A 53511-nucleotide genomic window follows, 5' to 3' on the forward strand; every position below is an offset into this window, starting at 1 on the left:
CGACAGGAGGACGAGCCGCGCCGGAACGCGGGGAGGGGGTGCTGCTTCGGACATTACCGCCCGGTCTAGCGCGAAAACGGTTCGTCGCACCACACCTTCCATCGGACGGAGATTGTCGTTGGTCGAAGGGGGCTGGCAGCTCACGCCCCCCGTTTTGTCATTGCGAGCGTAGCGAAGCAATCCAGGGCGGTTTACGCGGCCCTGGATTGCTTCGCTACGCTCGCAATGACGCAGGTGGGTGTGTGAGGGCAGTTCCGTGACCCCGACGGCGCGCGCCGGGGTCACGGGAAAGAAATCACACCAGCAGGTGTTCCTCGGCGATCTTCGTCTTCCACACCGGCGGGGCCAGCGTGTGGACGTTCTTGCCTTCGGAATCGACGGCCACGGTCACCGGCATGTCCTGCACGGTGAATTCGTAGATCGCCTCCATGCCGAGGTCCGCGAAGCCGACGACCTTGGCTTCCTTGATCGCGCGGGCGACGAGGTAGGCCGCGCCGCCAACCGCCATCAGATAGGCCGACTTGTGCTTGGCGATGGACTCGGTCGCCGCCGGGCCGCGCTCGGACTTGCCGATGCTGGCGAGCAGGCCGAGGTCGAGCATGGTGTCGGAGAACTTGTCCATGCGGGTGGCGGTGGTCGGGCCGGCCGGGCCGACGACTTCCTCGCGCACCGGATCGACCGGGCCGACGTAGTAGATCACGCGGCCCTTGAAATCGACCGGCAGTTCCTCGCCCTTGGCCAGCATGTCGGCGATGCGCTTGTGCGCGGCGTCGCGCCCGGTCAGCATCTTGCCGTTGAGCAACAGGCGATCGCCCTGCTTCCAGCTCTGGACTTCCTCAGCGGTCAGCGTGTCGAGGTTGACCTTGATCGCTTCCTTGCTCGGCTTCCACTCGACCTTGGGCCACTCGTCGAGGTTCGGCGTCTCGAGGAAGCTCGGGCCGGAACCGTCCAGCGTGAAGTGCGCGTGGCGGGTGGCGGCGCAGTTCGGGATCATCGCGACGGGCTTGCCCGCGGCATGGCACGGCCAGTCGAGGATCTTGACGTCGAGGATCGTGGCAAGGCCGCCGAGGCCCTGCGCGCCGATACCCAGCGCGTTGACCTTGTCGAAGATTTCGATGCGCAGCGCCTCGATGTCGTTCTGTGGGCCGCGCTGCTTCAGCTGCGCCATGTCGATCGGCTCCATCAGGCTCTGCTTGGCGAGCTTGACGCAATGCTCGGCGGTGCCGCCGATGCCGATGCCCAGCATGCCCGGCGGGCACCAGCCAGCCCCCATCTGCGGCAGCATCTCGATCACCCAGTCGACGATGGAATCGCTGGGATTCATCATCTTGAACTTGGACTTGTTCTCAGACCCGCCGCCCTTGGCCGCGACGTCGACCGAGATTTTCGAGCCCGGGACCATCTCCACCGACAGCACGCAAGGAGTGTTGTCCTTGGTGTTGCGGCGGGTGAAGGCGGGGTCGGCCAGCACCGAGGCGCGCAGCTTGTTCTCGGGGTGGTTGTAGGCGCGGCGCACGCCGTCATCGACGACGTCTTGCAAGCTGCGCTCGGACTCGAGGCGGCAATTCTGGCCCCACTCGATGAAGACGTTGACGATGCCGGTGTCCTGGCAGATCGGGCGGTGACCCTCGGCGCACATGCGGCTGTTGGTCAGGATCTGGGCGATGGCGTCCTTGGCCGCCGGGCCCTGCTCCGCTTCGTAGGCGTCGCCCAGCGCGCGGATGTAATCCATCGGGTGGTAGTAGCTGATATACTGCAATGCGTCGGCGACGGACTCGATGAGGTCCTCTTCGCGGATGGTCACCATTTCTGTCATGGAATTCTCCGGTCTTCTTGGCCCGATCTGGCGGATAACGTCGGATTTTTGCCGCTCCATAAGCCGCATGGGCGTGATCGTCAAAGTGCTTGATCGGATCGACGGGCGTTGTTTCATGGGGCTTGGCCTGAGAGGCCGGTTCGCATAGAAGCGGCCCCATAGTGTCGTCTTCGCGATTGCAGCGATCTGCCGCAAGCCCCGCGAGCGAGTGAGGGAATACACGAATGACCTTGACCGAGGACCGGTCGGCTCCTGCCACCGACTTTTCTGCCGCCCGTCGCGCCATGATCGTCAGCCAGCTGCGCACCAGCGGCGTGAACGAGCCCTGGGTGCTGGAAGCGATGGCCGGTGTTCCACGTGAAAACTTCGTGCCCGCCGAGCTGCGCGACGCCGCCTATATCGACCGCGCCGTGCCGCTGGGCGAAGGCAAGTTCCTCGGCGCCCCGCTGGTGCAGGGCAAGATGCTGCAGGAAGCCGCTCCGGCGAAGACCGACAAGGCGCTGATCGTCGGCGACGGCGAAGGCTACCTCGCCACGCTGCTGCGTCCGCTGGTCGGCTCGCTCGACGCGGTAGCACCTGCCGCTGCCGATGAAGCCGCTTCGGGCGCATACGACCTCATCGTCATCGACGGCGCCATCGAAGTGCTCCCCGATGCCCTCTCCGCACGTCTCGCCGAGGGTGGCCGCGTGGTCACCGGCGTGACCGATCGCGGCGTGACCCGCCTTGCGGCCGGCACCAAGGCAGGCGGCGTGACCTCGCTGCTGCCGCTGGCGGAGCTGGGGATTCCCGTGCTTCCCGAATTCGCCGCTCCCAAACGCTGGAGCTTCTGAGCATGGCCCGGATCGCGTGGCGTTCCGGGCTGCTCGCGGGGGGATGTCTGATACTGACGGCCGGCGCGCCTGCGCGGGCCGACACCCTGCGCGATGCGCTCGTTTCCGCCTATCAGACCAATCCCACGCTGGAATCGGCGCGCGCCCAGCAGCGCGCCACCGACGAAGGCGTGCCGATCGCCAAGGCTGCAGGGCTACCCAGCCTCAGCACGACCGAAACTTACACCAAGAACCTGAAGCAGAGCGAAAACTCGCTCACGGCTCCGTCGAAGATATTCACGGCGGATGCCCAACTGGGCGTGCCGATCTATTCGGGCGGCGCGGTCAAGAACCGCGTCAAGGCTGCCAAGCTGCGCGTCGGCGCCGGTCAGGCCGATCTGCGCGGCACGGAGGCTTCCGTCTTCTCGCAGGTCGTCGCGGCGTACATGGACGTGATCCGCACGGAAGCGATCGCCGGACTTAACCGCAAGAACGTGGCGGTTCTCCAGACCAATCTCGATGCGACCAACGACCGGTTCCAGATCGGCAACCTCACGCGCACCGACGTCGCCCAATCGCAGTCGCGCCTAGCGACTGCGAAGAGCGACCTGCTGACGGCGGAAGCCAACCTTGCCGCCGCGCGCGAAACCTACATCCGGTTCGTCGGTCATGCACCCGAAGCGCTCGACGCGCCGCCGCCGCTGCCGAACCTGCCCGCCAACGCCAGCGAAGCGGCGACGATCGCGCTCGATGCGAACCCGGACATCATCGCCGCACGCGAACGCAGCAAGGCCGCGGACAAGGACATCGACGTCGCGGGCGCCAGCCGCCTGCCGACGCTACGGCTCTTCGGCCAGGGCACGTACAACAACTACTTCAACACGCTGGCGCGCGGCGCGGTGAACGCGAGCGTGGCGCAAAGCGATTCGTCTGCGCAGGCCGGGGCGCAGCTGTCGATCCCGATCTTCCAGGGCGGCCTTCCCGCCGCGCAGCGTCGCCAGGCACAGGCGACGGCTTCGGCCACGCTGGAGCAGGAAATCGCCACCGAACGCGACGTGATCGCGCAAGTCCGCTCGGCCTTCACCTCCTACGTCGCGTCGAACGACCTGATCCGCTCCTCGCAAGTCGCAGTGGATGCGGCGACGCTGAGCCTCGAAGGCGTGAAGGCAGAGAATTCGGTGGGTCGGCGCACGATCCTCGACATCCTCAATGCCGAGCAGGAATTGCTGAACGCGCAGGTCACGCTGGTGACGGCGCGGCGCAATGCCTACGTCGCCGGGTTCTCCCTGCTCGCGGCGATGGGCAAGGCCGAGGCGCGCGATCTGGGCCTCGACGGCGGCACCCTCTACGATCCCGACGTCAATTACGAGCGCGTGCGCGGCAAGTTCTTCGACTGGGACGACGACGATGCGCCAGTGGCCCGGTCCACGCGCACCGTTGACACGCCGGTGCAGGACGGCAACATTCCCGCTTCGCAGGAGCCCTGATCCCGTTTGCGGATAAGGACTTGGATGCGCGGGACTACAGGGATTTAGGCAGATGCGTCAGAACGGTGAACCTTCGGTCGAGGAGATCCTCCAGTCGATCAAGCAGGTCATCGCGCGCGATTCCCGCCTCGAAACCCGTACCAGCCGCACCGAACGCCTGATGCGCGAGCCGGAACCGCTCTACGCCGACGAGGATGAGGACGATGTCCTCGAACTCCAGGAAGCCTCGCAGATTACCGCAGCGGGCGAGACCGACGAAGGCCCGTTGCTGCACGATCAGGCGCGCGATTCGATGCGCGAATCGCTCGCCGCGCTCGCCATGCTGTCCGAGCCCGGCGCGCAGCCGCAGATCGTCCGTTCGGGAGAAACCTCGCTGGAGGCGCTCGCCAAGGAGCTTCTCCGCCCGGCACTGACCGAATGGCTTGACCGCAACCTGCCGGCTATGGTCGAACGCCTCGTCGCTGCCGAAATCGCGCGGATCGTCGGCAAGAAGGGCTGATGGGGCTTCGACAAGCTCAGCCTGAGCGGCGTTGAGAGGTTTACAACTACACCCGCTCACACTGAGCTTGTCGACGGGTCACGGATGAGCCTGTCGAAGCCCCATCGCCCGGACGGGCTGGACCTCAAGGCCCACACTTCCTACCTTCACCGGGTATGCCGAAACCCGATCCCGCGCTGCTCGATCCCGCGCGCTACCCGTTTTCCTGCCGCATCGAGCCGCGCTTCGGCGATCTCGACGTCAACATGCACATCAACAACGTGGCGATGGCCGGATTCCTCGAGGATGGCCGCGTGCGCTTTCACCGTGCCAGTCGCTATCGCGAGGGACTTGTCGGTCTGTCCTCGATGATCGTCAGCATCGGCATCGAATATCTCGGCGAGGCGCACTATCCCGATGCCCTGACCGTCCATACCGCCATCGAGCAGGTCGGGCGTTCCAGCCACGGCCTCGTCCAGTTGGTGACGCAGGACGACCGGATCGTCGCGTTCTCCCGCTCCACGATGGTAACGGTCGGCGAGGACGGCCCTGCGCCGATGCCAGCCACTTTCGCCAGCCAGACCGAGGAATGGAAACTGCGGCCATGAGCCACCACGCCATCGCCAAGGCCGAGGAAGCCTTCGCCAAGACCGGCAGCGACATGATCCGCCGCCACATCTTCATATGCGCCGAACCGCAAAAGGGCGAATGCTGCTCGCCCGAGAAGGGGCAGGCCGCGTGGAAGTTCCTCAAGAAGCGGCTCAAGCAGCTCGGGCTGGACGGAAAGGGCGGCGTGGCCCGCACCAAGGCGGACTGCCTGCGCATCTGCCACGCCGGGCCGGTCGCGGTCGTGTGGCCGGACGGAGTCTGGTATCACTCGTGCGACGAGGACGTGCTGGAGCGGATCATCCAGCAGCACCTCATCGGCGGCGAGCCGGTCGAGGAATTTCGCCTGCACGCGCCGGGAGGTTGAGGCCCACCCCGTCCGGCTGGTTCGCTACGCTCTCGAGCCTCCCGACCCTCCCGCAAGCGGGAGGGCTGACGCACATCTCCCCTCCCGCTTGCGGGAGGGGCAGCGAGACTTGGGAGCTTGCTCCCTAGTCGCAGCGGGGTGGGGCTGACGGCGGGCCCTTACTTGTAAGGATCATCATCCTCGAGCGGATCGACGATCGCCTCGTCATGCCCGGTCCCGCTCGACAGGAACGCGAGGCCCATCAGCGCCGAGGCCAGCAGCATGGTGAAACCGATGCCCAGCGCGGTCGCGATGTAGAAGTGGATCGAGACCATCCCGTTGGAGCGGTACAGCAGGATTATCGACCCGATCACCAGCCCGACCGTGATCGTCATCATCCAGCGCATGATGCGCAGGTAGCGCGCCCAGGCATGGGCGGCCTTGCCGGGATCGTCGAGGGGCGAAGACGGTATCATCGCGCCCTATCTGGGCCTGACGGCGTCTCATCGCAAGCATGACGTGACGAGTCCGACGCGGCTGTGATACGCTCCGCCCCGGGGGCAAGCTGCGGGAACAGAGGCTCCTTTCAGGAACAGGGAGAGCTGACGATGACCATCGGTCGAATTATCGAAGGCCGCGATGCCGTAGTCACTTGCGACGTTGCCATGACCGTGCGCGAGGCCGCCGGAATCCTCGCCGAAAAGAGAATCGGCGCAGTGCCGGTGATGGAAAACGGCGAAATCGCCGGAATCTTCTCCGAACGCGACGTAATCTACAAACTGCGCGAACTGGGCGCCGACATGCTCGACATGCCGCTCGGCCACATCATGACCGCGCTGCCCGTGACCATCGAGCCCGAAACCTCGGTCATGGCGGCGCTGTCGCTGATGACCCGCCGCCGCATTCGCCACCTGCCCGTGGTGAAGAACGGGCGCATGGTCGGGTTCGTGTCGATCGGCGATCTGGTGAAATACCGGATCGACAAGATCGAGAACGAGGCTGCCGCGATGCGGGATTACATCCAGACGGCGTAAGGGCTTCGACAGGCTCAACCTGAGCGGAGTTGGAGGTGTGGCGCCACGTCCGCTCACCCTGAGCCTGTCGAAGGGTCACCCCGAGCTTGTCGAAGGGTCAGGCCGCGCCTACATCGGACGCATGGAACAGCAGACCGTGACTCTCAGCCCCTCGGCCGCCGCGCGCGTCGCCGCGATCGCGAGCAAGCAGGGCAAGCCCGCAATCCTGCGGCTTGCCGTCGAAGGCGGAGGCTGCTCGGGCTTCCAGTACAAGTTCGGCCTCGCCGACGCCCCCGACGCGGACGACAGCGTGGCCGAGACCGACGGGGTGAAGCTCCTCGTCGACTCGGTCAGCCTCGACCTCGTCCAGGGCTGCGTCGTCGATTTCGTGGAGTCGCTGGGCGGCGCGGCATTCCGGGTGGAGAATCCGAACGCGGCGGCAGGCTGCGGCTGCGGGTCCAGCTTCTCGGTATGAAGATCTCCACCTTCAACATCAACGGCGTGAAGGCACGCCTGCCCCGACTGCTCGAATGGCTGGAGGAAACCCGCCCCGCCGTCGCCTGCCTGCAGGAGATCAAGACGCAGGACGAAGGCTTCCCCATCGCCGAGTTCGAGAAGCTGGGCTACAAGGGCATCTGGCACGGCCAGAAGGGCTTCAACGGCGTCGCCATCCTCGCCGACGGGGAAATGCCCGTCGAAGTCCAGCGCGGCCTCGATGGCGAGCCCGAGGACGAACATTCGCGCTATCTCGAAGCGCAGGTCTTCGGCGTGCGGGTCGTGTGCATCTACCTGCCCAACGGCAATCCGCTGCCCGGCCCCAAGTTCGACTACAAGCTGCGCTGGATGGAACGCCTGCGCCGCCGCATGGACGTGATCAAGGCCGAGGAAGTGCCGGCCATCATCACCGGCGACTACAACGTCATCCCGACCGACCGCGACGTTTGGACGCCCTCTGCAATGGCCTCCGACGCGCTGATGCAGCCGGAATCGCGGGACGCCTACTTCCGCCTCCTAGGAGACGGCTGGACCGACGCGCTGGCCACCCACAATCCGCGCGGCGGGGTGTGGACCTACTGGGACTATCAGGCAGGCGCCTGGCAGCGCGACCACGGCTTCCGCATCGACCACTCGCTGCTCTCGCCCGAACTGGCGGACCGGCTGGCGGCGTGCGGTGTCGACAAGGTTCATCGCGGGCGGGAAAAGGCCAGCGACCATGCGCCTGTGTGGGTCGAACTGAAGGCCGCCTGAAACTCTTCGTCATTGCGAGCGAAGCGAAGCAACCCAGGGCGGCGTAAACCGCCCTGGGTTGCTTCGCTTCGCTCGCAATGACGAACGAGAATTACCGATAGAAGATGTGGTTATCCACCTGAGCCAGCTTCGTCAGCTTGCTCCAGCGCGGCGAGACGCGCTTGGCGTGGAAGAACAGCGCACCCTTGGCCTTGCTCTTCCAGGCGCCGTCCTCGGCGATCTGGGCGATCGCGACGGCTTCCTGCCAGCTCGGAGAATTCTCGCGCACGGCGGGCATCGAACGGCCGCGGATGAACGAGAACTGCGAGGGCTGGTAGACCACGCCGCAATAGCTCGTCGGGAAGCGGCCCGACTTGGTGCGGTTGACGATCACACGGCCAACGGCGAGCTGGCCTTCCAGCGATTCACCGCGTGCTTCGAAGTAGATCGCGCCGGCAAGGCAGCGCATGTCGCGCGACATGTCGTCCGGCGTCTCCTGCTGAGACACCAGTTGCTGAAGGGAATCCGCATCGGGGGCGTCTGCTTCCTCGGTCTCGGTCTCGGCGGCGGGAAGCGCCTGTACGACCGGTTCGGAAACGAACTGCGGGGCGGGCTTCGTTTCTACCAGCGTCGGAATGAAATCCGATGCGGCGGCGCCCGAGCCCGTGGCGCCTAGAAGAGCGGTGAGAACCGTCGCGGCCAGCGCAATCGCGCTCGCCCACTCAACTTTCTTTCGCATTCAAACTTGATCAAAGGCGGTGAACCGGTCCGACACAGGCTGGAACGGAATGCCACGAAGTGACGTTCTGTTTCCGTCGAGCCTGCCGACGATTCCCCGTCTGCGTGCTAGCCGGACAAGCCGAAGTGCTGTCCGAGCCGCTTTCGCGTCAGTGAAGGGGGCCTTTAGGCTGTGGGCCGGGCAAGTCAACCCGCACCGGGTCAGGCCCCGATGAAACGTTCGGCGTCTGCGCCATCGAGTTCGATGATCCACACGTCGGGGTCCTGACGCTTGCGCCGGTCGAGGTACTCCTGAAATTCGAACGGGTTTTCAGGATCCTGAGTCTTGGAGCAGCGCCAGCGCCGGGTGCCGTCGAGTTCGGGCATCCGTTCATGAAGGCGCACATTCGATCCATTGTGCGAAAGAACGACAAGGATCGTCCCGGCGTCCTGTTCGCCTTTAGCCAGCACCGTCGCGAATCCGCCCTCGCCATTGACGCGGCGAATCAGTGCGGAAACCTCGAGGTGAGCGGGGAGGCGGGAATCCATCAGGCTTGCGGAATCGAATAGCCGGGCAGGCTGGAGAGCGCGATGCGCGATCGCATGAACGTTCCGGTGCCGCGCCCGCATTCCTCGCCGTCCTCGTCGATCAGCCAGGACTCGGCCACCAGTACGCGGCGGCGACCGCTCACCCAGCGGCCCTCGCACACGATACGGCCGCCCTTGATGGGCTTGGACAAGTGCAGGTTGAACGAGGTCGTCAGCAGGAAGCGATCGGTGACGTGAGTGTTGGCGGCGTAAAAAGCCGCATCGTCGAGCATCTTGAAATAGATGGTCCCGTGCGCCGCACCGGCCGCATGGAAACAGTCGGGCTCGACCAGGAACGTGATGCGCGCATGCCCGTCGCCGACGATTTCCAGCTTTGAGCGGAACATCTGGTTGATGGGGGCGGAGGCATAGAGCCCCTCCAGCGCGCGCCAGTGGAGCCCGGCGCCGCCCTGACTCTGGCCTTCGGCAGTGTCTTCAGGCGGCATCGCGGTCGATGACGTTGCTCAGCAGGCTGTAGAGCGCTTCGGTGCCCGGAGCGGCCAGCAGAGCTTCGTGCATGCGCTCGTCACGCATCATGCGCGAGATCGCCGCCAGAGCATGAAGATGTGTCGCGCCCGCGCCTTCGGGGGAGAGCAGGCCGAACACGAGGTCGATCGGCACGCCGTCCGCGGCTTCGAATTCGACCGGGGAAGCGAGGCGCATGAACACGGCAACGGGACGTGTCAGCCCCGCCATGCGCGCATGGGGGATGGCGATGCGTCGCCCGAACCCGGTGCTGCCGAGCTGCTCACGCTCGGTGATGCGCGCCAGCACGGCCTGATGGTCGAGACCATAGACCGAAGCGAACCGAGCCGCGAGGCGGTCCAGGATGATGTCCTTGCTGTCCGCGTCGAGGGTGATGACAGCCTCGGGCGCCAGCGAAAAAAGCCCACTCATTGCGTTTCTGATACTTGACCGGTTGCCAACATTGCATGCTCCGAAACCCCCGGCGGAAAACCGGGGGTTCGTTTCTTCCTCTCGTTGCGATCAGAAGCTGTGCGCGAAAAGCGTCAGTGCGGTTCGACCCAGCCGATCGACCCATCACCGCGGCGGTAGACCATATTATGCCGCCCGGTGCCAGCATTTTTGAAGAAGAGAGCCGTAGTATTGCGCAAGTCGAGCATCATTACCGCGTCCGAAACGGTGGCTTCGGGAACGTCCACCCGGGTTTCGGCAATGACCACCGGGGCGTCGGCTTCGAGGTCGTCCGTGTCGTTGTCTGCGACGTTCTCCTCGAAGATCGTGTAGGCGGCGTCCTCGGCCGCATTGGCATGGGCCGTCTGTTCGGAGCGGTCCTTCAGGCGGCGCTTGTAGCGGCGCAGCTGCTTGTCGATCTTCTCGGCGGCCTGATCGCAGGCGACATGCGCGTCCTGCGCCATGCCGCTGCCCTTGAGCACGAGGTTCTGCATCACGTGCATGATGATGTCGCACTTGAACGCCCCGGCCGGCGCTCGGCCGAAAGTGACGTGAGACGACAGCGCCCGATTGAAATACTTCTCGATGATCGCCGTGAGCTTGTCGTTGGCGTGGACCTGCAGGGCCTCGCCGGTTTCGACCTGGTGACCAGAGACGCGGATATCCATGGGCGTTTCTCCTTAGACTTAGAGTTCAGGCACCCCAGAGCGGGGTATCGACCGACTTGAGAAACTCTGCGTGCGCAGAGAGTTCCGCCTCGGTAGCCGCGTGGGGACGCGGCTGACGGAAAATACGGTTCTTCGTGTTGAGAACCTTGATTTCCGTCACGATCTCAGTGGTTTCTGCAGAAAGTTCGAGGCCGATCTGACGACCTCCCCGCAGTTCCACGTAAACTTGGGCAAGCAGTTCGGAGTCGAGCAGCGCCCCGTGTTTGGTGCGGTGGCTGCGGTCTATCCCGTAGCGACTGCAAAGCGCGTCGAGCGAGAGCTTGGCGCCGGGATGGCGCACCTTGGCGAGCGCCACGGTATCGACCATGCGCTCACGCGAAACCTCGGGAAGCCCGCATAGCTTCAGCTCGGCGTTGATGAAGTTGAAGTCGAAGTTGGCGTTGTGCGCCACCATCGCGCTGTCCTCGATGAAGTCGAGGAATTCCTGCGCGCAGGCCGAGAACAGGGGCTTGTCGGCGAGGAAGGCGTCGGACAGGCCGTGCACCGCCTCGGCCTCCGCAGGCATGCCGCGCTCGGGGTTGAAATAGGCGTGGTAGGTACGGCCGGTCAGCACCCGGTTGACCATCTCGATGCAGCCGATTTCCACCATGCGGTCCCCGTTTTTCGGGTCGAAGCCGGTCGTTTCGGTGTCGAAGATGATCTCTCTCATCCCTCTCCATATCTGCCTGTGCGCCCCCATGCGCAAGGGGCTGGAGCGGATTATTCGGCTCGCCTCAGCGCCTGCACGATACCGGCCACCTGTTCGCGCGTCGCATCAAGGGTCAAGCCGGTGTCGATCACGTAGTCGGCACGCGCGCGTTTCTGCGCATCGGGCACCTGAAGTGCCAGAATCTGCTCGAATTTTTCCGCAGTCATACCCGGCCGCGCGAGCACCCGGCGACGCTGTTCCCCGGCCGGGGCGGACACTACCGCGACGGCATCGAGGCCCTTTTCGCTACCCTTTTCGTAGAGCAGCGGAATGTCGAAGACGACCAGCGGCGCCTCGGCATTGTCCCGCAGGAAGTCCCCCCGCATCGCCGCGACGGCGGGGTGGACGATTCGCTCCAGAGTCGCGAGCTTGTCCTTGTCCTGGAACACGACGGCACCCAGCAGGGGTCTAACGACACCTGACGCATCCGTAGTGCCGGGAAAGGCCGCCTCGATCAGCGGCACCAGCGCGCCGTTCGGACCCTGCAGTTCGTGCACCGCCGCATCGGCATCGAACACCGGCACGTCGAGGTCGCGCAGCATCTGCGCAACGGTCGACTTGCCCATGCCGATCGATCCGGTGAGGCCCAGAATTTTCATTTGAGAATCAACTCGCGCAGAGCGGCATCGCGGTCGCGGGGAGGGCGGGCGCCGAAGAAATGCGTGAAGGCCGAGTCCGCCTGGCCGATCAACATGGCGAGGCCGTCCACCGTCTCGAACCCGGCGCCGCGTGCATCCTGCAGGAACTGCGTGTCGAGCGGACTGGTGACGATATCGTAGACCACGCTGCGCGGCGGGGCGTGGCTGAAGTCGAAGGCCAGCGGCGGCTGCCCGGTCATGCCGAGCGGGCTGGCGTTGACGACGAGGTCGAAGCACTGCTCGCGGTCGTCAAAGGCGAAGTCGGTGGCATCGGCGAAGTGGTCGAGGCCGATGGCGTGGTGCTCGCCGCCCGGCGCAAGTTCGTCGAGCATGGCGCGCGCCTTGGCCGGATCGCGGCCCGCGAGGACGATGACGAAATGCTCGTTGGCCAGCGCCGCGATGATCGCCCGCGCCGCGCCGCCGGTCCCGAGGATGCGCGCCATGCGGAACAGGTGCGTCTTCGCCAGTTCATCGCGCACCGGCTCCAGGAATCCCGGCGCGTCGGTGTTGTAGCCGGTAAGGGTGCCGTCGGACTCGCGCACGACGGTGTTGACCGCGCCGATCTGCGCAGCGAGGGGGTCGAGCCGGTCCATCAGCGGCAGGATCGACAGCTTGTGCGGCATCGTCACGTTGCAGCCGCGCCAGTCGGGATCGGCGCGGCGCTTCGCGAGATAGTCGCCGAGGTCCTCCAGCTTGACGAGGCAGTGGTCGTAGCGGCCTTCGATCCCCAGTTCGGCAAGCCAGAAATTGTGGATCGCTGGCGACTTGGACTGCGCGATCGGATCGCCGATCACTTCGGCATAGCGTGTCATCGCGTCAGGACTCCCAATCCGCGCAGCGCCGCCTGGACCTTGAGCAGCGGCATGCCCAGAATCGTGAAGTAATCGCCGTCGATCTTCTCGAACAGCTGCACGCCGCGCCCCTCGATCCGGAAGACGCCGACGCAGGCACCGACTTCGGGCCATTCCGCGTCGAGGTAACTCTCGATGAAGGCATCGGACAAATCCGCGACATGCAACTGCGCCACCGCATTCTCCGCCCAGAGCACTTCGCCATCGCGCACGAGGGCAGCCGCGCTGTGCAGCTCCATCACCTTGCCCGAGAAGAAACGCAGATGCTCGGCCGCGTTCTCCCGGCTGGCGGGCTTGTCGAACCGCCGCCCACCGCAGGACACGAGGGAATCGCTACCGAGCACGACCGCACCCGATGTTTCACGTGAAACATTCAGGGCCTTTGCTTTCGCAAGTTCCAACGCGACTTCGGGCGCGGAGGCATCGCCGAGCGCCGCCTCGATCCCGCGTTCGTCGACATGGGCGGGCTGGGCGCGGTAGGCGATGCCCGCCGCTTCGAGCATGGCGCGGCGTGAGCCGCTCTGGGATGCAAGAACGATCATGGAAAACTCTGCTAGATGGGCTTCGGGCCGACCTGGCCGGTCTGGCCCGCTGCCTTGCGTTCGTTATAGAGGTTGATCACCGCCGCAGCGGTCTCCTCGATCGAGCGGCGGGTGACGTCGATCACCGGCCAGGAATTGTCCGCGAACATGCGCCGCGCATATTTCAGCTCGCTCTCCACCGCGTCGGTCGCGACATAGTCGGTGTCGGGCGACTGGCTGAGCGAGAGCAGGCGGTTGCGGCGGATCTGGATCAGCCGGTCGGGCGCGGTCGTCAGGCCGACCACCAGCGGATGGCGCAGTCCGAACAGCATCTGCGGCGGCGGGCTTTCGACGACGATCGGGATGTTCGCCACCTTGTACCCGCGATTGGCGAGATAGATCGAGGTCGGCGTCTTGCTGGTGCGCGACACCCCGGCGAGCAGGATATCGGCTTCCTCCCACTCTTCCCACAACACGCCGTCGTCATGGGCGATGGTGAACTGGATCGCATCGACGCGCGCGAAATAGGCGTCGTCGAGCCGGTGCTGGCGGCCCGGACGTCCCTTCGCCTCCTGCCCCAGCAGCGCCTCGAGCGCGTCGGTCACCCCGTCGAGCACCGCGATCGCAGGCAGGCCGAGTTGCTGGCACCTCTCTTCGAGGCGCCCGCGCGTCTCCTCGTTCACCAGGGTGAAGAAGACGAGGCCCGGGTTCGCGGAAATCTCGCCCATGATCCGATCGAGGTGCTGCTGCGAGCGGACCATCGGCCAGAAATGCCGCAGGACTTCGCCGTCGTCGTCGAACTGCGCGAGGGCCGCCTTGGCGATCATCTCCAGCGTTTCGCCGGTGGAATCTGACAGGAGGTGCAGGTGGAAACGCGCCATGCCGGCTCAGGGCCTCCGAAGGGCAAGGGGTGTGGATATGTGGCGGCATAAACCATGGGAGGAGCCCGGTGACAACTCGGTGAAAACTCCTCAGCGGCATTTCCTGCCCGCTATGGGGATTCACCGAGTCAGTTTCTGGACAGGCGGGCCGACTCTTCCCACACCCTGTGGACAAGGCGAACAACCTTTCGTTGACTCACTCTCGTCCAAGAGTCGCATCTGACTCTTCAATCTGTTCATCCGGGGGTAAATCGGGCAAGGCGAGCCAATCCCCGATATCCACAGGGCCAACAGACTCCATCATCCTTATATAAAATTTCTATTTTTTTTGTTGGGACGTGACGCGATGCCCGGAATCCTCCTCGAAACTCTGCGCGGAAACAACGCGCGCAGGCGGCCGCTGTGGCTCATGCGCCAGGCTGGCCGCTACCTCCCCGAATACCGCGAGTTGCGCGCCGAAAAGGGCGGTTTTCTCGCGCTCGTCTACGATACGGACGCCGCCGCCGAGATCACCCTGCAACCGATCCGCCGTTTCGGCTTCGATGGCGCCATCCTGTTTTCCGACATCCTGATCGTGCCTTACGCGATGGGGCAGGACCTCCAGTTCCTCGCCGGAGAGGGGCCGAAACTGACTCCGCGGCTTGTGGACAATGCGCTGGAGGGGCTGACTCGGGTGCCTGAGCGTCTTTCGCCGATCTACGAGACCGTGCGGAAGGTTCGCGCCCAGCTTGATGACGACAAGACGATGCTCGGTTTCGCCGGTTCGCCCTGGACCGTCGCGACCTACATGGTGGCAGGCGAGGGGAGTCGCGACCAGCACGACACCCGCGCCATGGCCTATCGCGATCCGGACGCCTTCGAAGCAATCATCGATGCGGTGACTCAGGTGACCGTGGAATACCTGTGCGGCCAGATCGAGGCCGGCGCCGAAGCGGTGCAGCTGTTCGATTCATGGGCAGGCAGTCTCTCGCCCGCGCAGTTCGAGCGCTGGGTGATCGCCCCCAATGCCGCAATCACCGCTGCCGTGAAGGCGCGTCACCCCGAGACTCCGATCATCGGCTTCCCGAAGGGCTCGGGCGAGAAACTTCCCGCCTATGCCCGCGAAACCGGAGTCGACGCGGTCGGAATCGACGAGACCATCGACCCGATCTGGGCTGCGCGCGAACTTCCCCAAGGGCTGCCGGTACAGGGCAATCTCGATCCGCTGCTCCTGCTGGCGGGCGGCGAGGACCTCGACCGGCAGGCCCGCGCGGTGCTTGACGCTTTCGCGGACCGTCCCCACGTGTTCAACCTCGGCCACGGCATCGGCCAGTTCACCCCGATCGCGAATGTCGAGCAGTTGCTGGCGATCGTTCGCAGCTGGGAGCGTTGAGCGCGACGGGATTGAATTGAACCACCCTTCGTCATTGCGAGCGGAGCGAAGCAATCCAAGGCGGTTTACGCGACTCTGGATTGCTTCGCTCCGCTCGCAATGACGATTCAAGGCTTTGGTTGAGACTGGCATGACGACGCGCTAAAGGGCTTCCACCATGGCAATTCTCGCAAGTCTCTATCCCTGGCTCAAGGCCGGGCACGTCATCTTCGTGATCTTCTGGATGGCGGGGCTGTTCATGCTGCCGCGCTATTTCGTCTATCACCAGGAGAGCGATCCCGGCTCGGCGGAAGAGGCGCGCTGGGTCGATCGCGAGGCGAAGCTGCGGTCGATCATCCTGACGCCCTCGATGGTGCTCACGTGGGTTCTGGGGGTGCTTACAGCGCTTTCGATCGGTGCGTTCGATCAAGGGTGGCTTCATGCCAAGTTGCTCTTCGTGGTGGCTCTCTCAGGCTATCACGGCTGGCTGGTCGGCTATGCGAAGAAGCTGGCGCGCGGCGAGCGGCCGCTGACCGGCAAGAAGCTGCGCCTGCTGAACGAGGTTCCGGGCCTGGCGGCGGTGGTGATCGTCATTCTGGTGGTCGTGAAGCCGTTCTGAACGGAGTGAGGTTATGATAGTTTCCCTGCTTGCCGCCGCGTTGTCTCTCTCCGCGCTGCCGCAGGCGGAGCAGGACGATCTTCACTGTCTGGCCTATCTCTCGGTTGCGGCCGGGAAGGTGCAGGGGGACTTGCGGACGAAAGTGGACGGCGGCGCGCTGTACTACTTCGGCCGGATTCAGGCGCGTTCCCCGCAACTGGACATCACTGCCGCGCTGGACGCGATCCTCGAGGCGCCGGGGTACGGGGCACAGACCTATCAGGCCGACAAGGCGCGCTGTCATGCTCAGCTGGACCCGCTCGCAGGGCAGTTCGAGGCGTGGAAGGACAAGTACGAGGGCGCTCGCTAGGCCCACCCCGCTGCGACTAGCTTCGCCTTCGGCTCAGCAAGTCTCGCTCCCCTCCTGCTTGCGGGAGGGGTTGGGGGTGGGCTTTCGCGCCTCGATTTCGATTCACCCCACCGGCCTGCCGCCCTGCGGATTGACTCGTTGACCGAGCCGCCGCGAATGCGTATCTGAGCGGCGTTCCGGCAACAGGGCGCGAGCCTTTGTCTCCTGCCTGGATCTGCTTTCCCCAAGCCCATCGATCCCGCCGGCCGACACTACAAATCCATCTGGAATTCACGAAAATGCATCTCAAAGAACTCAAGAAGAAGTCATCGGCCGAGCTGGTCGAAATGGCAGAGGAACTGGGCGTCGAAAGCGCCTCCACGCTGCGCCGTCAGGATCTGATCTTCGCCATCCTCAAGGAAGTGGCTGAAGACGGCGAGGAAATCATCGGACAGGGCACCATCGAAGTGCTGACCGACGGTTTCGGCTTCCTGCGCAACGCAGAGGCGAATTACCTCGCCGGGCCCGACGATATCTACGTCTCGCCGAACCAGGTCCGTAAATGGGGCCTGCGCACCGGCGACACCGTCGAAGGCGAAATCCGTGCCCCCAAGGAAGGCGAGCGCTACTTCGCCATCACCAAGCTGATGAGCGTCAACTTCGACGATCCCGACGCGGTGCGCCACCGCGTCAACTTCGACAACCTGACGCCGCTCTATCCGAACGAACGCCTGCGCCTCGACACCCTCGATCCCACGGTCAAGGACAAGTCGGCCCGCGTGATCGACCTCGTCTCGCCGCAGGGCAAAGGCCAGCGCGCGCTGATCGTGGCGCCGCCGCGTACGGGTAAGACCGTGCTGCTGCAGAACATGGCCAAGGCCATCACCGACAACCACCCCGAGGTGTTCCTCCTCGTCCTGCTCGTCGATGAGCGCCCCGAGGAAGTCACCGACATGCAGCGCAGCGTGAAGGGCGAGGTCATCTCCTCCACCTTCGACGAACCCGCGCAGCGCCACGTCCAGGTCGCCGAAATGGTGATCGAAAAGGCCAAGCGCCTTGTCGAGCACAAGCGCGACGTGGTCATCCTGCTGGACTCGATCACCCGCCTCGGCCGCGCCTACAACACCGTGGTGCCCAGCTCGGGCAAGGTGCTGACCGGCGGTGTCGATGCCAACGCCCTGCAGCGCCCCAAGCGCTTCTTCGGCGCCGCGCGCAACATCGAGGAGGGCGGCTCGCTCTCCATCATCGCGACGGCCCTGATCGACACCGGCAGCCGCATGGACGAAGTCATCTTCGAAGAGTTCAAGGGCACCGGTAACTCGGAAATCGTCCTCGACCGCAAGGTGGCCGACAAGCGCATCTTCCCGGCGCTCGACGTCGGCAAGTCCGGCACCCGCAAGGAAGAACTGCTCGTGGCGAAGGATCAGCTCACCAAGATGTGGGTGCTGCGCCGCATCCTCATGCAGATGGGCACCATCGACGCGATGGAATTCCTGCTCGACAAGATCAAGGATTCGAAGACCAACGAAGACTTCTTCTCGACGATGAACCAGTAAAAAGGGAAGGTCCTGGGCCGTTGCCCCAGACCCCGAAATTGGCGTCGCTGCGCGTGCAGCGGCGCCTTTTTCATTTTCGAGATCGACAAAGCCAGCGATGCAAAACCTCTACGAACCATCCCTTCGTCATTGCGAGCGAAGCGAAGCAATCCAGGGCGGTTCCGAACTGCTCTGGATTGCTTCGCTTCGCTCGCAATGACGAGGTGGGTAAAGCTATTGCGCACAACCCTGCTGCACGCTCAACGCCGACATTTCCGGGGTATGGGAGTCCTGTGAGCTTGTCGAAGGGGCCCCAGATTCCCTTATCTTCCAATATCTTCAAGGAATGAGAACGGTAGACCCCGTAGTCGCCCGGCTCTCCAGTGCCCGGTGGGCCTCCGCAGCATCCGCCAGAGCGAAAGTCTGCCCGATCTTCGGCGCCAGCACGCCCGAGGCGATCCGCCCGAACAGCTTTTCCGCATTCGTCGCCAGCATTTCGGGCGTAGCGATGTAGTCCGCCAGCGTCGGCCTTGTCGCGTAGAGCGATCCGCCCCGCATCAGGTCGAGCATCCCGATGGGCGGCACCGCGCCCGAGGCGTTGCCGTAGCTCACCATCAGGCCGCGCTTGCGCAGGGACGCGATCGAGGCATCCCAGCTTGCCGCGCCGACGCCGTCGTAGACGACATGGCACAGGGCGCCGTTGGTGATGTCTTGTACCGCCGCGGGCAGGTCGGCGAATCTGCAGGACAGGGAATGTTCTGCGGGCACCTGCGCGGCCTTATCGGGCGATCCCGAGTGGGCGATGACGGTGACGCCCTTGTCGAGCAGCCAGGGCACCAGGAGCGATCCGACACCGCCAGCGGCCGAGTGCACCAGCGCGACGTCGCCGGCCTTCGCCGGGAAGGTGTCTTCGGCAAGGTAGCAAGCGGTCAGCCCCTTGAGCATGACGGCGGCCGCCACCTCCGGGGCGATGCCTTCGGGGATGCGCATGGCCTTGGCTGCGGGGATCGCGCGATGCGTGGCGTAGGCTCCGCCGTTCTGCGTCGTGCCGACGCGCTCGCCTACCGCCAGGTCGGTCACGCCGTCACCTATGGCGACGATCCGGCCCACGCTCTCGGAGCCGAGGCTAAGCGGCAGGGCATCGGGGTAGAGGCCCTTGCGATAGTAGGTATCGATGAAATTGAGCCCGACCGCTTCGGTCTCGATTACCACTTCGCCGGGAGCAGGCGACGGGATCGCGAAGTCCTCCCGCTCGATGACTTCCGGGCCACCGTGGGCGCGCACGATCATGCGATAGCTGCTGGTCATGTCCCGTCCTCTCAGCCGATGTGCGCGGCGAAGAAGGCTTCGGTGCGACCGTCGGCAAGTTCGGCGCCTACCTCGTCGCGGCGCGCACCGATCTCGGCGGCGAAGCCATGGTCGAGCCCTTCGTAGTCATGCAGCGTGACCTTCGGGTGATCGTCCAGGCCTTCGTGCATCGCCTTCTGCGCTTCGGGGCTGACGAAGTGGTCGGCGGTGGGGATATGCAGCATGAGGGGGCGGGCGATCGCGTGCTTCTCGTTCAGCATCTGGTCGATCATCACGCCGTAGTAGCCGACCGAGGCGTCGATGTCGGTCCGCGCGGCGGCCATGTAAGCGATCTTGCCGCCCATGCAGAAGCCGACGAAGCCGACTTTCTCGACCTGCTTCTCGCGGCGGATCCAGTGGATCGCGGCTTCGATATCCCGCATGCCGAGGTCGAAGTCGTGGCTCATCATATGGCCCAGCGCGGCCTGCATTTCCGCCTCTACGTAAGGGCTCAGCTCGATGCCCGGCTTCTGCCGCCAGAACGTGTCAGGGGCGACTGCGAGATACCCTTTCGCGGCCCACTGGTCGGCCTTGCGGCGGATGCCTTCGTCCACGCCGAAGATTTCCTGCTGCACGATGATCGCGCCGCGCGGCGTGCCTTCGGGAGCGGCGACGTAAGCAGGGAAGGTGCCGTCACCGTCGAGGGTGGGAATCTCGGTGTTCGTGGCCATGTCTGTTCTCCTGTTCGCTTTGCGGCGAGTAAGGCACTTGGATTGGACTTTGCCAAGCGCATGTGTCAGTCATGCTGCGATAATTCAGCGGGAGCCGAGCGATGAAGGTCAATGTCGAGGTCGAATGCTCCCCTGAAGAGGCGCGCCGTTTCCTCGGCCTGCCCGACGTCACCCGTGCGAACGAGGCTTACGTCGATGCGCTGACCAACGCGATGCAGGGCACCACCAACTTCGACCAGATGAACGAACTGGCCAAGCAGGTCGCGCCGATGGGGCAGATGGGGCTGAAGCTGTTTCAGCAGTTCCTTGAAAACGGCGTGGCCATGGCGATGAGCGGCGCCAAGCCCAAGAAGGGCGAGTAGCGTCCGCTCCGCCTCCCTGCTAGGGGAGGGTGGGCATATGGACGATACGATCTTCGCGCTTTCCAGCGGCTCTCCGCCTGCCGCCATCGCCGTAATCCGGATAAGCGGGCCGAGGGCCGGGGAGGCGCTGTCGAGCCTTGCCGGGGCCATCCCCACACCGCGGCGCGCCAGCTATAAGCGCCTGAGTGTTTCACGTGGAACAGTGCTCGACCATGCGCTTGTTCTCTGGTTTCCCGGGCCGAACACGGCAACCGGCGAGGACCTGGCCGAACTGCATCTGCATGGTGGCAAGGCCGTCGTCGCTGCGGTCGAGGGGGCGCTGGCCGATCTTCCCGGTTTGCGCCGCGCCGTCCCGGGGGAGTTCACCCGCCGTGCCTTCGCCAATGGCCGCATCGATCTTGCCGAGGCCGAGGGGCTGGCCGACCTGCTCTCGGCCGAGACCGAACTGCAGCGGCGCAGCGCCATCGCCATGGCGGGCGGGGCCTTGTCCCGGCAGGTGGATGACTGGCGCATGCGGGTGCTCACCGCATCGGCATCGGTGGAGGCGGTTCTCGATTTCGGGGACGAAGACGATGTCGCGGACCTCCCTGCCGACTTCATCGCTCGCATCGACGCCCTGGCGACCGAAGTGTCCGACTGGCTCTCGCGTCCCCGCGCGGAGACTCTGCGCGAGGGCTTTCGCGTGGTGCTGGCCGGTCCGCCAAACGCAGGCAAGAGCACCCTGTTCAATGCGCTGGTAGAGGACGAGGCGGCGATCACCGCGCCACTCGCCGGAACCACCCGTGACGTCCTGACACGCGCCGTCGCCATCGGCGGCGTGCCGTTCGTCTTCGCCGACACCGCCGGTCTGCGCGACGAGACGGACGATGTGATCGAGGCGATCGGTATCGATCGCGCCCGTGCGGCGCTGGACCGGGCTGACCTCGTGCTCTGGCTTGGAGCGGCGGGGGAGGGGCCTGACGCGGCGTGGGAAGTGACCCCGCAGATCGACACACCCTCGGCTCGCCCGAACCCGGCGGCGCGCCATGCGATTTCAGCGGTGACCGGCGAGGGCCTCGATGCCCTGCGCGATGACCTTATCGAGACTGCGCGGCACGCGATGCCGCGACCCGGTGATGCGGCCCTCAATGCGCGGCAGCATGCGTTCCTGACCGATGCCGAACTGGCCTTGCGCGCGACACGTCATGAGACCGACCCGTTGCTGGTCGCGGAGTGCCTGCGCCGCGCGCGTGTGGCGTTCGACGGGCTCGTCGGCCGGGCGACGACCGAGGACATGCTCGACGCTCTGTTCGGCGGTTTCTGCATTGGAAAATGAGCGATGTTCCACGTGGAACATGCCGAGGTGCTTTGACGTGAAATCCGCGACGCGGTAAGGCGACGTCATGCACTCCTTCGATGTGATCGTGATCGGCGGCGGCCATGCCGGCTGTGAGGCGGCGGCAGTGGCCGCCCGCATGGGCGCGCGCGTGGCGCTCGTCAGCTTCGACCTCGACGCGGTCGGGGCGATGAGCTGCAACCCGGCGATCGGCGGATTGGGCAAGGGCCATCTCGTTCGCGAGGTCGATGCCTTCGATGGACTGATCGCGCGAGCGGCCGATGCGGCGGCGATTCACTATCGCATGCTCAACCGGTCGAAGGGAAGTGCGGTTCAGGGCCCGCGCGTGCAGGCGGATCGCGTACTGTTCAAGGCGGCGATCCAGCGGCTGCTCAAGGAGCAGGGCGATCTCACGCTCGTCGCTGGTGAAGCGTCTGCGCTGGTGCTCGAAGGCGGCAGCGCGGTCGGTGTCGATCTTGCTGACGGCACCCGGCTGAGCGCGCCCGCGACGATCCTGTGCACCGGCACGTTCCTCGGCGGCACGCTGTTCCGGGGTGAGGAGCGTCTGGTCGGGGGTCGCATCGGCGAGGCATCGGCGCAGCGACTCGCCGCGCAGATGCGCGATGCGGCGCTGCCGATGGCGCGGCTCAAGACTGGCACGCCGCCCCGGCTCGACGGGCGCACCATCGACTGGTCACGTCTGGGCGAGCAGCCTTCGGACGGCGAGGCCTGGACCATGTCGCCGATGGAGCAGCGGCGCGCGGTGCCGCAGGTGTTCTGCGCGATCACCCGGACCAACCCGCGCAGCCATGACGTGATCCGCGCGAACCTCCATCGGTCCCCTCTGTTCTCCGGCGCGATCGGGGCGCAGGGGCCGCGCTACTGTCCCTCGATCGAGGACAAGATCCACCGCTTCGCCGACCGCGACGGGCATCAGATATTCCTGGAGCCCGAGGGGCTGACGACGCACCTCGTCTATCCCAATGGCATCAGCACCTCTCTTCCTGCCGACGTTCAGCTGGAAATGCTGCGCACAATGGACGGGCTGGAGACGGTGGAGATGGTCGTGCCCGGCTATGCCGTCGAGTACGACCACATCGATCCGCGCGCCTTGCGGACCAGTCTGGAACTGCGCGAGATTCCCGGCCTCTATTGCGCGGGCCAGATCAACGGCACGACCGGATACGAGGAAGCGGCCGCGCAGGGTCTGGTCGCCGGGCTTCATGCTGCGGCTTCTGTGCTCGGCCGCGATGCGCCTGCGCTCGACCGGGCGAACAGCTACATGGCGGTGATGGTCGACGACCTTACGCTGCATGGCGTCAGCGAGCCTTACCGCATGTTGACCGCGCGCGCGGAGTATCGCCTGCGTCTGCGCGCCAACAATACGACGACCCGCCTGACGCCTCTGGCAATCGAAGCCGGGGCCGTGACCGCTGCGCGCCGGGACTGGTTCGCTCGCCGCGAGGAGGCGAGGGCGGCTCTGGGCCAGGCGTTAGATGCGCCCTTGGCCTCGACTGAACTTGCGGCGGCGGGACTGCCGGTTCGCTCCGATGCCGGGCGTCTGCCGCTGCGCGATTGGTTGCGCTTTGGCGGCGTCGATATTGCGGGACTGTCGCCGTGGATCGATCCCGCCCTTCGCGCCGACGCGGATCTCGTCGAGGAGATGGCCGAGGACGCGGCTTATGCGCCTTACCTCGAACGGCAGGAGCGCGAACTTCGGGACTTGCGCGCCAGCGAAGCGCTGAGCCTTGGCGACGATTTTCCTTATGACCGGATCGCCGGCCTCTCCCGCGAGATGGTTGAGCGGCTGACTAGGGCGCGTCCCGCGACCCTGGCGGCAGCAGGGCGGATTCCGGGAATCACTCCGGCGGCGCTGGCGGCGCTGCTTGTCCATGCCCGCAGGGAGGCCGCGTGATCACGACCGAAGATGGGGCGCGCGAATGGCTGCGTGCGCTGCCCGAATGCGATGCGATGGCAATGGAGCGACTGGAACTGCTCGTCGCCATGCTGGCGGAAGAGAACCAGCGCCAGAACCTCGTATCGGCCGCCAGTCTCGATCAGGTCTGGCTGAGGCATATTGTCGATAGCGCGCAGTTGCTGCCGCATGTTCCACGTGAAACATCGACGCCTTGGATGGACCTCGGCACCGGCGCAGGATTCCCCGGACTGGTGATCGCGGCGCTTCGACCCGAATGCGAAGTCGTGATGGTCGAATCGCGCGCGCGGCGAATCGAATGGCTCGACCGCGCGCGAATCGCGATGGGACTGACTCGCGCCTCGATTGCCGGACAACGCCTCGAACTGGTCGAAAGTCGTCAGGCAGCCGTCATCTCCGCCCGTGCTTTTGCGCCTCTCGACAAATTGCTGACGTTATCCGCGCGATTTTCCACAAGTGACACCGTGTTCCTGTTGCCCAAAGGGCGGTCTGCCGGTCAAGAATTGCAGGACCTTCGCAAGTGGCGGCATGTGTTCCACGTGGAACAGTCCCTGACGGACCCGCAGGCGGGCATCATTGTCGGCACCCTTGCCGACGGGAAGGGTAAGATCGGGTGATTCGCATTGCCATCGCCAACCAGAAAGGCGGCGTCGGAAAGACGACGACGGCAATCAATGTCGCGACCGCGCTTGCCGCTACCGGGTGGAAGACACTCCTGATCGACATCGACCCGCAGGGCAACGCATCCACGGGAATCGGGGTCGGGGCATCGGAACGCGGAGCGTCGTCCTACGACGTGCTCGTCGACAAGGTGCCGGTGTCGCAGTGCGTCATGCCGACGCGGATTCCGAATCTCGATCTGCTGCCTGCGACAGTGGACTTGTCCGGGGCCGAGGTCGAACTGGTCAGCGCCGACGACCGCGCGCATCGCCTGCAGCGCACGCTGACCCCGGACCTCGGCTACGACGTCTGCCTGATCGACTGCCCGCCCTCGCTGGGCCTGCTGACGCTCAACGCGCTCAATGCCGCCGATACCCTGCTGGTGCCGCTGCAGTGCGAGTTCTTCGCGCTCGAGGGGCTTAGCCAATTGTTGCAGACGGTGGAGCGGGTGCAGCAGCGCTTCAACCCCGATCTCGGGATCATCGGCATCGCGCTGACCATGTACGACCGCCGCAATCGCCTGACCGAGCAGGTTTCCGACGACGTGCGATCGGTGCTGGGCAAGCTGGTGTTCGAGACCGTCATTCCGCGCAACGTGCGCCTCTCCGAAGCGCCGAGCCATGGGGTTCCGGCGCTCATCTACGATCACGCCTGCGCCGGCAGCCGCGCCTACATGGCGCTCGCGCGCGAGCTGATCACCCGATTGCCCGAAAAGAGGAAAGCGGCATGAACGACGACTCCATCGTGCGCTTCAGCGTACCCCAGCCCAAGGCGGGCGGGCAGAAGCCCAAGGGTCTTGGCCGTGGCCTCGGCGCGCTGCTGGGCGAAAGCCGACGCGAGGAGCCGGTCCCGGCGACGGGCGAGGGCGGCACGGTCGCTCCGACGCGCGGTGGTCTGGCGGTGCTGTCGATCTCCGACATCAAGCCCGATCCGCATCAGCCGCGTCGCTATTTCGAGGAATCGGCGCTGGAGGAACTCGCTGCGTCGATCGCGCAGCGCGGTGTGATCCAGCCCATCATCGTGCGCCCGCTCGATAATGGCCGTTACCAGCTGGTTGCCGGTGAGCGTCGCTGGCGTGCGGCGCAGAAGGCGCAGCTTCACGAGATTCCGGCGCTGGTCCGCGAATTGTCCGACCGCGAGGTCATGGCGCTGGCGCTGATCGAGAACCTCCAGCGCGAGGACCTCAACCCGATCGAAGAGGCGCGGGCCTACAACCGCCTTGCCGAACTGGAGGGCATGACTCAGGCCGAGATCGCCCGCATGGTCGACAAGAGCCGTAGCCATGTCGCCAACTTCCAGCGCCTGCTTGCTCTGCCCGACGGCGTGATCCTGCTGGTCGAGAAGGGCGATTTGTCGATGGGCCATGCCCGCGCCCTGATCGGCTGCGACGACGCCGAGGACATAGCGGTGGCTGCCGTCTCCAAGCAGATGTCGGTGCGCGACGTGGAAAAGCTGGTGCGCAAGAAGCAGCGCGGCGATGTGGCGCCCCGCCGTTCCGCACGCGCGGCGCGCAGTGGTTCGGAGGATGCGGACATCGCGGCGGTGCAGAACCATCTCGAGGAATTCCTCGGCCTGCCGGTGAAGATCAGCGCCGATGCCGATCCTTCGACCGGCACCGTGACGATCCGCTACGCGACGCTCGATCAGCTCGACCTGATCTGCCAGCGGCTGACCGGCGGCGCGATCTGAACTTTCGTCATTGCGTAAAACGAAGGAACCCAGGGCAGCTTACGCCGTCCTGGGTTCCTTCGTTTCGGCACGGCCGATTTACTTGATCGGCACTCGCTTGTCGGGGACGATTTTCACGCGCTTGTCCGGGACCACCTTGCTGCGGCGGGGAATGACGCGGCGGGCAGGGCGGACCGGCACGTCCTCGTAGACGTATTCGACGGTCTCGGTGCAGTTCTGCTTGGGCTGGGCGAGCGGGACCATCATCATGGGCTGGGCCATGCAGCAACCCTGCGCCGGGTAGCCGTAGGCGGGGTAGTAGCCCTGCGGCGCGTAACCGGGGTAAGCGCCGCCACGCTCGTAGTGGGCATAATAGTCGTCGAGATAGGCTTCGCATTCGTCGCGGTTGCGGCCGCGATCCTCGGCCTTGTCGATGGCGGCTCCGGCGACGGCGCCTACGGCCGCGCCTGCTACGGTGCCGACGGTGCGATTGCCGCGCCCCGCGATGCGGTTGCCCGCAACGCTTCCGACCACGCCGCCGATGACCGCGCCACCGACGCCGGAATCGCGCGAGGACAGGCGCTGATGGCAATCCGCGAGCCAGGCTTCGCGCGGATCGTAGCCTTGTCGATCATATCCACGCCCGTCATAGCTCTGATCATAACCGTAGGGACGGGCTTCGGATTCGCCGTGCGGGCCATCATGGGCGAGCGCCGGAGATGCGGCGAGAGACAGCGTCGCAACGACGACGGCATGCAGGGGAAGACGCATCGAGGGCACCCTTTCGCGAGAAACGCGGGGCGATGAAAGTCAGCCCCGTCAGTTAACGCGAAATTTAGCATCGTGATCCGCGCAAAACCAAGCGTCTTGCGCGGATGTGCTGTCGGTGTCCCGTTTTGGTGCGGGCTCAGATGGCCAGCGAGGCGACCTGTGCGAGAAGCTGCATCCCGGCAGCGTCCTCGTCATCGAAGCGGCCCGGCGTGGGGCTGTCGAGGTCGATCACCGCAATGACCTTGCCGTCACGCAGTACCGGCACCACCAGTTCGGAACGGCTGTCGGCATCGCAGGCGATGTGGCCGGGAAACGCGTGGACGTCTGGCACGACCTGCGTGGTGCCCAGCGCTGCAGCCGTGCCGCACACGCCGCGGCCGAAGGGGATGCGGATGCAGGCGGGCTTGCCCATGAACGGGCCGAGCACCAGCTCGTCCTCCACCGTGCGATAGAAACCGGCCCAGTTGAGGTCGGGCACGAACTGCCAGATCACCGCAGCCAGATTGGCCATGTTGGCGATGGGATCGGGTTCTCCCTGCACCAGCGCATCGGCGGCGCGGGCGAGGGCGCTGTAGAGTTCGGGCTTGGGGAGATCGGCGTCTGCGGCAAAGTCGTACATGCCGCGCATTTAGCGCAAGTCTTTGTTGTCGGCCAGCCGGTGCGGCTCTATCTCTTGGCGCATGAATCCGATCGTCAAGAAGACCGCCATCGCCTCCGCCGTGATCGTCCTGGCTGCCGCCGGGTTCGTGTACTGGGGCCTGAACTCCAACACCTCGGAGCTGCCGAGCGATGCGACGGCAGGCAAGAACCCGCAGCTGGTCGAACCCAAGGCGCAGTGGATCCCCAGCATCAAGCTCGCCAAGCCGGTGGGCTGGGCTGCGGGCGAGGCGCCCAAGGCGGCTCAGGGACTGACGGTTGCCCGCTTCGCGGAAGGGCTCGATCATCCGCGCACCATGCTCACGCTGCCCAATGGTGACGTGCTGGTGTCGGAGACGAATGCTCCGGCCGGGAACAAGCCGGGTGGGATCACCGGCTTCGTCATGGGCCTGATGTTCAACCGCGTCGGCGCCGGGGAGGCTTCGCCCGATCGCATCGTGCTGCTGCGTGACGCCGACGGCGACGGCAAGGCCGAACTGAAGACGACGCTGCGCAGCGAGGACATGCACTCGCCCTCGGGCCTCGCTTACCGCGACGGCAAGCTCTACGTGGCGAACCACGACAAGGTGCTGGAATTCGCCTTCACGCCCGGCCAGACCAAGCTGGAAGGGCGGCCGCTGCGCACGATGATCGACCTGCCGCCCGCCGGCAACCACTGGATGCGCAACCTGCTTCTGAGCGAGGACGGCAAGCATCTCTACGTCGCGGTCGGCTCTGCCAGCAACGTTGCCGAGAACGGCATGGAGGAAGAGACCGGGCGTGCGATGATCTGGGAGGTCGACGTTCAAACCGCCCGCCGCCGCCAGTTTGCGGTCGGCATGCGCAATCCCAACGGTCTGGGCTGGAACCCCTCGACCGGCGAGATGTGGGCGACGGTGCAGGAGCGCGACATGCTTGGCCCGGATCTCGTGCCGGACTACCTCACCAATGTGCCGGTCGGCGCGCAGTACGGTTGGCCGTGGGTCTACTGGAAGGACACTTTCGACGAACGCGTCCAGTGGCCGATGCAGACTTACATGATCGAATATACCCGCAAGCCGGAATACGCGCTGGGCGCCCACGTCTCGGCGCTGGGGCTGACGTTCGCCAATGGCGGCAACCGCATGGGCAAGGGCTATGAGAACGGCGTCTTCATCGCCCGCCATGGGTCTTGGAATCGCCGTCCCTCGGCGGGCTACGACGTGGTGTTCATTCCTTTCGATGCCAACGGCAATCCGAAGGACGTGAAGCCGCAGCCGGTGCTCACCGGGTTCCTCAAGGACAACGGCGATACCCACGGCCGTCCCACCTGGGTCACGTGGGACAAGGGCGGCGCGCTGCTCGTCAGCGATGACACGGCGGGGATCGTCTGGCGCGTGGTGTCGCCGGGGGCGCAGCCCTCACCGGCGATCAAGCCCGTCGTTACCGAGCACATGAAGCCGCGTGAGGACATCAAGGACCCGACTTCTCCGGAAGAGGCGGCGAAGTTGATGGGTGGATTCCGGAAGGAAGACGATCGGCTGTTGCCGCAGTAAGTAGAAAGAGAAGTCCTGGGGCCATCGCCCCAGACCCCCACGTTGTCGCCGTGCGCTCAGCTAACGTGATGCGCGCACGACGACGACGGTAATGGGGTGCAGGGGTGTTGACCCCTGCGTTTATATCGTCTTCCCTGCTCTTCCAGCCAATTCATTGACGTACTGCCACGCCACGCGTCCAGACCGCGCGCCACGCCGCCGCGACCATTCCAGCGCGTCCGACGGCTCCCACTCCAGCCCGAATTCACCGGCATAGCCGCCGATGATGGCGAGGTAGGAATCTTGGTCGCAGTTGTGGAAGCCGATCGAGAGGCCGAAGCGATCGGCCAGGGCCAGCTTTTCGTCCACCGCGTCGCGGGCGTTGATGGGATCGTCCTGCTCCGACATCGAGCGGCCGACGATGGCGCGGCGGTTCGACGTGACGGCGAGGCGCACGTTCGCCGGGCGTGCCTCGACGCCGCCTTCCAGCCACGAGCGCAGGATGCGCGGCCCGGCCCCGTCGCCTTCCTCGAAACCGAGATCGTCGATGAAGACGAGGAAGCTGCGGTCGACCTTGCCGAGTGCGGCGAAGAGGTCGGTCACGCCGGAGAGCGCTTCCTGGGCCACCTGCACCAGCGCGATGCGTCCCGAATGCGCCGTGTCGGCGGAGCGTATGGCGGCGCGCAGCAGGGCCGACTTGCCCATCCCGCGCGAGCCCCAGAGCAGCATGTCATGCGCGGCGTGTCCGGCGGCAAGGCGCTCGACGTTGGTGACCACACGGTCCTTCTGCGTGTCGATGCCGCGCAGCAGGGTCAGGGCAGGGGCGTCGAGTTGCGCGACCGATCGCGCGGCGCTGCCCGTCCATACGTAGGCGGGATGCGCGAGCCAGTCGGTCGCGGTCGGGGCGGGTGGCACGAGGCGTTCCAGCGCTTCGGCGATGCGGGTGAGAACCTGGGTGTGCTCCGCGGGCTGGGTCGTCATCTTTTGCATGTCCTTGGCATTCGTCGCCGTGGGGCTATAGCGACGGGGTATGGAGCACGCCAGCCAGCCCGAGATGCTTGAAGCCGGTCCCGACGGGATCGAAGCCGCCGCGCGTCTGTTACGGGAAGGGCGCCTTGTCGCCGTTCCGACGGAGACGGTCTACGGCCTTTCGGCAAGAGCGGACCGGGACGAGTCCGTAGCAGCGATTTACCGGGCCAAGGGTCGGCCGAGTTTCAATCCGCTGATCGTCCACGTGGAACATCTCGCGTCGGCGCAGATGCTGGCGGAGTTCGACGAGCGCGCGCTGGCATTGGCTGAGGCGTTCTGGCCGGGCGCGCTGACCATGGTTCTGCCATTGCGAAAGGGCGCGCCGATTGCCGCTGCGGTCACCGCCGGGCTCCCTACGATCGCGCTGCGCTGTCCGGCGCACCCGGTGATGCGGGCGGTCATCGCGGCGACGGGCCTGCCGATCGCGGCGCCTTCGGCCAATCGCAGCGGCGGGGTCAGCCCGACCGAGGCAGGGCATGTCGTCGCCTCGCTCGGGGCGAATGTCGATGCGGTGGTCGATGGCGGCGCCTGTGAGGCAGGGCTGGAATCCACGATCGTCGCGTTGCGGGACGGGGGGCGCTGGCAGATCCTGCGTCCCGGCCCCATCGCCGAGGATCGCATTGCCGCTGTACTCGGCGGCGCGAGCGAGCCGGTGACTTCGCAGGCCATCGAGGCGCCGGGGCAACTTGCCAGCCATTACGCGCCGGGCAAGCCGGTGCGGCTCGATGCGATCGAGGCAGAGGCTGACGAATTTCACATCGGTTTCGGCGCAGTGGCGGGGGAGGTAACCCTGTCGGCGAGCGGAGATCTGATCGAGGCGGCCTCGCGGCTCTATGCGCTGCTTCATGCCGGAGCGGCCGCAGCGCAGCCGCGCATCGCCGTGGCGCCGATCCCGGAGGGCGATATAGGCGCTGCCATCAACGATCGCCTGCGCCGGGCGGCAGCCTGAGGCTTTTCGTCGGCTCCTCCAACTCCTCGTCATTGCGAGCGTAGCGAAGCAATCCAGAGCGGCTTGAGACTGCCCTGGATTGCTTCGCTACGCTCGCAATGACGAGGAGGCAGGGGCAGGCAGGCAGGCAAGGAAAAGGCCCGCACCGTCGCTGACGATGCGGGCCTCGTATGTTCCACGTGGAACGTTTCTCAGTAGTCGTGGTCGATATCGCCGATGCCGTTCATCCGGCTGCGCAGCGTCTCGGGCTTGCGTACGAGGGTGACGTTGCCCGCGCCGTTGATTTCCACGTCGACCACGCCGGTGGCGCCGATGGTGACGTCGCCCACGCCGTTGATGCGGATCGTAGCGTCGCGGCCCTGCACCTTGCCGAGGTCGATGTTGCCGGCACCGTCGGAGGTCACGAAGGTCCGGGCGACCTTGCCCGATGCGTCGAGGTCGATGGCGCCGCGAGCGTTGATGCGCAAGGATTCCTGGTCGAGACCGTGTAGATCCACGTCGCCCGGTGCATCGAGGTCCAGCCCGGCGATCTCGGGAGCGGTGATTCGCACCTTGAGGCCACGATGGATCCGGGCGCTGCCGTTAAGCGAGAGGCGGCCGTTTGCCCAGACCAGCCGGTCGACCACGCTGGCGGGGCCTTCGACGGTCATCTCGGCCTTGTCACCACGCGTGAACTCAAGGTCCACCGGCACTTCCATGGCGAGCTGGCTGCCCGACTGGATGGCGAACACGCGGGACTTGCGCGGACCCTGTTCGTGGTGATCGTCGCCGCCGTCGAAGTACCAACCCTTCGTCTCGAATTCCTGTTTCATTTTCTCGCCGCCGAAAGTCCAGGCGAGGGCGAAGGCGGCGATCGACAGGATCAGGCCGCTGGCGAATACGATGAGCAGTTTCCTGAGCATCACTTGGTCCTCCTTGTCGTCGTCAGTCTTCGGGATGGATGGCGGGTTCGAGCACACGGTAGTGCAGGCGGCCGAACCACATGAGGGCGTTGACCACGCCGATGCCCACGATGGTGAGCAGGGCGCCGATGCCGACCGCAGCACTCATGGTGCCGAGGCCCAGCAGGATCGCGTTCAGCGGGCCGCCGGGGAAGCCGGAGAAAGGCCCGGCAATCAGCATGAAGCCGCCGCCGACGAAGGCCGCCAGCACCGCCACGAACAGGCCGAAGACCACGCCCAGAACCGGCAGCACGATCGGCAGCAGGATCAGGATGTCGATCGTGGCGAGGCCCATGAAGGCAAGGATCGCGCCCCAGGCGGACGACGGCGTGCGATCGCTCTTCCAGTTGCGGAAGCCGGTTTCGAAGCGCAGTTCGCGGGCAAGGCGGCTCGGGTTGCCGAGGGCCGTCGCAACCTCCTCTTCGCTGCGGCCCTCGGCAAGGCCGGCTTCGAAGTGCTCTTCGTAGTCGGCGACGATGTCGTCGATGGCGTCCTGCGGCATGCCCTTGAGGCCCGCCTTCAGGCGCTTGATGAATTCGTTACGCATCATGGCTGGGCTCTCCTTCCTGAATCGGGCCTTCCTGAACGGCAGTCGGCTCTGCGGCATCGTCGAGCAGCGTGTCCACGGCCTTGGTGAAGCCGCGCCATTCGGCGACCTGCTCGGCAAGACGCGAGCGGCCGGTGTCGGTGAGGCTATAGTACTTGCGGGGCGGGCCGGAGGGCGATTCCTCAAGGTAGGTCTTCACCAGACCTTCGGACTGCATGCGGCGCATCAGCGGGTAGATCGTGCCTTCGCCCATGTCGACCGCGTCGGCCATGCGGCTCGCGATCTCGTAGGCATAGCTGTCCCCCCGCGAGAGCAGCGCCAGGACACAGAGCCCCAGCACCCCTTTCTTCAATTGGATTTCGATTTCGGACATCGAATCATCTCCTGCGGATGTCCATCGTATATAACCAGCTACTGTGTGTTGCAAGATACCTTGTTTAGAAAAGTACAGGTCGAGGCAAGATACCTTGCTATCGATAGGTATCGATCAATGGACTTCGGCTGATTTCCGGGGTTCTCGGCGGGGCGGAGGGCAGCTAGGTTGCCGCGCGATGACCACGCCTTACCATCCTCCGGTCAAACGTTCGGTGGAGATCGCCGGGCACAAGACCTCGATCAGCCTCGAGCCGGTGTTCTGGGACCTGCTCAAGCGCGCCGCCGCGCATGAGGGGTTGCCGGTGAACGCGCTCGTCGCGCGGATCGATGCGGAGCGACTGGAGGCTGAAACGCCGCCGGGGCTGGCCGGGGCGGTCAGGGTGTGGCTGGCGACTTCGGCTCTGGGCTAGAGTGTTTCCCATTCGTCATTGCGAGCATAGCGAAGCAATCCAGGGCAGTCTTGGGTCGCCCTAGATTGCTTCGCTATGCTCGCAATGACGAATGGCGCCTTCAGGCGGCGCGGCTAAGCCTCGGTTCGGCGGGCTTGCGCATCAGCATGTCGAGGCTGACCGGCCCCCATCCCAGTCCGTGCGCGGCCACGCAGTTGTGACCGGGGCGGCTCCACGCGTACCGGGTATGGCCGTGGAGTACGAGCGCATCGCCTTCCAGCGCCTTCGCAGGGTCGTTGATGAGGGTCAGAGTTCCGTGGGCCGTATCGAGGCGCTGCATGTCGCAGACGCTGGCGTAGCGGCCCGTTGCGAGACAATTCCACGCTTGCGGGTCATTCGGTCCACGCACAAGGTGCTTGTTGCCGGGAAGGCTGCCGAGATGGACGGGGTTTCCGACATTGCCGAGAATCCAGACGGTGTCGTCGTCGGCCACGCGGGCACGCCAGACCTCGCAGATGCGGCGGGTCATCTCGGCGCTATCGGGAAAGCCGTAGGGAATCGCGTGAAGGGCGCTCTCGCCGTTGAAGTTCAGGTCCGCGACAAAGTGGATCGCCATCATCTTCTTCCCGTCCCGGAGGCGGCCATCCCGGCGCTCCGACAAGGGTTTCAACGGGTTAGGTAAACAATTCGTTCCAGCCAGGATGCGGGGAATCAGCCAGGCCGCGGGAATTTGCGACGGATGGCAAAAGGGCGGGAAAGCCTTTGCTTCTCCCGCCCTTTCTAGCGACCGCGACTGGTGATCAGTATGTCGATGGAGGATCGCTCGCCGGGAAGCTCTCGTCGATCGCTTCGTCGGTCTTGTCCCAGCTCTTGGGCGGCGAACTCATATGCTCCGGACCGGAATCGCGCACGCCGCCTGCGAACTCGGCTTCCTGCTTCTTCTCGGTCGCGTATTTGTAGAGGGCGTAGCCGACCGCTCCGGCGGCCGCCAACTTGATGAGGCCCATGTTCGTCTCTCCTCTCGGCAGTTCGAGAGGCAAACGCGCCATGGGCCTTCGGAGTTTCCTCAGTCGCCGCCGACGCGTTCGATCTGCGCGCCGACCAGTGCCAGCTTCTCCTCAAGGCGCTCGTAGCCGCGGTCGAGGTGGTAGAGGCGGTGCACCTGCGTCTGGCCCTTTGCGGCGAGACCGGCGATCACGAGGCTCATCGAGGCGCGGAGGTCGGTCGCCATGACGTCGGCGCCGGTGAGGCCCTGTACGCCGTGGACGATCGCGGTGCGACCCTTGGTCTCGATCCGCGCGCCCATGCGGTTGAGTTCGGGAACGTGCATGTAGCGGTTCTCGAAGATGGTCTCGGTGAGCACGCTGGAGCCTTCGGCCATGCACAGCAGGGCCATCAGCTGCGCTTGCATGTCGGTGGCGAAACCGGGGTAGGGGGCGGTGGAGATCGTGACGGGCCGCAGCTTGCCGTCCGAGGCGACATGGAGGCCGTCGGCCTTGGGCTCGACGTGGACGCCTGCATCGCGCAGCGCCTGCACGGTGGCTTCCATGTCCTCGATCTTCGCGCCCTTGAGCAGCACTTCACCGCCGGTGATGGCGGCGGCGCAGGCGTAGGAACCCGCCTCGATGCGGTCGGGCATGACCATGTAGGTCGCTCCGTGCAGGCGGTCGACGCCGTGGATGGTGAGGTCGCTTGTGCCGATACCCTCGATCTGCGCGCCCATCGCGACGAGCAGGTTGCACAGATCGACGATCTCCGGCTCGCGCGCGGCATTGTGCAGGGTGGACTTGCCCTTGCACAGCACGGCGGTCATCAGCGCGTTCTCGGTGGCGCCCACGGAGACGACCGGGAACGAGTAGCGCCCGCCCGGCAGGCCGCCGTCAGGGGCGATGGCGCGCACGTAACCGGCGGCCAGCTCGATCGTCGCGCCCAGTGCTTCCATGACCTTGAGGTGCAGGTCGATCGGGCGGTTGCCGATGGCGCAGCCGCCGGGCAGTGACACGGTCGCCTCGCCCATGCGCGCCAGCATCGGTCCAAGGACGAGGATCGAGGCGCGCATCTTGCGTACGAGGTCGTAAGGCGCGACCGAACTGGTGATACGCGTGCCCTGCAGCGTCATCACGCGGCCGAAGTCTTCCGGACGGCTGCCCGCGATCGCGGTGGAGACGCCGAACTGGTTCATCAGGTGCTGGAAACCGTCGATGTCCGCCAGACGCGGCAGATTGCGCAGCGTCAGCGGTTCTTCGGTCAGCAGCGCGCAGGGCAGCAGCGTGAGCGCGGCGTTCTTGGCGCCGGAAACGGGAATGGTGCCGGAAAGGCGCTTGCCGCCCTCGATGATGATCTTGTCCATCACCGTCCTTTAGCGCCAAACGCGCGTGCTTCAACGGGATCGGATGCAATTTCGCGGCGGATTAAGGGTTCGGTAAGATTAACATGGGGTTGTTGCGCTAAGACTATTTCCGGGCTTTAAACGCAACCGCAACATGAGCGAGGCATTATCCAGACCCATGAGTGACTCGAACTTTCGCAAGCCGGTCCGAAAAGCCGTCTTTCCCGTCGCCGGTCTCGGCACCCGTTTCCTGCCCGCCACCAAGGCGATTCCGAAGGAACTTCTTCCGGTCGTCGATCGGCCTCTGATCCAATACGCCGTCGACGAGGCGCGCGAAGCCGGAATCGAGGAATTCGTCTTTGTGACGGGCCGCGGCAAGACCGCGATCGTCGAGCATTTCGATACCGCTTACGAACTCGAAGCGACGATGACCGGGCGCGGCAAGTCGCTCGACCCGCTTGAGCCGACCCGCATCCAGCCCGGCAACCTCGTCACCGTGCGTCAGCAGGTGCCGCTGGGCCTCGGCCACGCGGTATGGTGCGCCCGCGCCGTCGTGGGGGATGAGCCTTTCGCGATCTTCCTGCCCGACGAACTGATGTACGGCACGCCCGGCTGCATGGCGCAGATGATCGAGGCCTACAACGAAGTGGGCGGCAACCTCGTCTCGGTGCTCGAAGTGCCGCATGAGGAAGTGTCGAGCTACGGCGTGATCGCGCCCGGCGAAAGCCGGGGCAATCTCACCGAGGTCAAGGGTCTGGTCGAGAAGCCCAAGGTGGACGAGGCGCCTTCGAACAAGATCGTCTCGGGCCGCTATATCCTCCAGCCTGAAGTGATGGGTCTGCTTGAAACGCAGGGGAAGGGCGCAGGTGGCGAGATTCAGCTGACCGATTCGATGGCCAAGCTGATCGGCCAGCAGCCGTTTCATGCGGTAACCTTCAACGGGCGCCGTTTCGACTGCGGCTCGAAGGTCGGCTTCGTGGAAGCGACGCTGGCTATCGCGCTCGACCGTCCCGATATGCGCGACGATGTACGCGCGATCGCGCAGAAGCTGCTGGGCTGATCCGCCACTTCGGACGGTAAAAAAACGCGCTGCCGGAAGGTGGCGCGTTTTTTGCGGACGCCACCATCAGAACAGTCGTCATTGCGAGCATAGCGAAGCAATCTAGGGCAGTTTACTCGGCCCTAGATTGCTTCGCTATGCTCGCAATGACGATGTGGGTGTTTACTGCCGAACCGGGTCCGTCAGCCGCGCCATGATCGAGGCGACGTAGGCCCGGGTCTCGCGGATATTGGGAATGCCCCCGGCCTTGAGCACGCGGGCGGGACCGGCGTTGTAGGCCGCCAGCGCCTTTTCCAGATCGCCGCCGAAGGCATCGAGCTGCATGCGCAAGTAGCGCGCGCCGCCCTCTAGGTTGGCCATGGGATCGGCGGGATCGACGCCCATCTGCGCGGCGGTGCCGGGCATCAGCTGGGCCAGCCCACGCGCGCCGACCGGCGAGAGCGCCAGTTCGTTCCAGCGGCTTTCCTGCCAGACCACCGCTTCCAGCAGCGTCGGGCTGATGTCGTACTTGGCGGCAAGCTGGGCGACGCGCTCACGCCAGCGGGTCGGGCCTGCCGCGTCGAGTGCTTCTGTAATCGACTGAGGGTGCAGCCCGGAATCGATCTCCATCGGGGTCGATTCGACCTGCTCGGTCGCCTTTGCAACAGTGCTGCCGATGAAGCCGACGCCCGACGACTGATCTACTTGCGCGAGGTCGGATGCGGCGGGGAGGGTTGCAGGGCCACCGGCGACCCATTCGGCGCCTGAGGTGCCGATCTGCAGAACATCTGCTTGGGCCACCGCGGGCAATGCCGCGCAGGAAACGATGACGAGCACAGCCAGTGCTTCGATCCGCCTCATCGATTCGTTTCCCTCACCATGGTCGCCGTTCTACCGCATCCGCGAGATCGAGTCACACGCGGATGCGGCAGAGTCGGGTTACCGGATGCCCAGCGCGGTGCGGATCGAGCGCCACGACAACAGCTTGAAGTTCTGCGCCTTGGGGGCGTTGTCGCCGTCCTGCGCCATGAACAGTCCTTCGGGATACTGCGGTCCGAAGTCGCCGAGCACGACTTCGATGCCGTCGGTGTCGCTGGTCCCGCCGATGGCGCCCCCGTTGATACGGAAGCGGCCTGCGGGCTTGCCGGTGGCGAGATCAAACAGCGCATAGGCGTTGTCGCCCTGGCTGGAGGCGACGAGCCAGGCGCGGCCTTCGGCGTTGCGGGCGATGGCAAGGCCCTCGATGTCGTCGACCAGACCGTCCGCTTCGCCGACGCGGGCGTAGGAGGATGCGGTCAGCGTCGCCGGTGAGAGCGGCACCTTCCAGATCGCCACGTCCTCCTCGGCGACGTAGAGCGTCTTCGTCACGTCATCGACGACGCAGCCCTCGGACTGGGTCGCGAACTTGACGTCGCGCAAGTGCTCGGCCGAAACCTTGCCGGCGTTCTCGACGATGCGGCTCTCGGCGACCGTACCGTCCTTGAGCACGACGTAGGCGCGGGCGAGTTCGCCCGCCGCGAGCGGAGCACCCATGCAGAAGCCGTAGGCCTCCGCCGGGGCATGGTCTGCGGGGAGGAACGTCCCGGAGCCGAGCACCGAGAGCTTGCCGGTCGCACCGTCGAGGCCGAACAGCGCGATGCGCGGCTCGGCGCGGTCGGTACGGTCGCTGGCGCCGACGAGGATGCGGGTGGAGCCGTCGGCCATGCGCACTTCGCGCAGGTCCGCGTTGTTGAGCGCACCGGCGGGCGAGAAGTCCTTCACCGTACCGTCGAGGGCGTAGACGTAGAGCCCGGCCTTCTTGTCGGTGCCCAGGACCAGGCTGGCGGCGGGATTCGCCGCATTGCGCCAGATCGCCGGATCGTCCGCCGCATCGGCATTGCCGGTGCCGACCGGCGTGGTCTCGCCCTCGGCGGGAATGTCGATGGCGGGATAGCGGGGACGGGGAGCTTCGGGTGCTCCGGTGGTGCCAATGGTTGAGGTCGTCGCGCAGGCGGAAAGCAGGAGGGCCGGGAGCAAAGCTCCCGACCCCAGCTTCACGACATCGGCGATGCGCGTGAGGTTGCGCTTCATCAGAACGACATCCTTGCGCCGAACTTCACCGTCGAGCCGTATTCCTCGTACTGCAGCACGCGCTTGGCGCCGCCGAGGTTCTGGTAGGCGAAGTACTTGGCGTTGTTGACGTTCACCCAGTCGGCGAACAGCTTGATGTTGTCGGTCAGCTTGTACTTGGCCGAGAGGTCCAGCTGGAAGTGCTGGTTGACGGTGCGGTCGGTCTCGGCATCGTCGCCCACTTCGTCGAGGTACTTGTCGCGGAAGGTGCCGGCAGCGCGCAGGCTGATCGGACCCTTTTCGTAGCCCAGCACGACGTTGAAGGTGTTCTTCGAGGCGTTGGGCAGGTTGATCCGGCGCGCCACGTCGTCACCGTCCAGCACCGTGCCGCGGGCGTACGTGTAGGTGTAGTTGATCTGCGTCAGCAGGCCGTCGAACGGCGAGGGCAGCATCGAGAACGACTGGCTGAAGCTGGCCTCGAGGCCCACGATCTCGGCGGTGTCACCGTTCACCGGCATCGTCAGCTCGCTATATTCGACGCCCTGATAGGTGCCGGCCTCACGGGTGCGCTGGGTGTAAGTGTAGTCCTTGATCGACTTGTAGAACCCGCCAACCGAGAATGCGCCATTGTTCGAGAAGTAGTATTCGAACCCGGCGTCGAGGTTCCAGGCCTGATAGGGCTTCAGCTCGGGGTTGCCGACTTCCAGTTCGAGGTCATCGTTGATGGTGTTGCGCGGAGCCATCTGCGAGAGCTTGGGACGCACGACGGTCTTGTAACCCGCCAGACGCGCCACGATGTTCTGCTGCGGGCTGTAGCGCACCGTCAGGCTGGGCAGCCAGTTGGTGTAGCTGCGGGTGAAGCTGACCGGGGTGACCACGACGTCGTCGCTGTCGGTCACGTACTGGCCGTTCAGCTCGTTGTACGTACGCTCCATGCGCACGCCGCCGATCACGCGCAGCGTCGAGCTGTCCCAGCGCGCCATCGCATAACCGGCCGCGATGTCCTCACGCACCGAGTAGTCGCTGGTCGCCGAGTTGAAGTCCGTCTCGTAATCGTTGACCACGAAGGAACCGGGGTTCGCGAGCAGGTAGTCGGCCGGGCCGCCCTTGCTGGCGACGGGGCCCATGTTGACCAGGCGGTAGGTCTGCGAACCCAGCACGTCGGCCAGCGTATAGTCCGGCGCATCGTCGGCCAGTTCGTAGTAGGTCATGTTGAAGTCGTAAGACTTCTTGCGCCAGCGGGCCTTGCCGCCGACCTGCACGGTGAAGTCGCCGTTCGAACCTGCGAAGGTGCGGGCGAGGTCTGCCTTGATCGCCCATTCCTGGTCACGGCTGTCGGACAGCGTGGTCAGCTCGGTACGGTTGAATTCATACTCGCTGGGATCGTTGAAGCTGTCCGCGCCCTGCGTCACCGAGTAGGTCGGATAGTACTTGTTGGCGTAATCCATGTCGACCACGGTACCTTCCGTGAAGCGCGCACGGAAACGGGTCGGGTCGATCGAGAAGTTCTCGCGCTCGGTGGACTTGGCGTAGCTGCCCATCCACTTGAACTTCCACACGCCGGTGTCGGTGTCGCTGCCGATCGAGACCGAGCGGATGCGCTGGCGCTCGAAGCGGTCCTTCAGGTCGCGGTTGACGGTGATGCGCTCGTCGTCGCCGTCGAAAGTCGCGCCGCTGTCGGTGCTGGAGGTCGGGCCGTCCTCGAAATCGCTGAAGTCGAGCGTGGTGCGGCGGCGGTATTCGTGGTCGTCGAACTGCGCCCAGTTGCCGCGGATATAGGCCTTGGTCGTGTCCGACACGCGCCAGTCGGCGGACAGCGCCGCGTTGATGCGGGTACGCTCCACGTCATAGTCGCGATATTCGACCGATTCGGCCCAGGCGTTGCCGGCGTCGTCGAGGCTCCAGCCGCCAGTCTCGACGTTGTCGGTCTCGAACTTGCGCTTGTAGTAGCTGACCGATCCGGCGATGCCGAAGTCGTCACCCAGCTTCTGGGTAAAGTCGAACGAGCCCTTGGGCATGACCTTGCCCGAATAGTCGTTCCAGCTGCCCTCGGCGCTGACCGAGTAGCGGTTCTTCTTGGAATCGAAGGCGCTGGTGGTGTTGATCTCGATCGAGGCGCCGATGAAGTCGCCATCCATGTCGGGGGTGAAGCTCTTCTTCACTTCGATCGATTCGATGGTGTCGGATGAGATGACGTCCAGCGCGACCGAACGCACATCCGATTCCGGGGCGGGCAGGCGCACGCCGTTGACCGAGGTGCCGTTGAGTTCGGGGTCGAGACCGCGGACCGAGACGTAGCGGCCTTCGCCCTGATCGTTGAGGATGTTGACGCCCGGCAGGCGGCGCAGCGATTCCGCCACGTTCTGGTCGGGGAACTGGCCGACCGCGTCGCGGGTCAGGACCGATTCCACGCCGTCCGCGGCCTTCTGGCGGGACAGGGCGCTGGTCATGTTCGCGGTCATGCCGGTGACGAGAATGTCGCCGCCGCCGATCGCCGCGAGGTCGAAGTTGCCCTCGATACGGCCGGTCGCAGCGACGTTGACGGTCTGGGTCGTCACTTCCGCACCGACGTAGCGCGCTTCGAGCGTGTAGGTGCCGGCGGGCACGTCACCGAAGACGTAGGAACCGGCGCGGTCGGTCTCGACCTGGCGGTTGAGTTCCACGATGCGCACGGTGGCCGACTGTAGCGCGCGGGTGCCGGTAGCGTCGTTGACGTGACCGGCAACTTCACCGGCGTGAGCGATAGTGGCGAAGGAGGCCGAGGCAAGCAGCCCGGCGACGAGCTGGAGCGAGCGATTCATAGCTGGAATGGTTCCCTGAAGCGACGTTGTGTGTCCTTGAGGGCGGCCCGTAGGCCTGTTCCATGACGCTCGCGTGATAGAGCGAAGACAGTTCGATGACAGTCGCCGCATTGCAGCAAAACACGCCAGAAGACGCGGTGGCTGAATGCCCCGGCAATGCGCTATCTTCGATGAGAGAAAGGGAAGGGAATGGTGCTGCTAGGGAGGATTGAACTCCCGACCTCGTCATTACCAATGACGCGCTCTACCACTGAGCTACAGCAGCACATATTCCAGGCCCGGGTAACCGGGGCGTCTGTCTGCCGGGCCAGAAGCCCCCGAGACAGGGGGGCGCTATTGTCCGCGCGGCGTTCGATTGTCAAGCGCCTCTTGTGCTTTCTTTTTCGGAGCGGCAATGCAGCGGGCGATGAACGCGCCGCAATCGCCTCGAAAACCCACGAAGGAAGAGCGTCTCGCCGCCAAGCTGCGCGAGAACCTGCGTCGCCGCAAGGCGCAGGCTCGTGCCGTATCCGCGCTCGGCGAAGCGGTCGAGGAGGGCGAATCGCCCGACAGCAAACCGCCACTGGCCAAATCGCCGCCGGAAAGCTAGGGGCCCATATCTCGAACAGCGGCAAGACCGCGTCGGTCCTTGACAGTATAGGGAGCCTACATTGCCTCGCCTGATCCTGCTTCGCCACGGCCAGAGCCAGTGGAACCTTGAAAACCGCTTCACCGGCTGGTGGGACGTCGACGTCACCGAAAAGGGCGAGGCCGAGGCCCGCGCTGCCGGTGCGCTGCTCAAGGACAAGGGCTTGCTGCCCGACGTCGCCTTCACCTCGCTGCAGACCCGCGCGATCAAGACGCTGCATTTCGCGCTCGAAGCCGCCGGCATCCTGTGGATCCCGGAAACCAAGGACTGGCGCCTGAACGAGCGTCACTACGGCGGCCTGACCGGCCTCGACAAGGCCGAGACCGCCGCCAAGCACGGCGACGAGCAGGTCAAGGTCTGGCGCCGCAGCTTCGACATTCCGCCCCCCGTCATGGACAAGGGCAGCGAGTTCGACCTCTCGGCCGAACCGCGCTACGCGGGCATCGACACGCCGATGACCGAGAGCCTCAAGGACACCATCGCCCGCGTCCTGCCGTATTACGAAGGCTCGATCGTGCCGCACCTCCATGCCGGTTCGACCGTGCTGGTCGCCGCGCACGGCAATTCGCTGCGCGCGCTGGAAAAGCACCTCTCGGGTATCTCCGACGAGGAGATCACCGGTCTGGAAATCCCGACCGGCCAGCCGATCGTCTACGAGCTCGACAACGATCTCAAGGTGCTCGACCGCTACTACCTCTCGGAGCGCTGATCCGTGACTGCACCAGTTGCAATCGTCATGGGCAGCCAGTCCGACTGGCCGACCATGATCAAGGCCGCCGAGATGCTCGACAAGCTGGGCGTCGCTTATGACGCTCGCATCGTCTCGGCGCACCGCACGCCCGAGCGGCTGGTGGACTTCGCGCATGGCGCGGACGGCGAAGGCTTCAAGGTGATCGTCGCCGGGGCAGGGGGCGCTGCCCACCTGCCCGGCATGATTGCCGCGATGACGCATCTTCCGGTGCTCGGCGTGCCGGTGCAGAGCAAGGCGCTGTCGGGACAGGACAGCCTGCTCTCGATCGTGCAGATGCCTGCGGGTATCCCCGTCGGCACGCTGGCGATCGGCGAGGCGGGCGCGGCCAATGCCGGTTTGCTGGCGGCGGCGATCCTGGCCACCTCGGACGAGGCGCTGGCGGGACGGCTCAAGGACTTCCGTGCGGCGCAGACCGCGGGTGTAGCGGAAAAGCCGGTCTGATGTTTCCCGCTTGGCTGAGGTGCTTCGACACGCTCAGCACGAGCGGGGTTGGGTTTTAGAATTTCAGCACTAAGTCCGCTCACCCTGAGCTTGTCGAAGGGCACCGGCACAAGGCAGGCGTAAAGGCGTAATGATCTCTCCCGGCGAAACCATCGGCATTCTTGGCGGCGGCCAGCTCGGGCGGATGATCGCCATGGCGGCGGCGCAGCTTGGCTACCGCTGCCACGTCTACGCGCCCGAGGCGGACTCGATCGCCGCCGACGTCTGCGCCCAGTTCACGTGCGCCGCCTGGGACGATGCCGAGGCCATGGCGAAGTTCGCCGCCGACTGCGCGGTGGTGACCTACGAGTTCGAGAACGTCCCCGTTGGCCCGCTCGCGGCGCTGGGCGACACGCCGTTGCTCGCCCACGCGCGTGCTCTCGAAACCGCGCAGGACCGCCTGAACGAAAAGCGCTTCGTCACTGGCCTCGGCGGCACCCCTGCCCCCTTCGCCCCGGTGGACAGTGCCGAAGACCTTGCGCGGGCCATCGCCGCGATCGGCGCGCCGGGCATCCTCAAGACCCGCCGCGACGGCTATGACGGCAAGGGCCAGTGGCGCATCATGACGCCCGGGGACGCCGCCGCGCTGGACCTTCCCGCGACGCCGCTGATCTACGAGGGCTTCGTCACCTTCTTTGCCGAATTCTCGGTGATCCTGTGCCGCGGCGCGGACGGCGGGGTGCGCTTCTTCGACAGCGCCCACAACGTCCACGAGGGCGGCATCCTGGCACTCAGCACCGTGCCCGCGCCCGCCGACCTACTGGAGCAGGTGCCTGCCGCGCGGGCCCTCGCCACCAAGGTTGCCGATGCACTGGACTATGTCGGCGTGCTGACGCTGGAATTCTTCGCGACGAAGGACGGCCCCGTCTTCAACGAAATGGCGCCGCGCGTCCACAACTCGGGCCACTGGACCATCGAGGGCTCGGTCACCAGCCAGTTCGAGAACCACGTCCGCGCGATCTGCGGGCTGCCGCTGGGCGACACCGGCCTTGCCGCCAAGGGCGTGGAGATGCGCAACCTTATCGGTGACGAGGCGCACGACTGGCCGACGATCCTCGCCGACCCGGCCAACCACCTGCACCTCTACGGCAAGGCCGCCGCCCGTCCGGGGCGCAAGATGGGCCATGTCACGCGGCTGATCCTCGACTGATGGCCCCAAAGATGATGCCGCAGGTTTTCCTCATCTACGCCCGCGCCGAAAACGGCGTGATCGGCCGCGACGGCGCGCTGCCCTGGCGGCTCCCGGCGGACCTCAAGCGGTTCAAGGCGCTGACCATGGGCAAGCCGATGGTGATGGGCCGCAAGACCTTCGACAGCTTTCCCGCGCCGCTGCCCGGCCGCCGTCACATCGTGCTGACCCGCGACACCGGCTGGAGCGCGGAAGGCGCCGAAGTCGCGCATTCGGTGGACGAGGCGTTGGCGCTTGCCGGAGAAGGCGAAGTCGCGGTGATCGGCGGGGCCGAGATCAATGCTCTCTTCCTCCCGCTCGCCGCCCGGATCGAACTGACCGAGATCGCGGGCGATTACGAGGGCGATACCGTAATGCCCGAAGTCGGCCCCGAGTGGGTTGAAATTGCGCGCGACGCCCATGCGGCGGACGGTGCCCGACCGGCACATGCTTTCGTGACTCTCACACGCGCCCTATAGCCGAGACGCCCATGATTCGCCTCGACAACCGCCAACCCGTTCCCGAATCCCTGCGCGGTGCCGTGCTGGCGCTGGGCAACTTCGACGGGTTCCACCAAGGCCATCAGGCCGTGGTGGGCGAGGCGATCGGCTGGGCGAAGGCGCAGGGCCGCCCGGCCATCGTCGCCACCTTCGACCCGCACCCCGTCCGCCACTTCAAGCCCGATGCCGAGCCCTTCCGCCTGACCACGCTGGAGCAGCGGCAGGAACTGTTCGCGGCCGCCGGCGCGGATGCGATGCTGGTGCTGCACTTCGATTCGGCGATGGCGGCGATGCCCGCCGTGCAGTGGATCGAGGAGATGCTGGTGCGTCACATGGGCGCGGTCGGCGTCGTCACCGGCGAGGATTTCACGTTCGGCCGCGCCAAGGGCGGCAATCCGCAATTGCTGCGGGAAGTCGGCGCGGCGCACGGGCTGGAGGGGCGCACCGTCGGTCCGGTCAGCGACGCGGGCGGCACCGTCTCGTCGAGCCGCATCCGCGAGGCGCTCAAGAGCGGCGACTGTCAACTGGCCGCACGCCTGCTGACGCGGCCGTTTGCGATCCGGGGCCGGGTGCAGCATGGCGACAAGCTGGGCCGCACCATCGGCTTTCCCACAGCCAACCTCGACATGGCGAACTACCTGCGCCCGCTCTACGGCATCTATGCGGTGACCGGCCGCATGCCCGATGGCCGCGTGGTCCACGGTGCGGCGAACATTGGCATCCGCCCGACCTTCGACCCGCCCAAGGAACTGCTGGAGCCGCACTTCTTCGACTTCGCAGGCGACCTCTACGGGCAGGAGATCGAGGTGGCGTTCCACCACTTCCTGCGGCCCGAGGCGAAGTTCGATTCGCTCGACGCGCTGATCGAGCAGATGGACCGGGACTGCGTGAAAGCGCGCGAACTGCTGGCGGGTCTCTGACGACGCGGCCAGGCACCCCGTCACCTTGAACTTGTTTCAGGGTCCATCGGGCGGTTGGTGCCGGACTGTCGCTCCACAAGGCCGCACTCGCAGTTTACCATTCCAGCTTCCGGGCTTGCGGCACAATGGACCCTGAAACGAGTTCAGGGTGACGCGGGCAGGGGACGGCGAGCCTCACCGAATCCTCGCACTTCCAACGATCGCGCATTTGTTCTAGTGCCCCGCGATCATGACCGAACAGCGCGACTATCGTAGCACCGTCTTCCTGCCGAAGACCGATTTCCCGATGAAGGCCGGACTCCCCCAGAAGGAGCCGGGCATTCTTGCGCGCTGGCAGTCGGAAAAGATTTACGAGAAGACCCGTGACGCCCGCCGCGGCCGCGACAAGTTCGTGCTGCATGACGGCCCGCCTTATGCCAACGGCGACATGCACATCGGCCACGCGCTGAACCACATCCTCAAGGACATGGTCGTCCGCACCCAGACCCTGCTGGGCAAGGACGCGCCTTACGTTCCCGGCTGGGACTGCCACGGCCTGCCGATCGAGTGGAAGGTCGAGGAAGAGTACCGCAAGAAAAAGAAGAACAAGGACGAGGTTCCGGCGGAGGAATTCCGCGCCGAATGCCGCGCCTATGCCCAGAACTGGGTGAACGTGCAGCGCGAGCAGCTCAAGCGCCTGGGCATCAACGGCGACTGGGACAACCCGTACCTGACGATGGACTTCCAGGCCGAGGCCACCATCGTCGGCGAACTGCTCAAGTTCGCCGAGAACGGCATGCTCTATCGCGGCGCCAAGCCGGTGATGTGGTCGCCGGTGGAGAAGACCGCCCTCGCCGAAGCCGAGGTTGAGTACGAGGACATCACCTCGACCCAGATCGACGTGGCGTTCGAGATCGTTGAGTCGGCCGTGCCCGAACTGGTCGGCGCCTATGCGGTGATCTGGACGACGACGCCCTGGACGATCCCGGTGAACCAGGCTTTGGCTTATGGGCCGGAGGTTGAGTATGTTGTTCTTCAGACGTCTTCACTAGGCGTAGTTGGGTGGGGGGAGCAGGAATCAGCTTCTCATGCCAACGTCGGCCGTGCATTGTTCGGCAGGAAATTCCTGATTGCTGCGGAACTGCAAAAGTCCTTCCAAGAGCGAATGTCCGCATATCTGACTGGCCTGCTGAAAGCGGCTGGTCATGACAGCAAGGTTATCTTCCAAGCCAATGCGGAACTATGGCGCGGCAAAGGCACCGACCTCGCCGGCACCATCGCTCGCCACCCGATGCACGCGCTCGGCGGCTTCTTCGCCGAGCCGCGTCCGCTGCTGGCGGGCGATTTCGTCACCACCGAGAGCGGCACCGGCCTCGTCCACATGGCGCCCGACCATGGCGAGGACGACTTCGATCTGTGCAAGGCCAACGGCATCAACCCCAAGTTCGTGGTCGAGGCCGACGGCAAGTACCGCGAGGACTGGCTGTGGCTGGCCGGACAGGGCTCGGTCATCAACCCGAAGTTCAACGCCCCCGACGGCCCGATCTGCTCCGACCTGCGCGAAGCGGGCGGCTTGCTGGCGGCTTCGGCGGACTACAAGCACTCGTACCCGCACTCGTGGCGTTCCAAGGCCAAGGTGATCTACCGCTGCACCCCGCAGTGGTTCGTGCCGATGGACAAGGCGATGACGCATATCTCGCCCAAGACCCCGGCCGACAAGCGCTGGGAGAACGAGGGCGGGGCGATCGATCCCGCCGAGGAAAACCTGATGGACGCGCCGACGCTTCGTCAGGCGGCGCTGCAGGCCATCGCCGAAACCCGCTTCGTTCCCGACAAGGGCCGCAACCGCATCGGCGCGATGGTCGAGGGGCGCCCCGACTGGGTGCTCTCGCGCCAGCGCGCATGGGGCGTGCCGATCACGCTGTTCGTGCACCGCAAGACCGGCGAATACCTCGTCGATCCCGCCGTCAACGAACGCATCCGCGCCGCGATCCTGGCGAAGGGCGTCGATGGCTGGTCGGACGAAGCCGCGCAGGACCTGCTCGGCAACGGCTACAACGCCGACGATTACGAGCGCGTCGCCGACATTCTCGACGTCTGGTTCGATTCCGGCTCCACGCACGCTTTCGTTCTGGAATCAGGCCGTTGGCCCGATCTGCTGCGCCCCGAAGGCTATACCGGCCCGAAGGCGGATCTCTATCTCGAAGGCTCCGACCAGCATCGCGGCTGGTTCCAGTCCTCGCTGCTGGAAAGCTGCGCCACGCGCGGCCATGCGCCGTACAAGGCGGTGCTGACCCACGGCTTCACGATGGACGCCAAGGGCATGAAGATGTCCAAGTCGCTGGGCAACACGATCAGCCCGCTCAAGGTCATGGAGACCAACGGCGCCGACATCATTCGTCTCTGGGCGCTCTCGGTGGATTTCACCGAGGACCACCGCATCGGCGACGAAATCCTGAAGGGCGTCGCCGACCAGTACCGCAAGCTGCGCAACACCCTGCGCTACCTGCTGGGCGCACTGGACGGCTTCGACGAGGCGGAGCGCCTTCCCGTGTCGGAGATGCCCGAACTGGAGCGCTACGTGCTTGCGCTGCTGGGCAAGCTCGACGCGACGCTGCGCGGGGCGATCGATGCCTTCGACTTCAACACCTACGTCCGGTCGCTGCTCGATTTCTGCAACGAGGACCTCTCCGCGTTCTTCTTCGATATCCGCAAGGACTGCCTCTACTGCGACGCGCCAACGGACCCCAAGCGCCGCGCCTACCGCACGGTGCTGGACACGCTGTTCCACGCGCTGATCCGCTACGCCGCGCCGGTGATCGTGTTCACCGCCGAGGAAACGTGGGGATCGCGCTATCCGGACGGCGACAGCGTTCACCTGCTCGAATGGCCGGAAGTTCCGGCGGTCGAGGCAGACGATGCGAAGTGGGCCCAACTGCGCACGCTGCGCGCGGCTGTGACCGAGGCGATCGAGCCGCTGCGGCGGGAGAAGATCATCGGCTCCAGCCTGGCCGCCGTCGTCACGGTGCCCGAAAGCGCACCTGAGGCCGATCTCGCCGAGCTGTTCATCACCGGGACAGTCACGCGCGGGCAGGGCGAGGAGGTGACCGTCACCCCCTCCACCGACCACAAGTGCGGCCGCTGCTGGCGCCATCTCCCGGAAGTGACCGAGGACGGCGCGCTGTGCGACCGCTGCGACGACGTCGTGGAGCCGGTGGAATGAACCCCTGGATGAAGCGTGTGATCGGCCTGCTGGTCGCCGTGGTCGTCTATGCGATCGACCAGGGCATCAAGGGCTGGATCACCGAAGGCATCGATCTCGACCGGATCGGGCAGGTCTACGTCCTGCCGTTCTTCAACCTGACGTGGACGCAGAACTTCGGCGTCTCGCTCGGCCTGTTCACTGCGGGTTCGCCCGAGGGACGCTGGGCGCTGGTCGCCACGACCGGCGCGATTGCCGCTTTCGTGTTCGTCTGGCTGCTGCGCGAGCGCAAGCTGCCGGAGATCGCGGCGCTCGGCATGGTGCTGGGCGGTGCGGCGGGAAACATCCGCGACCGTTTCGGCGTCGGCTATGTCATCGACTATGCCGACCTGCATTTCGGAGGCTGGCGGCCCTTCCTGATCTTCAATCTTGCGGACGCCGCCATCACCATCGGCGTCCTGATTATCCTTGCCCGTTCCCTGTTTTCGCGCGACAAGCCCGAGACAGAGGCGCAACCCGCCCCGATTGCAGATTAAACGCGAGTTGAATTTGATGCGCATGAAGAAAACCGCTGCCCTCCTCCTCGTCGCGACGGGCGCGGTCATGCTGTCCGCTTGCGGCAGCACCGGCCTGTTCAACCGTGCTCGCCCCGACGAGTTCGCCGTGCAGCGCCAGACCCCGCTGGTGGTGCCGCCCGACTTCTCGCTGAGCCCGCCGAAGCAGGGCCAGCCTCGCCCGGCCGATGATTCGATGCAGCAGCAGACGCTCGATGCGCTGTTTGGCGGCCCGCAGGCCCGCAGCGACATCGAGAAGTCGGCGCTGAGCATGGCAGGCACCGCCGATCCGTCAATCCGCTCGACGGTGGGCGATCCGCAGACCTACACGGTCGCCAAGGGCCAGCTGACACGCGCGATTCTCGCCGCGCCGGAAGGCGATGGGCGTGACGCGCAGACTGCCGTGGGCAGCTGATCTCTCGCTGAAACGATACGAAAAAGGCCGGGCGAAAGTCCGGCCTTTTTCGTATCGTGCAGGGCACAACCCATCATCCCAGCGAAGGCTGGGACCGCTGGCCTGTTACTGCCATAGCGATTGCCCCACCCTTCGTCATTGCGAGCGTAGCGAAGCAATCCAGGGCAGTTCGGCGCCGCTCTGGATTGCTTCGCTACGCTCGCAATGACGATCCAAGGTTTAGCTATCGTCAAAGCGTCCGGTCGAGGGTCGGGCTTTGCGCGGCGAGCGGCCCCAGCCTTCGCTGGGATGACGAGGTGTGTTCTGCGATGCCGGCCCTTAATTCTTTCTGGACATGAAAAAGGGCACGCGGGTCGCACCGCGTGCCCTCTCAATCATGTCTTAGCCGGCCAGCAGGCTTGTCAACCGTCACCGGTGACGCCGTCGTCCTCATCCTCGACGCTGCTGACGAGGAGCTTGTCGATCTTGAGCCCGTCCATGTCGATGACTTCGAAACGCCAGCCCTGATCGATGAAGTGCTCGCCCTCGCGCGGGACCTTGCGCAGTACGTGGAGTACGAGTCCCGCGAGGGTCGCGAAATCACGGTCCTCGGGCAGCGTGATGCCAAGGCGATCCGCCAGCGAATCGGCGGGCATGGCGCCCGAGACCAGCAGTGATCCGTCCTCGCGCTCGGTCACCATGGGCTCGTCGCCCTCGTCCTGATGCGAGACGAAGTTGCCTGCCAGCGCGGCCAGAACGTCGGAGGGGGTCACCACGCCTTCGAGGTGACCGTATTCGTCGTGGACCACAGCCATCGACACTTCGGCGGTCTGCAGCTTGCGCAGGGCGTCCATGGCGTCGAGCTGGTCGGGGATGACCTCGGCCTTGCGCATCATCGCGCGGACCTCGACCGTCCGGCCCTCGACCAGCGCGGCGAGCACTTCCTTGACCTTGAGGATGCCGACCACGTTGTCTGGTGCGCCTTCGCCCGCCACCACCGGCAGCAGCGAGTGCGGCGAGGCGGCGATCTTGGCGCGCAGCTGGGTCTCGTCGGCGTCGGCGTCGATCCAGTCGATCTGGTTGCGCGGGGTCATCAGTTCGCGCACGGGACGCTCGGCGAGACGCATCACGCCGGTCATCATCGCGCGCTCCTCCTCCTCGATCACGCCGGTGCGGGTGGCCTCGGCGAAAATCATGTGGAGTTCCTCGGCGGTGAGACGCTCGGTATCCCCGCTGCGGATCGAGAACAGGCGCAGGATCAGGCCCGAGGACTTGTCGAGCAGCCAGACGAACGGACCCATCGCCGTCGCCAGGATACTCATCGGGCGGGCCATGACCAGCGCAACCGGCTCGGCCATGCGCAGGGCCAGTTGCTTGGGCACCAGTTCGCCGACGACGACGCTGGCGTATGTCGTGGCAATGATCACCAGCGCGAAACCCAGCTCGCCTGCGAAACGGACCGGCACGCCGAGCGTGGCGAGGCGATCGCCGACCGGCTGGCCGAGACTCGCGCCCGAATAAGCGCCCGCGATGATGCCTATGAGCGTGATGCCGATCTGTACCGTCGAGAGGAAGCGGCCCGGGTCGGCTGCCAGTTCCATCGCGGTCAGGGCGGCCCGGCTGCCCTTGTCGGCGGACATCTTGAGGCGCGGCGTGCGCGCGGAGACGATGGCCAGTTCGGACATCGAGAACAGGCCGTTCAGCAGAATCAGCCCGATGATGATGAGGACGTCGGTCCAGGGAAAGGGTGTCACAGTGCTTTCACGGCTAGCAGAGATTGTGCGCCGCGCGAAGAACCCGTGTTGGCCAAACGCCGCATGGCAACGCTTTGCAATGTGTGAGGCAATCTGTTGCGGGCCTGGGAACCGTACGTAATGCTGTGTGTTGAAGGGCGCACAAGCCATTCGCCGTTCATGTTCACTACCGCACAGATGTCCGGTATAAGGGCACATCAAGAGGAAGGGACACCCAAGAGATGAAAAAGTCGCGCCTGATCACTTCGGCCGCCGCGGTCTTCGCGCTGGTTTCGGTTTCCGCCTGCGTCACTGATCCGAACACCGGTGAGCGCAAGGTTTCGCGCACGGCGATCGGCGGCGCAGGCGGCGCGGGCCTTGGCTATCTGCTGGGCAGCGTCATCGGCGGCAAGACCGCACGCATCGTCGGTGCCGGCATCGGCGGCGTCGCGGGCGGCGTCGTCGGCTACCAGATGGACAAGCAGATCAAGGAGCTGAAGGAACAGACCGCCGGTTCGGGCATCGACGTCACCCAGCAGGGCGACGGCATCTTGGTGAACCTGCCGGACGTGACGTTCGCGGTGAATTCCACCGTCGTCAGCCCTTCGTTCCAGACCTCGCTCGACAAGGTCGCGCAGTCGATGGTGCAGTATCCGAACAGCCTCGTCGACGTCTACGGCCACACCGATTCGACCGGCTCGGCCGCCTACAACATGGACCTGTCGAAGCGCCGTGCCGATTCGGTGGCGCGCTACCTGATCAGCCGAGGTGTCTCGTCCTCGCGCATTCAGACGCAGGGCATGGGCATGAACTACCCGGTCGCCGACAACAACACGCCGGAGGGCCGCGCGCTCAACCGCCGTGTCGAGATCAAGATCACGCCGGTCACCACCGACGACGCCAGCTCGGCGAAGTAAGACCTTCCGCAGGAAGCGGGATCGGGGAAGGGGCCGGCGCGGAAAACCGCACCGGCCCCTTCTTCGTAACCACGTGATTTCCATAGAGTAACTTGAAACGCCGCAATATCGGCGTAGTCTGGCCGCGAACAGGGTTCGGGGGGACTTGATGCGTTTCAGGATTGTGGCGGCGGCGCTGGCTGCGTGGTTCTCGGTTACGCCTGCGCAGGCGGCCTGGACCGAGGCGTCGAGCGAACACTTCGTCATCTACGCCAACGATTCCGACAAGGACATCACCCGCTTTGCGCAGCAGCTTGAGCGGTATCACGCGGGGATGGCCTATGTGCTGGGCTCCAAAGTCGCCAAGCCCAGCCCGTCGAACCGGGTCACCGTCTATGTCGTGAAGAACACCCGCGAAGTGCGCGAGCTTCATGGCGGCGACAACAAGTTCGTCGGTGGTTTCTACGTGCCACGGGCAGGGGGCTCGCTGGCGATCGTGCCCGCCGTGCAGAGCGGCAGCGGGCAAGTGACTTGGTCGATGATCGTGTTGCTGCACGAATATGCCCACCACTTCCTGATTTCCAGCAACGTCTCGGCCATGCCACGCTGGCTGAGCGAAGGGTCGGCGGAGTTTTTCGCCTCGGCCAAGTTCGAGGCGGACGGCGGGCTCTGGCTCGGCCGCCCCGCCAGTCACCGCGCGGGGGAACTGCTCTATGCGCAGGACGTCAAGGCGGCGGACCTGCTCGACCCAACCGATTACGACAAGCGCAAGCACACCAGCTACGACGCCTTCTACGGCAAGAGCTGGCTGCTCTATCATTACCTGACCTTTGGCG

61 protein-coding genes and 1 tRNA gene (2 of these 62 only partly in view) are annotated in these 53511 nt (G+C 65.4%); 33 read left to right on the plus strand and 29 right to left on the minus strand.

What is annotated here, in order from left to right; all coding sequences use genetic code 11:
- A protein-coding gene (locus QRN25_RS11400) for a sensor histidine kinase (protein WP_285019628.1) crosses the window boundary here: on the minus strand, window positions 1-54 show its beginning. The gene continues 1275 nt to the left of window position 1, outside the view; the window shows 54 of its 1329 coding nt (coding positions 1-54); it begins with the start codon at window positions 52-54; its stop codon lies off the left edge, out of view.
- A 241-nt stretch (window positions 55-295) separates the two neighbouring features.
- Window positions 296-1816 carry a fumarate hydratase gene (locus QRN25_RS11405; protein WP_271182606.1) on the minus strand — a complete coding sequence of 507 codons (1521 nt, stop codon included), beginning with the start codon at window positions 1814-1816 and terminating at the stop codon, window positions 296-298.
- 224 nt (window positions 1817-2040) lie between these two features.
- Between QRN25_RS11405 and QRN25_RS11410 the strand changes: the two genes are divergently transcribed.
- From QRN25_RS11410 to QRN25_RS11430, 5 genes are all read left to right on the plus strand, one after another.
- Complete coding sequence (locus QRN25_RS11410) at window positions 2041-2646, plus strand: protein-L-isoaspartate O-methyltransferase family protein (RefSeq protein ID WP_271182605.1); 606 nt, start codon at window positions 2041-2043, stop codon at window positions 2644-2646.
- A gap of 2 nt (window positions 2647-2648) precedes the next feature.
- Window positions 2649-4112 carry a TolC family outer membrane protein gene (locus tag QRN25_RS11415; protein WP_271182604.1) on the plus strand — a complete coding sequence of 488 codons (1464 nt, stop codon included), beginning with the start codon at window positions 2649-2651 and terminating at the stop codon, window positions 4110-4112.
- A 52-nt stretch (window positions 4113-4164) separates the two neighbouring features.
- Window positions 4165-4611, plus strand: a complete 447-nt coding sequence (locus tag QRN25_RS11420; protein ID WP_008830920.1) for a DUF2497 domain-containing protein — start codon at window positions 4165-4167, stop codon at window positions 4609-4611.
- 155 nt (window positions 4612-4766) lie between these two features.
- Window positions 4767-5198: an acyl-CoA thioesterase gene (locus tag QRN25_RS11425; protein WP_008830919.1), complete on the plus strand. Its 432-nt coding sequence runs from the start codon at window positions 4767-4769 to the stop codon at window positions 5196-5198.
- The gene (locus QRN25_RS11430; RefSeq protein WP_008830918.1) at window positions 5195-5563 is read left to right on the plus strand and encodes a (2Fe-2S) ferredoxin domain-containing protein; all 369 of its coding nucleotides are present in this window, start codon (window positions 5195-5197) and stop codon (window positions 5561-5563) included. Before QRN25_RS11425 ends, QRN25_RS11430 begins: the two co-directional genes overlap by 4 nt.
- Window positions 5564-5721: 158 nt before the next feature.
- Here the strand turns inward: QRN25_RS11430 and QRN25_RS11435 are convergent, their stop codons facing one another.
- Window positions 5722-6018 (minus strand): hypothetical protein, encoded by a 297-nt coding sequence (locus QRN25_RS11435; RefSeq protein ID WP_008830917.1) that lies wholly within the window; start codon window positions 6016-6018, stop codon window positions 5722-5724.
- Window positions 6019-6150: 132 nt separating this feature from the next.
- On the opposite strand from QRN25_RS11435, the gene QRN25_RS11440 reads away from it, so the two are divergent.
- The 3 genes from QRN25_RS11440 to xth all read left to right on the plus strand — a co-directional run bounded on the left by QRN25_RS11440 (window position 6151) and on the right by xth (window position 7803).
- A complete protein-coding gene (locus QRN25_RS11440; RefSeq protein ID WP_008830916.1) occupies window positions 6151-6576 on the plus strand; it encodes a CBS domain-containing protein in 426 nt (141 codons plus the stop codon).
- A gap of 121 nt (window positions 6577-6697) precedes the next feature.
- On the plus strand, window positions 6698-7030 hold the full coding sequence (locus QRN25_RS11445) for a HesB/IscA family protein (RefSeq protein ID WP_036525641.1): 333 nt from the start codon (window positions 6698-6700) through the stop codon (window positions 7028-7030).
- Window positions 7027-7803 (plus strand): exodeoxyribonuclease III, encoded by a 777-nt coding sequence (xth, locus tag QRN25_RS11450; RefSeq protein ID WP_271182603.1) that lies wholly within the window; start codon window positions 7027-7029, stop codon window positions 7801-7803. The genes QRN25_RS11445 and xth overlap by 4 nt, the downstream gene beginning before the upstream one ends.
- Before the next feature lie 91 nt (window positions 7804-7894).
- Here the strand turns inward: xth and QRN25_RS11455 are convergent, their stop codons facing one another.
- The 10 genes from QRN25_RS11455 to QRN25_RS11500 form a co-directional block, all read right to left on the minus strand.
- Window positions 7895-8521, minus strand: coding sequence for a cell wall hydrolase (locus tag QRN25_RS11455; protein WP_271182602.1), 627 nt, complete (start codon window positions 8519-8521; stop codon window positions 7895-7897).
- 200 nt (window positions 8522-8721) lie between these two features.
- A complete protein-coding gene (locus QRN25_RS11460; RefSeq protein ID WP_271182601.1) occupies window positions 8722-9048 on the minus strand; it encodes a DUF1491 family protein in 327 nt (108 codons plus the stop codon).
- Window positions 9048-9533: a PaaI family thioesterase gene (locus tag QRN25_RS11465; RefSeq protein ID WP_036525646.1), complete on the minus strand. Its 486-nt coding sequence runs from the start codon at window positions 9531-9533 to the stop codon at window positions 9048-9050. The genes QRN25_RS11460 and QRN25_RS11465 overlap by 1 nt, the downstream gene beginning before the upstream one ends.
- Complete coding sequence (locus tag QRN25_RS11470) at window positions 9523-9984, minus strand: PTS sugar transporter subunit IIA (RefSeq protein WP_036525647.1); 462 nt, start codon at window positions 9982-9984, stop codon at window positions 9523-9525. Before QRN25_RS11470 ends, QRN25_RS11465 begins: the two co-directional genes overlap by 11 nt.
- A gap of 113 nt (window positions 9985-10097) precedes the next feature.
- Window positions 10098-10670 (minus strand): ribosome hibernation-promoting factor, HPF/YfiA family, encoded by a 573-nt coding sequence (gene hpf, locus QRN25_RS11475; RefSeq protein WP_008829266.1) that lies wholly within the window; start codon window positions 10668-10670, stop codon window positions 10098-10100.
- A gap of 25 nt (window positions 10671-10695) precedes the next feature.
- Entirely contained in the window at window positions 10696-11379 is a 684-nt protein-coding gene (dnaQ, locus tag QRN25_RS11480; protein ID WP_271182600.1) for a DNA polymerase III subunit epsilon, read from the minus strand.
- Window positions 11380-11429: 50 nt separating this feature from the next.
- Window positions 11430-12017 (minus strand): dephospho-CoA kinase, encoded by a 588-nt coding sequence (gene coaE / locus QRN25_RS11485; RefSeq protein ID WP_271182599.1) that lies wholly within the window; start codon window positions 12015-12017, stop codon window positions 11430-11432.
- Window positions 12014-12868: a shikimate dehydrogenase family protein gene (locus tag QRN25_RS11490; RefSeq protein WP_271182598.1), complete on the minus strand. Its 855-nt coding sequence runs from the start codon at window positions 12866-12868 to the stop codon at window positions 12014-12016. Before QRN25_RS11490 ends, coaE begins: the two co-directional genes overlap by 4 nt.
- Window positions 12865-13449, minus strand: coding sequence for a Maf family protein (locus QRN25_RS11495; protein ID WP_211150741.1), 585 nt, complete (start codon window positions 13447-13449; stop codon window positions 12865-12867). Before QRN25_RS11495 ends, QRN25_RS11490 begins: the two co-directional genes overlap by 4 nt.
- Before the next feature lie 11 nt (window positions 13450-13460).
- Entirely contained in the window at window positions 13461-14309 is an 849-nt protein-coding gene (locus QRN25_RS11500) for a pyruvate, water dikinase regulatory protein (RefSeq protein WP_008829261.1), read from the minus strand.
- Window positions 14310-14655: 346 nt separating this feature from the next.
- Here QRN25_RS11500 and hemE point away from each other — a divergent pair, with 346 nt between their 5' ends.
- The 4 genes from hemE (at window position 14656) to rho (ending at window position 18163) form a co-directional block, all read left to right on the plus strand.
- Complete coding sequence (gene hemE / locus QRN25_RS11505) at window positions 14656-15681, plus strand: uroporphyrinogen decarboxylase (protein WP_271182597.1); 1026 nt, start codon at window positions 14656-14658, stop codon at window positions 15679-15681.
- A 157-nt stretch (window positions 15682-15838) separates the two neighbouring features.
- A complete protein-coding gene (locus QRN25_RS11510) occupies window positions 15839-16279 on the plus strand; it encodes a CopD family protein (RefSeq protein WP_008832525.1) in 441 nt (146 codons plus the stop codon).
- A 13-nt stretch (window positions 16280-16292) separates the two neighbouring features.
- On the plus strand, window positions 16293-16628 hold the full coding sequence (locus tag QRN25_RS11515; protein WP_271182596.1) for a hypothetical protein: 336 nt from the start codon (window positions 16293-16295) through the stop codon (window positions 16626-16628).
- Between the two features lie 278 nt (window positions 16629-16906).
- Complete coding sequence (rho, locus tag QRN25_RS11520; protein WP_271182595.1) at window positions 16907-18163, plus strand: transcription termination factor Rho; 1257 nt, start codon at window positions 16907-16909, stop codon at window positions 18161-18163.
- A gap of 318 nt (window positions 18164-18481) precedes the next feature.
- Here rho and QRN25_RS11525 read toward each other — a convergent pair whose 3' ends face one another.
- Both QRN25_RS11525 and QRN25_RS11530 read right to left on the minus strand, forming a co-directional pair.
- Complete coding sequence (locus tag QRN25_RS11525) at window positions 18482-19450, minus strand: quinone oxidoreductase family protein (RefSeq protein WP_271182594.1); 969 nt, start codon at window positions 19448-19450, stop codon at window positions 18482-18484.
- A gap of 11 nt (window positions 19451-19461) precedes the next feature.
- A complete protein-coding gene (locus QRN25_RS11530; RefSeq protein ID WP_271182593.1) occupies window positions 19462-20160 on the minus strand; it encodes a dienelactone hydrolase family protein in 699 nt (232 codons plus the stop codon).
- A gap of 101 nt (window positions 20161-20261) precedes the next feature.
- Here QRN25_RS11530 and QRN25_RS11535 point away from each other — a divergent pair, with 101 nt between their 5' ends.
- The 6 genes from QRN25_RS11535 (at window position 20262) to QRN25_RS11560 (ending at window position 26122) form a co-directional block, all read left to right on the plus strand.
- Window positions 20262-20522: a DUF6489 family protein gene (locus QRN25_RS11535; protein ID WP_008832531.1), complete on the plus strand. Its 261-nt coding sequence runs from the start codon at window positions 20262-20264 to the stop codon at window positions 20520-20522.
- 37 nt (window positions 20523-20559) lie between these two features.
- Window positions 20560-21837: a tRNA uridine-5-carboxymethylaminomethyl(34) synthesis GTPase MnmE gene (gene mnmE / locus QRN25_RS11540; RefSeq protein WP_285019642.1), complete on the plus strand. Its 1278-nt coding sequence runs from the start codon at window positions 20560-20562 to the stop codon at window positions 21835-21837.
- A 67-nt stretch (window positions 21838-21904) separates the two neighbouring features.
- Entirely contained in the window at window positions 21905-23752 is a 1848-nt protein-coding gene (mnmG, locus tag QRN25_RS11545; RefSeq protein WP_271182591.1) for a tRNA uridine-5-carboxymethylaminomethyl(34) synthesis enzyme MnmG, read from the plus strand.
- A complete protein-coding gene (gene rsmG / locus QRN25_RS11550) occupies window positions 23749-24390 on the plus strand; it encodes a 16S rRNA (guanine(527)-N(7))-methyltransferase RsmG (protein ID WP_271182590.1) in 642 nt (213 codons plus the stop codon). Before mnmG ends, rsmG begins: the two co-directional genes overlap by 4 nt.
- Window positions 24387-25163: a ParA family protein gene (locus QRN25_RS11555; protein WP_008832535.1), complete on the plus strand. Its 777-nt coding sequence runs from the start codon at window positions 24387-24389 to the stop codon at window positions 25161-25163. Before rsmG ends, QRN25_RS11555 begins: the two co-directional genes overlap by 4 nt.
- Complete coding sequence (locus tag QRN25_RS11560; RefSeq protein WP_069708610.1) at window positions 25160-26122, plus strand: ParB/RepB/Spo0J family partition protein; 963 nt, start codon at window positions 25160-25162, stop codon at window positions 26120-26122. Before QRN25_RS11555 ends, QRN25_RS11560 begins: the two co-directional genes overlap by 4 nt.
- 78 nt (window positions 26123-26200) lie before the next feature.
- On the opposite strand, the gene QRN25_RS11565 is transcribed toward QRN25_RS11560, so the two are convergent.
- The gene (locus tag QRN25_RS11565; protein WP_271182589.1) at window positions 26201-26872 is read right to left on the minus strand and encodes a glycine zipper 2TM domain-containing protein; all 672 of its coding nucleotides are present in this window, start codon (window positions 26870-26872) and stop codon (window positions 26201-26203) included.
- Between the two features lie 136 nt (window positions 26873-27008).
- Complete coding sequence (gene msrC, locus QRN25_RS11570; protein WP_037521322.1) at window positions 27009-27491, minus strand: free L-methionine (R)-S-oxide reductase MsrC; 483 nt, start codon at window positions 27489-27491, stop codon at window positions 27009-27011.
- A gap of 61 nt (window positions 27492-27552) precedes the next feature.
- Here msrC and QRN25_RS11575 point away from each other — a divergent pair, with 61 nt between their 5' ends.
- Window positions 27553-29043: a PQQ-dependent sugar dehydrogenase gene (locus QRN25_RS11575; RefSeq protein WP_271182588.1), complete on the plus strand. Its 1491-nt coding sequence runs from the start codon at window positions 27553-27555 to the stop codon at window positions 29041-29043.
- 120 nt (window positions 29044-29163) lie between these two features.
- Here the strand turns inward: QRN25_RS11575 and QRN25_RS11580 are convergent, their stop codons facing one another.
- The gene (locus QRN25_RS11580) at window positions 29164-30003 is read right to left on the minus strand and encodes a DUF815 domain-containing protein (protein WP_271182587.1); all 840 of its coding nucleotides are present in this window, start codon (window positions 30001-30003) and stop codon (window positions 29164-29166) included.
- Between the two features lie 49 nt (window positions 30004-30052).
- Between QRN25_RS11580 and QRN25_RS11585 the strand changes: the two genes are divergently transcribed.
- Window positions 30053-31000, plus strand: coding sequence for an L-threonylcarbamoyladenylate synthase (locus QRN25_RS11585; protein WP_271182586.1), 948 nt, complete (start codon window positions 30053-30055; stop codon window positions 30998-31000).
- 191 nt (window positions 31001-31191) lie between these two features.
- Here the strand turns inward: QRN25_RS11585 and QRN25_RS11590 are convergent, their stop codons facing one another.
- The 3 genes from QRN25_RS11590 to QRN25_RS11600 are packed head-to-tail and all read right to left on the minus strand — an operon-like array spanning window position 31192 to window position 32861.
- Window positions 31192-31902, minus strand: a complete 711-nt coding sequence (locus QRN25_RS11590; RefSeq protein WP_271182585.1) for a GIN domain-containing protein — start codon at window positions 31900-31902, stop codon at window positions 31192-31194.
- A gap of 22 nt (window positions 31903-31924) precedes the next feature.
- Window positions 31925-32491: a DUF1700 domain-containing protein gene (locus QRN25_RS11595; protein WP_285019650.1), complete on the minus strand. Its 567-nt coding sequence runs from the start codon at window positions 32489-32491 to the stop codon at window positions 31925-31927.
- Window positions 32481-32861, minus strand: coding sequence for a PadR family transcriptional regulator (locus QRN25_RS11600; RefSeq protein ID WP_271182584.1), 381 nt, complete (start codon window positions 32859-32861; stop codon window positions 32481-32483). Before QRN25_RS11600 ends, QRN25_RS11595 begins: the two co-directional genes overlap by 11 nt.
- Window positions 32862-33039: 178 nt before the next feature.
- On the opposite strand from QRN25_RS11600, the gene QRN25_RS11605 reads away from it, so the two are divergent.
- The gene (locus tag QRN25_RS11605) at window positions 33040-33273 is read left to right on the plus strand and encodes a ribbon-helix-helix domain-containing protein (protein WP_271182583.1); all 234 of its coding nucleotides are present in this window, start codon (window positions 33040-33042) and stop codon (window positions 33271-33273) included.
- A 100-nt stretch (window positions 33274-33373) separates the two neighbouring features.
- Here the strand turns inward: QRN25_RS11605 and QRN25_RS11610 are convergent, their stop codons facing one another.
- From QRN25_RS11610 to murA, 3 genes are all read right to left on the minus strand, one after another.
- Complete coding sequence (locus QRN25_RS11610; RefSeq protein WP_271182582.1) at window positions 33374-33868, minus strand: metallophosphoesterase family protein; 495 nt, start codon at window positions 33866-33868, stop codon at window positions 33374-33376.
- A gap of 184 nt (window positions 33869-34052) precedes the next feature.
- Window positions 34053-34301: a hypothetical protein gene (locus tag QRN25_RS11615; protein ID WP_271182581.1), complete on the minus strand. Its 249-nt coding sequence runs from the start codon at window positions 34299-34301 to the stop codon at window positions 34053-34055.
- Between the two features lie 17 nt (window positions 34302-34318).
- A complete protein-coding gene (murA, locus tag QRN25_RS11620; protein ID WP_008832548.1) occupies window positions 34319-35602 on the minus strand; it encodes a UDP-N-acetylglucosamine 1-carboxyvinyltransferase in 1284 nt (427 codons plus the stop codon).
- Window positions 35603-35759: 157 nt separating this feature from the next.
- On the opposite strand from murA, the gene QRN25_RS11625 reads away from it, so the two are divergent.
- On the plus strand, window positions 35760-36641 hold the full coding sequence (locus QRN25_RS11625) for a UTP--glucose-1-phosphate uridylyltransferase (RefSeq protein WP_271182580.1): 882 nt from the start codon (window positions 35760-35762) through the stop codon (window positions 36639-36641).
- A gap of 162 nt (window positions 36642-36803) precedes the next feature.
- Here the strand turns inward: QRN25_RS11625 and QRN25_RS11630 are convergent, their stop codons facing one another.
- From QRN25_RS11630 to QRN25_RS11645, 4 genes are all read right to left on the minus strand, one after another.
- Window positions 36804-37481, minus strand: coding sequence for a lytic transglycosylase domain-containing protein (locus QRN25_RS11630; protein ID WP_271182579.1), 678 nt, complete (start codon window positions 37479-37481; stop codon window positions 36804-36806).
- A 78-nt stretch (window positions 37482-37559) separates the two neighbouring features.
- On the minus strand, window positions 37560-38690 hold the full coding sequence (locus QRN25_RS11635) for a phytase (protein ID WP_271182578.1): 1131 nt from the start codon (window positions 38688-38690) through the stop codon (window positions 37560-37562).
- Complete coding sequence (locus QRN25_RS11640; protein ID WP_271182577.1) at window positions 38690-41470, minus strand: TonB-dependent receptor; 2781 nt, start codon at window positions 41468-41470, stop codon at window positions 38690-38692. Before QRN25_RS11640 ends, QRN25_RS11635 begins: the two co-directional genes overlap by 1 nt.
- A gap of 190 nt (window positions 41471-41660) precedes the next feature.
- Window positions 41661-41735: transfer RNA gene (locus tag QRN25_RS11645), tRNA-Thr, on the minus strand.
- Window positions 41736-41864: 129 nt separating this feature from the next.
- Between QRN25_RS11645 and QRN25_RS11650 the strand changes: the two genes are divergently transcribed.
- From QRN25_RS11650 to QRN25_RS11690, 9 genes are all read left to right on the plus strand, one after another.
- Window positions 41865-42059: a hypothetical protein gene (locus tag QRN25_RS11650; protein ID WP_008830757.1), complete on the plus strand. Its 195-nt coding sequence runs from the start codon at window positions 41865-41867 to the stop codon at window positions 42057-42059.
- 61 nt (window positions 42060-42120) lie between these two features.
- The gene (gpmA, locus tag QRN25_RS11655; protein ID WP_211150728.1) at window positions 42121-42807 is read left to right on the plus strand and encodes a 2,3-diphosphoglycerate-dependent phosphoglycerate mutase; all 687 of its coding nucleotides are present in this window, start codon (window positions 42121-42123) and stop codon (window positions 42805-42807) included.
- 27 nt (window positions 42808-42834) lie between these two features.
- Window positions 42835-43290, plus strand: coding sequence for a 5-(carboxyamino)imidazole ribonucleotide mutase (gene purE, locus QRN25_RS11660; RefSeq protein ID WP_081799006.1), 456 nt, complete (start codon window positions 42835-42837; stop codon window positions 43288-43290).
- A 130-nt stretch (window positions 43291-43420) separates the two neighbouring features.
- A complete protein-coding gene (locus tag QRN25_RS11665; protein ID WP_271182576.1) occupies window positions 43421-44479 on the plus strand; it encodes a 5-(carboxyamino)imidazole ribonucleotide synthase in 1059 nt (352 codons plus the stop codon).
- 11 nt (window positions 44480-44490) lie between these two features.
- On the plus strand, window positions 44491-44976 hold the full coding sequence (locus QRN25_RS11670; protein WP_271182575.1) for a dihydrofolate reductase: 486 nt from the start codon (window positions 44491-44493) through the stop codon (window positions 44974-44976).
- Window positions 44977-44987: 11 nt separating this feature from the next.
- Window positions 44988-45917, plus strand: coding sequence for a bifunctional riboflavin kinase/FAD synthetase (locus QRN25_RS11675; protein ID WP_271182574.1), 930 nt, complete (start codon window positions 44988-44990; stop codon window positions 45915-45917).
- A gap of 229 nt (window positions 45918-46146) precedes the next feature.
- Window positions 46147-49119 (plus strand): isoleucine--tRNA ligase, encoded by a 2973-nt coding sequence (gene ileS / locus QRN25_RS11680; RefSeq protein WP_271182573.1) that lies wholly within the window; start codon window positions 46147-46149, stop codon window positions 49117-49119.
- A gap of 8 nt (window positions 49120-49127) precedes the next feature.
- A complete protein-coding gene (lspA, locus tag QRN25_RS11685) occupies window positions 49128-49634 on the plus strand; it encodes a signal peptidase II (RefSeq protein WP_285019653.1) in 507 nt (168 codons plus the stop codon).
- A 16-nt stretch (window positions 49635-49650) separates the two neighbouring features.
- Window positions 49651-50067 carry a DUF3035 domain-containing protein gene (locus tag QRN25_RS11690; protein ID WP_271182571.1) on the plus strand — a complete coding sequence of 139 codons (417 nt, stop codon included), beginning with the start codon at window positions 49651-49653 and terminating at the stop codon, window positions 50065-50067.
- 401 nt (window positions 50068-50468) lie between these two features.
- On the opposite strand, the gene QRN25_RS11695 is transcribed toward QRN25_RS11690, so the two are convergent.
- Window positions 50469-51800 (minus strand): hemolysin family protein, encoded by a 1332-nt coding sequence (locus QRN25_RS11695; protein ID WP_285019654.1) that lies wholly within the window; start codon window positions 51798-51800, stop codon window positions 50469-50471.
- A gap of 221 nt (window positions 51801-52021) precedes the next feature.
- On the opposite strand from QRN25_RS11695, the gene QRN25_RS11700 reads away from it, so the two are divergent.
- Window positions 52022-52696, plus strand: coding sequence for a YiaD family glycine zipper/OmpA-like lipoprotein (locus tag QRN25_RS11700; protein ID WP_008832505.1), 675 nt, complete (start codon window positions 52022-52024; stop codon window positions 52694-52696).
- Between the two features lie 148 nt (window positions 52697-52844).
- Window positions 52845-53511, plus strand: partial view of a DUF1570 domain-containing protein gene (locus QRN25_RS11705; protein ID WP_271182569.1) — the 5' end (the start) only. Its footprint extends 893 nt past the window's final position; 667 of the gene's 1560 nt are visible here — the first part of the coding sequence; the start codon lies at window positions 52845-52847; its stop codon lies off the right edge, out of view.

Origin of the sequence: Novosphingobium sp. fls2-241-R2A-195, assembly GCF_030209485.1 — a bacterium.
GTDB lineage: Bacteria > Pseudomonadota > Alphaproteobacteria > Sphingomonadales > Sphingomonadaceae > Novosphingobium > Novosphingobium resinovorum.

What these genes read in the sequence shown, in the direction of transcription:
- lspA (WP_285019653.1), top strand. Translation starts at nt 49,128, where the DNA reads ATGAAGCGTGTGATCGGCCTGCTGGTCGCCGTGGTCGTCTATGCGATC.
- coaE (WP_271182599.1), bottom strand. Translation starts at nt 12,017, where the DNA reads ATGAAAATTCTGGGCCTCACCGGATCGATCGGCATGGGCAAGTCGACC.
- QRN25_RS11590 (WP_271182585.1), bottom strand. Translation starts at nt 31,902, where the DNA reads ATGCTCAGGAAACTGCTCATCGTATTCGCCAGCGGCCTGATCCTGTCG.
- QRN25_RS11585 (WP_271182586.1), top strand. Translation starts at nt 30,053, where the DNA reads ATGGAGCACGCCAGCCAGCCCGAGATGCTTGAAGCCGGTCCCGACGGG.
- murA (WP_008832548.1), bottom strand. Translation starts at nt 35,602, where the DNA reads ATGGACAAGATCATCATCGAGGGCGGCAAGCGCCTTTCCGGCACCATT.
- purE (WP_081799006.1), top strand. Translation starts at nt 42,835, where the DNA reads ATGGGCAGCCAGTCCGACTGGCCGACCATGATCAAGGCCGCCGAGATG.
- QRN25_RS11700 (WP_008832505.1), top strand. Translation starts at nt 52,022, where the DNA reads ATGAAAAAGTCGCGCCTGATCACTTCGGCCGCCGCGGTCTTCGCGCTG.
- QRN25_RS11440 (WP_008830916.1), top strand. Translation starts at nt 6,151, where the DNA reads ATGACCATCGGTCGAATTATCGAAGGCCGCGATGCCGTAGTCACTTGC.
- QRN25_RS11415 (WP_271182604.1), top strand. Translation starts at nt 2,649, where the DNA reads ATGGCCCGGATCGCGTGGCGTTCCGGGCTGCTCGCGGGGGGATGTCTG.
- QRN25_RS11445 (WP_036525641.1), top strand. Translation starts at nt 6,698, where the DNA reads ATGGAACAGCAGACCGTGACTCTCAGCCCCTCGGCCGCCGCGCGCGTC.
- QRN25_RS11650 (WP_008830757.1), top strand. Translation starts at nt 41,865, where the DNA reads ATGCAGCGGGCGATGAACGCGCCGCAATCGCCTCGAAAACCCACGAAG.
- QRN25_RS11565 (WP_271182589.1), bottom strand. Translation starts at nt 26,872, where the DNA reads ATGCGTCTTCCCCTGCATGCCGTCGTCGTTGCGACGCTGTCTCTCGCC.
- xth (WP_271182603.1), top strand. Translation starts at nt 7,027, where the DNA reads ATGAAGATCTCCACCTTCAACATCAACGGCGTGAAGGCACGCCTGCCC.
- dnaQ (WP_271182600.1), bottom strand. Translation starts at nt 11,379, where the DNA reads ATGAGAGAGATCATCTTCGACACCGAAACGACCGGCTTCGACCCGAAA.
- QRN25_RS11500 (WP_008829261.1), bottom strand. Translation starts at nt 14,309, where the DNA reads ATGGCGCGTTTCCACCTGCACCTCCTGTCAGATTCCACCGGCGAAACG.
- QRN25_RS11595 (WP_285019650.1), bottom strand. Translation starts at nt 32,491, where the DNA reads ATGATGCGTAACGAATTCATCAAGCGCCTGAAGGCGGGCCTCAAGGGC.
- QRN25_RS11560 (WP_069708610.1), top strand. Translation starts at nt 25,160, where the DNA reads ATGAACGACGACTCCATCGTGCGCTTCAGCGTACCCCAGCCCAAGGCG.
- QRN25_RS11575 (WP_271182588.1), top strand. Translation starts at nt 27,553, where the DNA reads ATGAATCCGATCGTCAAGAAGACCGCCATCGCCTCCGCCGTGATCGTC.
- QRN25_RS11455 (WP_271182602.1), bottom strand. Translation starts at nt 8,521, where the DNA reads ATGCGAAAGAAAGTTGAGTGGGCGAGCGCGATTGCGCTGGCCGCGACG.
- QRN25_RS11410 (WP_271182605.1), top strand. Translation starts at nt 2,041, where the DNA reads ATGACCTTGACCGAGGACCGGTCGGCTCCTGCCACCGACTTTTCTGCC.
- QRN25_RS11635 (WP_271182578.1), bottom strand. Translation starts at nt 38,690, where the DNA reads ATGAAGCGCAACCTCACGCGCATCGCCGATGTCGTGAAGCTGGGGTCG.
- rho (WP_271182595.1), top strand. Translation starts at nt 16,907, where the DNA reads ATGCATCTCAAAGAACTCAAGAAGAAGTCATCGGCCGAGCTGGTCGAA.
- QRN25_RS11580 (WP_271182587.1), bottom strand. Translation starts at nt 30,003, where the DNA reads ATGACGACCCAGCCCGCGGAGCACACCCAGGTTCTCACCCGCATCGCC.
- QRN25_RS11615 (WP_271182581.1), bottom strand. Translation starts at nt 34,301, where the DNA reads ATGGCGCGTTTGCCTCTCGAACTGCCGAGAGGAGAGACGAACATGGGC.
- QRN25_RS11670 (WP_271182575.1), top strand. Translation starts at nt 44,491, where the DNA reads ATGATGCCGCAGGTTTTCCTCATCTACGCCCGCGCCGAAAACGGCGTG.
- QRN25_RS11625 (WP_271182580.1), top strand. Translation starts at nt 35,760, where the DNA reads ATGAGTGACTCGAACTTTCGCAAGCCGGTCCGAAAAGCCGTCTTTCCC.
- QRN25_RS11605 (WP_271182583.1), top strand. Translation starts at nt 33,040, where the DNA reads ATGACCACGCCTTACCATCCTCCGGTCAAACGTTCGGTGGAGATCGCC.
- QRN25_RS11665 (WP_271182576.1), top strand. Translation starts at nt 43,421, where the DNA reads ATGATCTCTCCCGGCGAAACCATCGGCATTCTTGGCGGCGGCCAGCTC.
- QRN25_RS11435 (WP_008830917.1), bottom strand. Translation starts at nt 6,018, where the DNA reads ATGATACCGTCTTCGCCCCTCGACGATCCCGGCAAGGCCGCCCATGCC.
- ileS (WP_271182573.1), top strand. Translation starts at nt 46,147, where the DNA reads ATGACCGAACAGCGCGACTATCGTAGCACCGTCTTCCTGCCGAAGACC.
- mnmE (WP_285019642.1), top strand. Translation starts at nt 20,560, where the DNA reads ATGGACGATACGATCTTCGCGCTTTCCAGCGGCTCTCCGCCTGCCGCC.
- QRN25_RS11525 (WP_271182594.1), bottom strand. Translation starts at nt 19,450, where the DNA reads ATGACCAGCAGCTATCGCATGATCGTGCGCGCCCACGGTGGCCCGGAA.
- QRN25_RS11430 (WP_008830918.1), top strand. Translation starts at nt 5,195, where the DNA reads ATGAGCCACCACGCCATCGCCAAGGCCGAGGAAGCCTTCGCCAAGACC.
- QRN25_RS11690 (WP_271182571.1), top strand. Translation starts at nt 49,651, where the DNA reads ATGCGCATGAAGAAAACCGCTGCCCTCCTCCTCGTCGCGACGGGCGCG.
- QRN25_RS11535 (WP_008832531.1), top strand. Translation starts at nt 20,262, where the DNA reads ATGAAGGTCAATGTCGAGGTCGAATGCTCCCCTGAAGAGGCGCGCCGT.
- QRN25_RS11405 (WP_271182606.1), bottom strand. Translation starts at nt 1,816, where the DNA reads ATGACAGAAATGGTGACCATCCGCGAAGAGGACCTCATCGAGTCCGTC.
- QRN25_RS11465 (WP_036525646.1), bottom strand. Translation starts at nt 9,533, where the DNA reads ATGCCGCCTGAAGACACTGCCGAAGGCCAGAGTCAGGGCGGCGCCGGG.
- msrC (WP_037521322.1), bottom strand. Translation starts at nt 27,491, where the DNA reads ATGTACGACTTTGCCGCAGACGCCGATCTCCCCAAGCCCGAACTCTAC.
- QRN25_RS11515 (WP_271182596.1), top strand. Translation starts at nt 16,293, where the DNA reads ATGATAGTTTCCCTGCTTGCCGCCGCGTTGTCTCTCTCCGCGCTGCCG.
- QRN25_RS11510 (WP_008832525.1), top strand. Translation starts at nt 15,839, where the DNA reads ATGGCAATTCTCGCAAGTCTCTATCCCTGGCTCAAGGCCGGGCACGTC.
- QRN25_RS11490 (WP_271182598.1), bottom strand. Translation starts at nt 12,868, where the DNA reads ATGACACGCTATGCCGAAGTGATCGGCGATCCGATCGCGCAGTCCAAG.
- QRN25_RS11610 (WP_271182582.1), bottom strand. Translation starts at nt 33,868, where the DNA reads ATGGCGATCCACTTTGTCGCGGACCTGAACTTCAACGGCGAGAGCGCC.
- mnmG (WP_271182591.1), top strand. Translation starts at nt 21,905, where the DNA reads ATGCACTCCTTCGATGTGATCGTGATCGGCGGCGGCCATGCCGGCTGT.
- QRN25_RS11470 (WP_036525647.1), bottom strand. Translation starts at nt 9,984, where the DNA reads ATGAGTGGGCTTTTTTCGCTGGCGCCCGAGGCTGTCATCACCCTCGAC.
- QRN25_RS11425 (WP_008830919.1), top strand. Translation starts at nt 4,767, where the DNA reads ATGCCGAAACCCGATCCCGCGCTGCTCGATCCCGCGCGCTACCCGTTT.
- QRN25_RS11495 (WP_211150741.1), bottom strand. Translation starts at nt 13,449, where the DNA reads ATGATCGTTCTTGCATCCCAGAGCGGCTCACGCCGCGCCATGCTCGAA.
- QRN25_RS11420 (WP_008830920.1), top strand. Translation starts at nt 4,165, where the DNA reads ATGCGTCAGAACGGTGAACCTTCGGTCGAGGAGATCCTCCAGTCGATC.
- QRN25_RS11675 (WP_271182574.1), top strand. Translation starts at nt 44,988, where the DNA reads ATGATTCGCCTCGACAACCGCCAACCCGTTCCCGAATCCCTGCGCGGT.
- QRN25_RS11630 (WP_271182579.1), bottom strand. Translation starts at nt 37,481, where the DNA reads ATGAGGCGGATCGAAGCACTGGCTGTGCTCGTCATCGTTTCCTGCGCG.
- QRN25_RS11530 (WP_271182593.1), bottom strand. Translation starts at nt 20,160, where the DNA reads ATGGCCACGAACACCGAGATTCCCACCCTCGACGGTGACGGCACCTTC.
- QRN25_RS11640 (WP_271182577.1), bottom strand. Translation starts at nt 41,470, where the DNA reads ATGAATCGCTCGCTCCAGCTCGTCGCCGGGCTGCTTGCCTCGGCCTCC.
- QRN25_RS11600 (WP_271182584.1), bottom strand. Translation starts at nt 32,861, where the DNA reads ATGTCCGAAATCGAAATCCAATTGAAGAAAGGGGTGCTGGGGCTCTGT.
- QRN25_RS11460 (WP_271182601.1), bottom strand. Translation starts at nt 9,048, where the DNA reads ATGGATTCCCGCCTCCCCGCTCACCTCGAGGTTTCCGCACTGATTCGC.
- hemE (WP_271182597.1), top strand. Translation starts at nt 14,656, where the DNA reads ATGCCCGGAATCCTCCTCGAAACTCTGCGCGGAAACAACGCGCGCAGG.
- hpf (WP_008829266.1), bottom strand. Translation starts at nt 10,670, where the DNA reads ATGGATATCCGCGTCTCTGGTCACCAGGTCGAAACCGGCGAGGCCCTG.